The sequence below is a fragment of the Bacillus sp. B4EP4a genome (assembly GCF_006680105.1).
GTDB lineage: Bacteria > Bacillota > Bacilli > Bacillales > DSM-1321 > Peribacillus > Peribacillus simplex_E.
This window is the reverse complement of record NZ_VHIK01000027.1, coordinates 57672-115342: the sequence shown is the minus strand read 5'-3', so window position 1 is coordinate 115342 and position 57671 is coordinate 57672. Positions and strand designations below refer to the sequence as shown.

General features: G+C 39.0%; 46 protein-coding genes, 1 tRNA gene, 1 pseudogene and 1 riboswitch (2 of these 49 cut by a window edge). Of the genes and pseudogenes, 14 read left to right on the top strand and 34 right to left on the bottom strand.

Annotation, left to right across the window (positions count from 1 at the left end; translation table 11 throughout):
• Nucleotides 1-1110 carry the 5' portion of a glutamate/serine transporter AimA gene (locus FNK51_RS14535; RefSeq protein WP_141993805.1) on the bottom strand. Its footprint begins 525 nt before the window's first position, so only the first 1110 of its 1635 coding nucleotides appear in the window; the start codon lies at nt 1108-1110; the stop codon falls past the left edge of the window.
• 166 nt (nt 1111-1276) lie between these two features.
• Nucleotides 1277-2266: a glutaminase gene (locus FNK51_RS14530; RefSeq protein ID WP_286178721.1), complete on the bottom strand. Its 990-nt coding sequence runs from the start codon at nt 2264-2266 to the stop codon at nt 1277-1279.
• A gap of 434 nt (nt 2267-2700) precedes the next feature.
• Here FNK51_RS14530 and FNK51_RS14525 point away from each other — a divergent pair, with 434 nt between their 5' ends.
• Together FNK51_RS14525 and FNK51_RS14520 are read left to right on the top strand one after the other, a co-directional pair.
• A complete protein-coding gene (locus tag FNK51_RS14525; RefSeq protein ID WP_141993817.1) occupies nt 2701-3963 on the top strand; it encodes a sensor histidine kinase in 1263 nt (420 codons plus the stop codon).
• Nucleotides 3964-3967: 4 nt separating this feature from the next.
• Nucleotides 3968-4915: a response regulator gene (locus tag FNK51_RS14520; protein WP_098370929.1), complete on the top strand. Its 948-nt coding sequence runs from the start codon at nt 3968-3970 to the stop codon at nt 4913-4915.
• Nucleotides 4916-4993: 78 nt separating this feature from the next.
• On the opposite strand, the gene FNK51_RS14515 is transcribed toward FNK51_RS14520, so the two are convergent.
• The 7 genes from FNK51_RS14515 to FNK51_RS14485 all read right to left on the bottom strand — a co-directional run bounded on the left by FNK51_RS14515 (nt 4994) and on the right by FNK51_RS14485 (nt 11335).
• Nucleotides 4994-6001, bottom strand: coding sequence for a FecCD family ABC transporter permease (locus FNK51_RS14515; protein WP_141993804.1), 1008 nt, complete (start codon nt 5999-6001; stop codon nt 4994-4996).
• Nucleotides 5998-7008 (bottom strand): FecCD family ABC transporter permease, encoded by a 1011-nt coding sequence (locus FNK51_RS14510; protein WP_141993803.1) that lies wholly within the window; start codon nt 7006-7008, stop codon nt 5998-6000. The genes FNK51_RS14515 and FNK51_RS14510 overlap by 4 nt, the downstream gene beginning before the upstream one ends.
• A gap of 66 nt (nt 7009-7074) precedes the next feature.
• Entirely contained in the window at nt 7075-7995 is a 921-nt protein-coding gene (locus FNK51_RS14505; RefSeq protein ID WP_141993802.1) for an iron-hydroxamate ABC transporter substrate-binding protein, read from the bottom strand.
• Nucleotides 7946-8794 carry an ABC transporter ATP-binding protein gene (locus tag FNK51_RS14500; protein ID WP_141993801.1) on the bottom strand — a complete coding sequence of 283 codons (849 nt, stop codon included), beginning with the start codon at nt 8792-8794 and terminating at the stop codon, nt 7946-7948. The genes FNK51_RS14505 and FNK51_RS14500 overlap by 50 nt, the downstream gene beginning before the upstream one ends.
• 291 nt (nt 8795-9085) lie before the next feature.
• Complete coding sequence (nfsA, locus tag FNK51_RS14495; RefSeq protein WP_141993800.1) at nt 9086-9835, bottom strand: oxygen-insensitive NADPH nitroreductase; 750 nt, start codon at nt 9833-9835, stop codon at nt 9086-9088.
• Nucleotides 9836-9921: 86 nt separating this feature from the next.
• Nucleotides 9922-10410 (bottom strand): tRNA (uridine(34)/cytosine(34)/5-carboxymethylaminomethyluridine(34)-2'-O)-methyltransferase TrmL, encoded by a 489-nt coding sequence (trmL, locus tag FNK51_RS14490; RefSeq protein WP_098370923.1) that lies wholly within the window; start codon nt 10408-10410, stop codon nt 9922-9924.
• A gap of 67 nt (nt 10411-10477) precedes the next feature.
• On the bottom strand, nt 10478-11335 hold the full coding sequence (locus FNK51_RS14485) for an amidase domain-containing protein (protein WP_141993799.1): 858 nt from the start codon (nt 11333-11335) through the stop codon (nt 10478-10480).
• A gap of 273 nt (nt 11336-11608) precedes the next feature.
• Between FNK51_RS14485 and FNK51_RS14480 the strand changes: the two genes are divergently transcribed.
• A complete protein-coding gene (locus tag FNK51_RS14480) occupies nt 11609-12451 on the top strand; it encodes a DUF421 domain-containing protein (protein WP_353617868.1) in 843 nt (280 codons plus the stop codon).
• 328 nt (nt 12452-12779) lie between these two features.
• On the opposite strand, the gene queG is transcribed toward FNK51_RS14480, so the two are convergent.
• The gene (gene queG, locus FNK51_RS14475; RefSeq protein WP_141993798.1) at nt 12780-13919 is read right to left on the bottom strand and encodes a tRNA epoxyqueuosine(34) reductase QueG; all 1140 of its coding nucleotides are present in this window, start codon (nt 13917-13919) and stop codon (nt 12780-12782) included.
• Between the two features lie 104 nt (nt 13920-14023).
• On the opposite strand from queG, the gene FNK51_RS14470 reads away from it, so the two are divergent.
• Nucleotides 14024-14692 (top strand): B3/B4 domain-containing protein, encoded by a 669-nt coding sequence (locus FNK51_RS14470; protein ID WP_141993797.1) that lies wholly within the window; start codon nt 14024-14026, stop codon nt 14690-14692.
• Nucleotides 14693-15130: 438 nt separating this feature from the next.
• On the opposite strand, the gene FNK51_RS14465 is transcribed toward FNK51_RS14470, so the two are convergent.
• From FNK51_RS14465 to mgtE, 5 genes are all read right to left on the bottom strand, one after another.
• Nucleotides 15131-15204 (bottom strand) — tRNA-Gly (locus FNK51_RS14465).
• A gap of 185 nt (nt 15205-15389) precedes the next feature.
• Nucleotides 15390-15803, bottom strand: coding sequence for a YbjN domain-containing protein (locus FNK51_RS14460; protein ID WP_141993796.1), 414 nt, complete (start codon nt 15801-15803; stop codon nt 15390-15392).
• Between the two features lie 148 nt (nt 15804-15951).
• Nucleotides 15952-17904, bottom strand: coding sequence for an FUSC family protein (locus FNK51_RS14455; protein ID WP_141993795.1), 1953 nt, complete (start codon nt 17902-17904; stop codon nt 15952-15954).
• A 629-nt stretch (nt 17905-18533) separates the two neighbouring features.
• Nucleotides 18534-19562, bottom strand: coding sequence for an NADP-dependent oxidoreductase (locus tag FNK51_RS14450; RefSeq protein WP_141993794.1), 1029 nt, complete (start codon nt 19560-19562; stop codon nt 18534-18536).
• Between the two features lie 499 nt (nt 19563-20061).
• Complete coding sequence (gene mgtE, locus FNK51_RS14445) at nt 20062-21420, bottom strand: magnesium transporter (RefSeq protein ID WP_141993793.1); 1359 nt, start codon at nt 21418-21420, stop codon at nt 20062-20064.
• Between the two features lie 281 nt (nt 21421-21701).
• Nucleotides 21702-21867, bottom strand: a riboswitch (M-box (ykoK) riboswitch).
• 364 nt (nt 21868-22231) lie between these two features.
• On the opposite strand from mgtE, the gene FNK51_RS14440 reads away from it, so the two are divergent.
• On the top strand, nt 22232-23575 hold the full coding sequence (locus tag FNK51_RS14440; RefSeq protein WP_141993792.1) for an alpha/beta hydrolase family protein: 1344 nt from the start codon (nt 22232-22234) through the stop codon (nt 23573-23575).
• 1498 nt (nt 23576-25073) lie between these two features.
• The gene (locus tag FNK51_RS27255) at nt 25074-25202 is read left to right on the top strand and encodes a hypothetical protein (RefSeq protein ID WP_255256698.1); all 129 of its coding nucleotides are present in this window, start codon (nt 25074-25076) and stop codon (nt 25200-25202) included.
• Nucleotides 25203-25363: 161 nt separating this feature from the next.
• On the opposite strand, the gene FNK51_RS14435 is transcribed toward FNK51_RS27255, so the two are convergent.
• From FNK51_RS14435 to FNK51_RS14420, 4 genes are all read right to left on the bottom strand, one after another.
• Nucleotides 25364-26887 (bottom strand): sodium:solute symporter family protein, encoded by a 1524-nt coding sequence (locus tag FNK51_RS14435; protein WP_260398106.1) that lies wholly within the window; start codon nt 26885-26887, stop codon nt 25364-25366.
• Nucleotides 26884-27084: a DUF3311 domain-containing protein gene (locus FNK51_RS14430; RefSeq protein WP_098370916.1), complete on the bottom strand. Its 201-nt coding sequence runs from the start codon at nt 27082-27084 to the stop codon at nt 26884-26886. Before FNK51_RS14430 ends, FNK51_RS14435 begins: the two co-directional genes overlap by 4 nt.
• A gap of 12 nt (nt 27085-27096) precedes the next feature.
• On the bottom strand, nt 27097-28269 hold the full coding sequence (locus tag FNK51_RS14425; protein WP_141993815.1) for a M20 family metallopeptidase: 1173 nt from the start codon (nt 28267-28269) through the stop codon (nt 27097-27099).
• A 489-nt stretch (nt 28270-28758) separates the two neighbouring features.
• Entirely contained in the window at nt 28759-30057 is a 1299-nt protein-coding gene (locus tag FNK51_RS14420) for a helix-turn-helix domain-containing protein (RefSeq protein WP_141993791.1), read from the bottom strand.
• A gap of 831 nt (nt 30058-30888) precedes the next feature.
• Between FNK51_RS14420 and FNK51_RS14415 the strand changes: the two genes are divergently transcribed.
• The 3 genes from FNK51_RS14415 to FNK51_RS14405 all read left to right on the top strand — a co-directional run bounded on the left by FNK51_RS14415 (nt 30889) and on the right by FNK51_RS14405 (nt 34646).
• Nucleotides 30889-32076 carry a DUF2515 domain-containing protein gene (locus FNK51_RS14415; RefSeq protein WP_141993790.1) on the top strand — a complete coding sequence of 396 codons (1188 nt, stop codon included), beginning with the start codon at nt 30889-30891 and terminating at the stop codon, nt 32074-32076.
• Nucleotides 32069-32449 carry a CBO0543 family protein gene (locus FNK51_RS14410; RefSeq protein WP_260398105.1) on the top strand — a complete coding sequence of 127 codons (381 nt, stop codon included), beginning with the start codon at nt 32069-32071 and terminating at the stop codon, nt 32447-32449. The genes FNK51_RS14415 and FNK51_RS14410 overlap by 8 nt, the downstream gene beginning before the upstream one ends.
• A 406-nt stretch (nt 32450-32855) precedes the next feature.
• Nucleotides 32856-34646, top strand: a complete 1791-nt coding sequence (locus tag FNK51_RS14405; RefSeq protein ID WP_141993789.1) for a S9 family peptidase — start codon at nt 32856-32858, stop codon at nt 34644-34646.
• 260 nt (nt 34647-34906) lie between these two features.
• On the opposite strand, the gene FNK51_RS14400 is transcribed toward FNK51_RS14405, so the two are convergent.
• Complete coding sequence (locus FNK51_RS14400) at nt 34907-35341, bottom strand: LysE family translocator (protein WP_286178716.1); 435 nt, start codon at nt 35339-35341, stop codon at nt 34907-34909.
• A gap of 491 nt (nt 35342-35832) precedes the next feature.
• Complete coding sequence (locus FNK51_RS14395) at nt 35833-37137, bottom strand: helix-turn-helix domain-containing protein (protein WP_098370911.1); 1305 nt, start codon at nt 37135-37137, stop codon at nt 35833-35835.
• A 473-nt stretch (nt 37138-37610) separates the two neighbouring features.
• On the opposite strand from FNK51_RS14395, the gene FNK51_RS14390 reads away from it, so the two are divergent.
• From FNK51_RS14390 to FNK51_RS14380, 3 genes are all read left to right on the top strand, one after another.
• Complete coding sequence (locus tag FNK51_RS14390) at nt 37611-39155, top strand: AbgT family transporter (RefSeq protein ID WP_141993788.1); 1545 nt, start codon at nt 37611-37613, stop codon at nt 39153-39155.
• 120 nt (nt 39156-39275) lie between these two features.
• On the top strand, nt 39276-40535 hold the full coding sequence (locus FNK51_RS14385) for an amidohydrolase (RefSeq protein WP_141993787.1): 1260 nt from the start codon (nt 39276-39278) through the stop codon (nt 40533-40535).
• A gap of 36 nt (nt 40536-40571) precedes the next feature.
• Nucleotides 40572-41978, top strand: coding sequence for a M20 family metallopeptidase (locus FNK51_RS14380; protein WP_098370908.1), 1407 nt, complete (start codon nt 40572-40574; stop codon nt 41976-41978).
• A gap of 459 nt (nt 41979-42437) precedes the next feature.
• Here FNK51_RS14380 and FNK51_RS14375 read toward each other — a convergent pair whose 3' ends face one another.
• The 9 genes from FNK51_RS14375 to speB all read right to left on the bottom strand — a co-directional run bounded on the left by FNK51_RS14375 (nt 42438) and on the right by speB (nt 51444).
• Complete coding sequence (locus tag FNK51_RS14375; protein WP_141993786.1) at nt 42438-42959, bottom strand: P-loop NTPase family protein; 522 nt, start codon at nt 42957-42959, stop codon at nt 42438-42440.
• Between the two features lie 216 nt (nt 42960-43175).
• On the bottom strand, nt 43176-44234 hold the full coding sequence (locus FNK51_RS14370) for an alkene reductase (RefSeq protein ID WP_141993785.1): 1059 nt from the start codon (nt 44232-44234) through the stop codon (nt 43176-43178).
• A 242-nt stretch (nt 44235-44476) separates the two neighbouring features.
• Entirely contained in the window at nt 44477-45904 is a 1428-nt protein-coding gene (locus FNK51_RS14365; RefSeq protein ID WP_141993784.1) for an MDR family MFS transporter, read from the bottom strand.
• 61 nt (nt 45905-45965) lie between these two features.
• Nucleotides 45966-46538, bottom strand: coding sequence for a TetR/AcrR family transcriptional regulator (locus tag FNK51_RS14360; RefSeq protein ID WP_098370904.1), 573 nt, complete (start codon nt 46536-46538; stop codon nt 45966-45968).
• 237 nt (nt 46539-46775) lie between these two features.
• The gene (locus FNK51_RS27545; RefSeq protein ID WP_220126990.1) at nt 46776-46868 is read right to left on the bottom strand and encodes a putative holin-like toxin; all 93 of its coding nucleotides are present in this window, start codon (nt 46866-46868) and stop codon (nt 46776-46778) included.
• A 170-nt stretch (nt 46869-47038) separates the two neighbouring features.
• Nucleotides 47039-48028, bottom strand: a complete 990-nt coding sequence (locus FNK51_RS14355) for a D-2-hydroxyacid dehydrogenase (RefSeq protein ID WP_141993783.1) — start codon at nt 48026-48028, stop codon at nt 47039-47041.
• 89 nt (nt 48029-48117) lie between these two features.
• Entirely contained in the window at nt 48118-48879 is a 762-nt protein-coding gene (locus FNK51_RS14350) for a class II aldolase/adducin family protein (RefSeq protein ID WP_141993782.1), read from the bottom strand.
• Nucleotides 48880-48923: 44 nt separating this feature from the next.
• Nucleotides 48924-50345 (bottom strand): sodium:solute symporter family protein, encoded by a 1422-nt coding sequence (locus FNK51_RS14345; protein ID WP_141993781.1) that lies wholly within the window; start codon nt 50343-50345, stop codon nt 48924-48926.
• 100 nt (nt 50346-50445) lie between these two features.
• Nucleotides 50446-51444, bottom strand: coding sequence for an agmatinase (speB, locus tag FNK51_RS14340; RefSeq protein ID WP_141993780.1), 999 nt, complete (start codon nt 51442-51444; stop codon nt 50446-50448).
• Nucleotides 51445-51759: 315 nt separating this feature from the next.
• On the opposite strand from speB, the gene FNK51_RS14335 reads away from it, so the two are divergent.
• Entirely contained in the window at nt 51760-53163 is a 1404-nt protein-coding gene (locus tag FNK51_RS14335) for a sigma-54 interaction domain-containing protein (RefSeq protein ID WP_286178714.1), read from the top strand.
• A 1308-nt stretch (nt 53164-54471) separates the two neighbouring features.
• Here the strand turns inward: FNK51_RS14335 and FNK51_RS14325 are convergent.
• From FNK51_RS14325 to FNK51_RS14320, 3 genes and pseudogenes are all read right to left on the bottom strand, one after another.
• A pseudogene (locus FNK51_RS14325) lies at nt 54472-54651 on the bottom strand (antibiotic biosynthesis monooxygenase); the annotation flags it as partial.
• A 135-nt stretch (nt 54652-54786) separates the two neighbouring features.
• The gene (locus FNK51_RS27250; RefSeq protein ID WP_260398103.1) at nt 54787-54915 is read right to left on the bottom strand and encodes a hypothetical protein; all 129 of its coding nucleotides are present in this window, start codon (nt 54913-54915) and stop codon (nt 54787-54789) included.
• 289 nt (nt 54916-55204) lie between these two features.
• The gene (locus FNK51_RS14320) at nt 55205-55384 is read right to left on the bottom strand and encodes an IDEAL domain-containing protein (protein WP_098370899.1); all 180 of its coding nucleotides are present in this window, start codon (nt 55382-55384) and stop codon (nt 55205-55207) included.
• Between the two features lie 450 nt (nt 55385-55834).
• Here FNK51_RS14320 and FNK51_RS14315 point away from each other — a divergent pair, with 450 nt between their 5' ends.
• On the top strand, nt 55835-57133 hold the full coding sequence (locus FNK51_RS14315) for an MFS transporter (RefSeq protein ID WP_141993779.1): 1299 nt from the start codon (nt 55835-55837) through the stop codon (nt 57131-57133).
• An 88-nt stretch (nt 57134-57221) separates the two neighbouring features.
• Here FNK51_RS14315 and FNK51_RS14310 read toward each other — a convergent pair whose 3' ends face one another.
• A protein-coding gene (locus FNK51_RS14310) for a YjjG family noncanonical pyrimidine nucleotidase (protein WP_098370897.1) crosses the window boundary here: on the bottom strand, nt 57222-57671 show its 3' portion. The gene runs 246 nt beyond the window's last position; 450 of the gene's 696 nt are visible here — the last part of the coding sequence; its start codon lies beyond the right edge, outside the window — the gene reads right to left on this strand; the stop codon is at nt 57222-57224.

The following is a 57671-nucleotide window of genomic DNA, read 5'->3' as shown; positions in this document are numbered from 1 at the left end:
TATAACCTCTGCCAAAACGCCCCAGCCTCTAAACATGAATAAAAATAAGAAAGATACACCTAGATTCAAAAACATGGCTTGACGAGGGATACCATAAAGTGGATGCAGTTTTCCAAAAACGCTTGGCAAATATTTATTCTTTTCCATTCCATAAAGCATTCGTGACGTTGTCGCCGTGTAAGTTATTCCTGTCCCGGACGGAGAAATAAACGCATCCACATATAGTAAAATAACTAACCAGTTTATGCCTAGAACAATTGCTAAGTCAGCAAACGGTGAATTGAAATTCAAATGTTGCCATCCGTTCACGATCATGGACGGATCCACGGCTCCTATAAACGCAACCTGTAATAAAACGTAGATGACAGTTGCAATTAAAATGGAGCCAATTACGGCAATTGGGATCGAACGTCCAGGATTCTTTGCCTCACCTGCCATATTAATTGGACTTTGAAAACCGTTAAATGCAAAGATGATACCAGAAGTTGCTACAGCTGTAAGTACACTTGCCCAACCATTGGGAGCAATACTTCCTGCAGAGGTAAAATTGGATCCATGAAACCCGGCAAATAAAAGTGACCCAATCGTAAGTCCAGGTATAATAACCTTAAAGACTGTAATAAATGAATTAGCTTTCGAAAACAAACTAACCGTCCAGTAATTTAATAAAAAGTAGACGATCAGTAAGGCAGAGGCAATTGCCAAGCCTCCCCCAGTAAGACTTCCGTTTTCCACTAAACCATGTGTCCACCGTGCCCATTCCCATGGCCATGAGCTCATATATTGAACAGAAGCGATCGCTTCAACTGGAATTACGGAAACGATTGCAATCCAGTTTGCCCAACCTGCAAGAAACCCTAAAAAAGAACCATGAGAGTATTGCGTGTATTTTACCATTCCCCCAGCTTCAGGAAACATAGACCCTAATTCACTGTAAGAAAGTGCTATAAATAAAATAACGACCATCCCGATAATCCAAGAGATAATGGCAGCGGGTCCTGCGATTTGTGCCGCTCTCCAAGCTCCGAATAACCAACCTGAGCCAATAATGGACCCGAGTCCTACCATCGTTAACGAAAATGTTCCCATCTTTCGCTGCAAATTATTCATATGTTCATCACCATGCTTTCCAAAATTATTCCTTTATAATAAGGTTCTTAAAGTAATTGGATTTATGATTTGTGTCAAATACATCCAACTGAATCTTAAAATAATTGCTGCATTACATCACCTCTTGTTAAATATCGCTTTTTTATAAGAACAGATTATCTTGCTTTTAGAAAATACTTAGATCCCATTCCTGTGCCATTTGTTTCAATAACATACTACCTGTTACGCTATTCCCATATTCATCAATGGCTGGTCCGTATATGCCAATGCCACATCCATCTTGAAAAGGCATTCCGCTTCTGGCACTTGGAGGAACTAGTGCCATAATCCCGCCAGATACTCCACTTTTGGCTGGCACCCCAACAAAAGCCGCAAATTTCCCCGAAGCATTGTACATACCACAAGTAAGCATTAATGCTTTGGCCAGCTTAGCCACTTTTTTAGGGAGTACTTGTTCTTTACGAAGAGGATGGTAACCATCTTGTGCAAGAATCAGTCCAAGCAAGGCTATGTCTTCTGTGGTTACTTCGATGGAACATTGCTTGAGGTAAACCTCTAAAGCTTCCTCTACATCCGATTCTAAATAATTCGTCTCTTTTAAATAGTGAGCTAAAGCTCTATTTCTATGGGAAGTTTGCCACTCAGATTGATACACTTCCTCATTGATGGTTGGGCGCTTCCCTAACAAATTTTCAAATAATGCATAGAGAAATTCCAATTTTTTTTGTGAAGAATCCCCTGGGAGAAGCGATGCTATGGTAATCGCCCCTGCATTTATCATAGGATTAAACGGTTTTCCCGGCTTATGCATTTCTAAACGAATAATTGAATTGAAAGCATCCCCAGTTGGTTCCACATCGACCCTCTCTAACACATAAGAAATGCCGCATCCCAAGCATGCGGCTATAAAGCTGAGCACTTTTGAAATACTTTGCAGCGTGAAGGGGACTTCCCAATCCCCTGTCTTGATCATTGTTCCACCAGGCTCCAGTATGCAAATGCCCAATTGCGATAAATGTGCATTTCTCAATGCCGGTATATAATTGGCGATTTGCCCTTCAGCAGCAAAGGATCTGAAATGTGCTACCCATTCATCTAAGTCGGCTTTTCTTTGACTATTAACATGAATGTCAAACTCTTTCGACAATTCTTCAATCACATTCTTCCACCTCTTCAGTTGTTGTATCATTATTTTTTTCAATATGAGCGTCTTTCCGAATGCATCAAGTTTACTTGTAATAGATTCGATGAAAACATAATGAATATTCTAAATATTGTTAAGCGCTTTCAAAAATTTCTATCTACGTTAATTTTAAATTGGGAACTACATAATCATACGAAAACCTACAAAATCAAAAAAAAAAAATCCACAAAAAAAACGTGTTTATTTCACATATTCCGTTACCATTTATTGTGGATAGAAAAAAAGATTGGGTTTGCCATAATTGGTTATAAGCCGTTCTATTCAGAAACAAAGTAAGCGTTGTATTGAGGCCGATGAAATTGTATACTGATTTTTTAAACAAATTGGGAGGTGACGACTTGAATCTCAGTACGTTAATGAAAAAAGAGGTCAATATCCTTGCTTTGATGTTGTTAACAGTGCCGTTAGCAGGCGAATTGAGTTTTTATCCTTTAAATGAAACGTTTCGGGTAAGTTTTGGTCCGCCTGTACTTTTCTTCTTTTTACTATTATTGCAGAAAACACCTGCCATTTTTTCAGGCTTCCTGACAGGAACAATGGTTGTGGTATTTCGTATCCTAAAAGATTTTTTCATACTTGATAGTTTTTCCTGGTCTTCCGCTTTTCAAGTCCATTTTCCAAGTTTCTTTTTTTATTTCACCTACTCCTTTCTTTTTTATTTAGTGAAAATCAATCGCTTTCAAAACCGATCGTTGATTATTGGATTTATTGGTCTTGTTATCGAAATATTGTCTGACTCAATAGAATTAATCTTTCAATATATTGTATTAGAAACAACAATTACGTTAGGTTCACTAAACGAGATGATCATGATCGCATTCGCCCACAGTTTTATCGTTTTAAGCTTTTTTAATATGATGAAACTATATGAAGCACAATCAAGGGAACGGCAAATCAGAAAACAAAATGAACATATGCTGATGCTCATTTCCAATTTATATGAGGAAACGATCCACTTAAAAAAAACGTTAAATAATGCAGAGAATATTACAAAGAAATCGTATGATTTGTATCGAGAATTAAAAGCACTGGAAAATCGGGAAAAGCAACTTCATGTTCCTACAGAACCATTTAGTCAAAAAGCATTGCGCATCGCGGGTGAAATGCATGAAGTCAAGAAAGATAATCAACGAATTTTTGCTGGTCTCTCCAAACTGATTTCCAATGAGAGTTTTAGGGATTATATGAATGCTGCTGAACTTTTTCATTTAATCATCCGAATTAATGAAAAGTATGCCTTATCATTAGGAAAGGATATTCAATTTGAATACTCATTAGATGGAAAAAACGATTCACATTATCATGTATACACCGTATTATCCCTTTTCAATAATTTAGTCGCTAATGCAGTGGAAGCAATTGAAGAAAAGGGAATCGTACGTTTAAGTTTGAGTGAAATTCGCGACAATGTAGAATTCAAGGTTGCTGATACCGGACCTGGAATTCCTCAAAAATATCAGACTGTCATATTCAAACCTGGATTCACTTCAAAATATGATCATTTAGGGACACCTTCAACAGGGATTGGTCTCTCATATGTTAAAGAAGTCGTAAAAGAACTGGGAGGCGATATCCTGTTTGAGAATAGTTTTAACGGTGCCGTTTTTTCAATAAAATTACCCATTCATAAGTTGATCCAGAAAGGATGATTCCATGCGTTTTTTTATAACAGATGATGATTGTGCAATACGTTCAAACTTGAGCCAAATTATTGAGAACGAAGATTTAGGAGAAGTGGTGGAGGAAGCCGAGGATGGAAGTCTATTAGAAGGACATATTTTGAATTTAAAACAAATTGATATACTATTTATTGATTTATTAATGCCCATCCGGGATGGCATTGAGACACTTCGTCATATAAAAAATACATTTAACGGAAAAATAATAATGATTTCGCAGGTTGAATCAAAGGAGCTGATTGGTGAGGCATACTCACTTGGAATCGATTATTATATTACTAAACCAATCAATCGTATTGAAATATTAACAGTCATCCGAAAAGTCATGGAACGCATTCATTTAGAAAGATCGATCACAAATATCCAAGCCTCATTAAACAGTGTATTGAATTTTGAACAGCCAAAAGTTGATAAATCCAATAGTTATAATGAAAAAAGTATAAGAGAGGTGGGTGAATTCCTTTTATCGGAATTAGGGATCGTTGGAGAAAATGGTGCAAAAGATTTAATGGAAATGCTTCAATATTTATTTATGTATGAACGTACTTTTACTTTTGGAAAGCATTTCCCGACCCTTAAAGATATCTTTGTAGAAATCACCAAAAAAAAGCTCGGCACATCAGCTTTGCAGGTTGATATCAATCGGGAAATAAAAGCTGCCGAACAGCGAATACGCAGAACGATTAACCATTCGTTAAATCATTTTGCTTCGCTCGGTTTAACGGATTTTTCAAATCCGAAGTTTGAAAATTACGCTTCTAAATTTTTTGATTTCACAGTCGTTCGCCAAAAGATGAAAGAACTGCAAAATGATTCAACAATAGTTCTTACACCTACCCGGGTAAATACAAAAAAGTTTATTCAAGTATTTTATTTCGAAGCGAAACGATTGAGTCCTGATGAAATAATTAGATATAAATAATCCTGATTTTTAAAAACTACGGAAGCTCTGAAAAAACATAAAATCCCCTGAAAAATTTCAGGGGATTTTTGCAAGATTTTATTTTTTCAACAATAAATACATGAAATAAGGAGCACCAATTAATGCAACCATGATACCTGCAGGGATCCCCTCGGGTTCAATTATATTACGGCCTATTGTATCGGCAAGCAACAATAGCCATCCACCGATTAAAATGGCAACCGGAATGAATAGTTGATTTCGAGGTCCTACCAAAGATTTTGCTATATGCGGGGACATGAGTCCAATGAATGCAATTCCGCCTGTAACAGAAACGGCAGCCGCGGCCAGTGCTACAGCCGTGATTAACAATACGATCCGCTCCTTTTCAATCGATACTCCGACCCCAATTGCTACCGGTTCACTTAAACCAAGCAGATTCAAACGATTTGCTTTATATAAAGTGAATGGAATGAGGATGATTAACCATGGGAGAACTGCCCAAATGAAAGGCCAATCCGTTCCCCATATATTTCCCGCCAACCATTTTGCGATGAAATCGACTTTGGCTCGTTCCGCTGATGAAATGAGGACAATCATCAGGCCTGAAAGCGCCATTGAAAAACCAACCCCGATCAACACTAACCGAACGGGTTCAAGGCCGCTCCTTCTCTTAAATGAGAGGATATATATTAAGCAGGCCGTCAATAACGCGCCGATAAAACCGACAAGCGGAACCATATAAACAAACGATCCAGCGTCAAGCGGGAAAAACAGAAAGAAAGCGGCTATGGCAACACCGGCTCCTGAGTTGATCCCGATGATTCCGGGGTCGGCTAAATCATTACGTGTGATTCCTTGAAGGATGGCTCCCGACAGTGCAAGGGCCATGCCTGCTAAAATGGTAATGATGATTCGTGGTAATCGGATGGAAAATAATATGAATTCCTCTTTAAATGTCCCTTGCCCGAAAAGCGTTGGAATCAGTCGCCCTAAAGAAAGATTCGAATATCCCGAACACGTCCCTATAATGATCGTAATGATAATGAGTGCGGATAGTGCACCTACTATCCATCGCTGTTTTTTGACTAAAGCTGACTGGATCATGAAAATGCTTTACCTCCTTTACGCACGATTAAGAGGAAGAAAGGTAAACCTATCATCGCAACAATCGCTACCACAGGTGTTTCATATGGAGAATTGATTGTACGGCCGATCGTATCGGCAAGTAGCATGAAAGTGGCTCCTAAAATCGCGGACATAGGCAGGATGAATCGATAATCCGTACCCACGAAAGCCCGAACCATATGGGGGACCATTAACCCGATGAATACCATATTTCCAACAAGTGCAACGGCAGCGCCAGCCAGGAGAATGATGACTACGAAGAGAACCGCCTTTATTTGTGTTGTCTTTTGACCTAATCCTACCGCCACTTCTTCACTTAAGCTCAGTATGGTGAGCTGTCTGGAAAAGATAAGGGAGATCAGGATTCCTATTAAAATGAACGGGACGATTACACGAAGCTGGTCCCATGATGTTCCGATATTCCCGCCTGCAGTCCACATCGATACATCTTTTGATACTTTGAAATAAAGGCCGACCCCTTGCGAAACGGCAAAAAGGAATGCAGAGACTGCAGCACCAGCCAATACGATCCGTAAAGGAGAAAATCCTCCCTTTTTCATCGCACCGATCCCGAAAACCATGGTTGCCCCCACAGCGGAACCTATAAAACACGCAATCATGATTCCTAAATTATTGGCATTTGGAATAAATGCCAAAGTAATGGCGAGACCTGCATTGGCTCCTGCCGTCAATCCAAGCAACCCCGGATCAGCAAGTGGATTCCTAGTCATTCCCTGCATGATGGCACCGGAAACGGCAAGTGCTGCACCCACAAAGATTGCCCCCACTTCACGAGGGAAACGGATTTCCCGAATGATTGAAAGCTTTTCACCAGCAGCATTTGATGTCAGTGCTTGCCAGACATCTTTTACGGTAACATCCGCAGCACCAAATGCCATTGAAATAATGAACATGCCTATGAATAGAGCGATCCCTATGATCAGTTTATATATAAATGGGATGAAACGTTGATTTTCATTAGTCATCTGTCTCTCTCATCTCTTTTTTATAGAATAAAAGGAGAGGAATTGGAATCCCTCTCCCTCGCTGTATTATTTTCCAAGAAAACTTTTGGAAAAGAAGTCTAATTGGTATTCTAATGTTATTGGATCATTGAAGTAGAATTTTTTTGCATCAGCTTCATATAGCTGATTGTTTTTAACGGCAGGTATGTTTTTAAACGTATCTGTTTGCTGGAATGAATTGTCCTGATCTTTGTTATTGCTCAAAATCACATAATCACCGGCATAGTCTTTCAGGACTTCTAATGATAAGGCAAAGTAACCATCTTTCAATGCCGTTTCTTTTACCTTTTCAGGCATGCCCAATTTCATTTCTTGATAAAGGATTTCCGTTCCACGGCCCCAATTATCGCCGTATACATAGAACTGTTTGTCAAACTTTTCGAAAACGGAAACGGTAGCATCTTCTCCAATTTTAGCCTTAATTTCATCACCGGTTGTTTTTGCCCGTTTTTTGAAATCATCCACCCATGCTTGAGCTTCTTTTTCTTTATTCAAAAGTTTACCAATTTCTACATGTTGTGTTAAATAGTCCACTTTTCCGTATGTATACGTTACAGTTGGAGCAATTTCCTTTAATTTATCGACATTTTTAATCGTTGATAAACCAATGATTAAATCCGGATTCAACTCGATGATTTTTTCCAGGTTTTCGTCCGTTACTTCCTCGACATTTTTTAACTCTTTAAAGTTCGGATTCATTTTAGACCACGAATCAACCCCTACAAGGTTAACATCCAATGCCATTACGTTACCTGCGAAAGAAGATAGTACTAAAACACGCTGAGGATCTGCCGGAACTTCAACAGGACCATTTTCAGATTGATATGTGATGGTACCTGATTTTTCCTTTTTTGAAGCGGTGCTTTTTTCTTTTTCGGTTGACTCGTTACCACAAGCACTAATAATTAACACTAAGAGCAGTATAAACGGGAACATTACCTTTTTCATTTGTTGTCAAATCTCCTTTTAATAAATTGTATGTGCTGCACATTGGTTTGTTCGTTCGTTGATCTCGGCCGATTACCGCATCAATATGGAATACTTCCTTAAGCACTTCATGAGTGATGACTTCTTCGCAATCACCCGCTTTGACTATTTCCCCGTCCTTTAAGGCAATGATATAGTCGGCAAAGCGAGCAGCTTGGTTTAAATCATGAAGAACCATGACGATTGTACGCCCCTGTTCTACATTCAGCTTCTGTAATAATTCTAGAACCTCCAGTTGATGCGCCATATCCAAATAAGTGGTCGGCTCATCTAGGAAAATGATTTCCGTTTCCTGGGCAAGGGCCATCGCAATCCAAACACGCTGACGCTGACCTCCTGAAAGAGCATCCACCGGACGGAACTTGAAGTCTTTCGTACCGGTCACTTCAAGTGCCCAATCGATCACATCATAGTCTTTTTGGGTCAGGCGCCCAAAGCCTTTTTGATAGGGAAAGCGCCCATATGATACGAGCTCCCCAACCGTCAATCCGCTTGCACTCTCGGGTGTCTGCGGAAGTATGGCCATTTTTCTTGCAAGGATCTTAGTGCTTTCTTTTGAAATATTCACTCCATCTAAAACAACCGAACCTGATTGATTTGGAATGATCCTGGTGATCGCTTTCAAAAGTGTGGATTTTCCACATCCATTCGAACCGATGATCGTTGTGATTTTTTTATCTGGAATTTCCACACTGAGATCTTTTACAATTAAACGTTCACCATAACCAATATTTAAATTCTCTGTATATAGGCGAACCATTTTTCAACCTCCATTTACTGAAAAATAGGTAAGTAAAAACTCAAATGAAAATGATTATCATTATCCATTACCTAATTACTATAATTCTATCTATATATATTGTCAATGGTAATTTCATGGGTATATATGAAGAAATTCTGCCGGGATTTTTTGAGCCGAACCGTATATAAATGAAAACGGTAAAGATCCCGGAAACATTTCCGAGATCTTTACCGCTTGGCCCATACTCAAGACTTTGAAAGATGTCATTTATGGGAAGGCAAGAATATTCCTAATAAGCAATTTCATCTATCAATGTTTCTTAAAACCTTGTTTTTCAACATAATCTTTCATGTATAACCTGCTTTTCTTTCCAAGCATTCCAGCCATTTGCTCGGTCCAGGTGTCTTTTCGTTTACCTTTAGTCCGTTGCTCGTAATAGCTGGAAATCGTTTCATTATACTCTTCAAGTTGTCCGATGAACTCTTGCTTATCCTCCTGATATCCATTTTCATGATAGATATTGGCCAGCGGCAAACGCGGCTTTTTATCCGAACGGTTTTTCGGATATCCGACCACTAGACCGAATAATGGCATAACGCGATGCGGTATATTCAAAATCGCTGACACTTCCGGGAGATTATTGCGGATCCCGCCTATATAGCAAATGCCAAGATCCATTGATTCTGCTGCCAATGCTGCATTTTGAGCCGCAAGAGCAGCATCGATACAAGCAACCATGAATTTCTCTGTACTTTCAATCGATTCGGACAGGTCCGTGTTTTCCATTTCGGAAACCATATCCTGACGATATAAATCGGCACAAAAGACGAATAGGTGTCCATTCTTCTCTACATATGATTGTGGTCCGGCAAGTTCAGCAAGCTTGGCTTTCTTTTCCGGATCGGTTACCCCTATGATTGAATACGCTTGGATATAGCTTGAAGTCGATGCCGCTTGGGCACATTCCACAATCGTATTGATTTGCTCCTCAGACAATAACTTGTCCTCAAAAGAACGAATGGAACGGTGATCTAAAATCTTCTCAATAATGTTATTCAATGCTCCCACCCCTTAAGAATATGTAAAGTAAAGAATCCATCATCGGGGCTCAAATGCCCCCGATGACAGTATGACATTGATGAAACTCAACCTTTTGTTTTTAAATCCAATTCACGGTAATTTTGCTGTCTCAGTGCCTCATAAACCAAGATGGCAGCCGTGTTCGACAGATTAAGGGAACGTACTTTATCCGTCATCGGAATCCGAAGGCACCGATCCATATTCTCTTGGATCAGTTCTTTCGGGAGACCCGTCGTTTCACGGCCAAAAATGAAGTATATTTCACTGTCTTGATCACTGTAATCGAAGCTGGAATGCGGCTGCTCTCCGAATTTCGTTAAGTAATAAAATTCACCGCCGGCATTTCTTTCATAAAACTCTTCTAACGAATCATAATAATGGATCTTTACATTCTCCCAATAATCGAGCCCGGCCCGTTTAAGCTGTTTGTCATCCGTCGAGAAACCGAGCGGGCGGATGAGATGTAAAGACGTATCCGTCCCTGCACATGTTCTTGCTATATTTCCTGTATTTGCTGGAATCTGTGGTTGATATAAAACTACATGTATTGACACTTCATTTTCACCTCTAGTTTGAACTTCACCTTAATTATAGCATTAAACAAAAAAGACTAAAAACCAATCACCCTCCATCCAAAATCACAAAGAATTTATAAACGATGTTCGGTGTATACCTGGTCGAATCCTCATACGTCCAATATCGGTGACGGCTGTTCATCGTATGTGCATTCACAAGCGGCATCCCGTCCTGATCCTTCGCCGTAACAATCAAGTTATGATCAAACCGTCCGTCCCCTTCGAAATCTATGCAGAGGATATCACCCAAATTCAATTCCTGGGCCGACTCCACCTGCTTTGTTCTGATGGCATTCCCGGCTTTTAGCAGATGATATAAGGAATGGGCCGTCGTCCATGTATAACTCCAGCTTTTCCCTCTTATCCACCAGCCTTTATTTTTGTTTGGCGCCCCCCACATCGGTATTCCTCCCGCATGTAAACATTGTGAAATGAAATTCGTACAATCATCAGTGAATTTATGATAAGCCGGATTGAATTCATTCCACCAACGCTCGGCATATTGGACGGCCTTCATCCGATCATATTTATATGCGAGACGGCCTACGCCTGGATCACATTTTGGCGGTGCCTCTTCGGTTTCAAAGCTGGGAAAAAGCTCACGTTCATCCACTATATACCCATTTCGAAACCGGGCCTCCCTTTCTTCCATTTCTTCTTCTATATAAAATGAATCCTCCTGTTTCAATAAATATTGCAGATGCACATGATATGTCAGGACTGTATCATTGTCTTCCTTTTTCTTCGAACTTACCTTGCCTGCCGCATTCACCCGAACAATTTCCGCAGCACGGTTCCTCATCATTTCCTTCTTCAAATGTAACTTCCTTTCACTCCGTTCCAGATCATCGGAAGTATAAAACTCCACTCTTTCTTGTAAAAGGCGTTGCAATTGTTCCCTCAAGTTCATGCCCTCCTTCTTACCATCTATGCTAATGTGTATGTGCGAAGGGGATTAAAATGCACCTGACGATTTCCCCCCGCCTTTTTACGATTTTAAAGGGCAATCCAAACAACCCTCACATTCATAAATTTTAAAGTCACGTGTGAAGCCTTTCCGTATGGGTCGATTACAGTATGGCTTTTTTTATAATTATAATCAAAGTAATATTGGGGAAAATATAAGAATGAATACACAATTTTCTAACCTGATTAGACCAGATTGGAGACGGAAATTTTGAGCTTTATTGAAGTGTTAAGTAGGGTAGTCGCTGCTTTTGTGGTTTTACTATTGATGACTCGAATTATGGGAAAAAAGCAAGTAAGTCAGTTGACTTACTTTAACTATATTACAGGTATCACTATCGGCGCGGTGGCTGCTTCCATCACAATTGATACAAGTATTGATATGGTTGACGCCTTCGTTAGTTTAATCGGTTGGTCCGTACTCACTATTCTTGTAAGCTTTATTAATTTAAAATCTCCAAAAGCTCGTATAATACTTGACGGCGAACCTACAATTGTAATCAAAGATGGAAAAATCCTAGAGAAAGCGTTGAAAGGGGAAAGATTAAACATGGATGACCTTAGCATGCTATTGCGAGAACAAAGCATATTCTCCATGCAAGAGGTAAACTATGCCGTTTTAGAACCAAATGGTCAATTGTCTGTCTTAAAAAAAGTGGATAGCCAGAGTGTTTCCAAAAAGGATATTACTTATGTGAAACCATTATACATACCTACAGAAATTATTGTGGATGGAAAAATCGTTCCTCATAATTTAAGTAAACTGAGTTTAAACCAAAGCTGGTTGGAAACGCAATTACAGCAGTTTGGTGTATGCCTACAAGATGTATTTTATGCTGAAATACAAAGTGATGGCACTTTGTATTTCAGCATAAAAGACAAGATAACCAGTCTCCTCCACGTTAAGAGGAAAAGGGGGAACTCAAGTCATTTAAATTTGGACAGTCATGCTTCTAGAGCTAACGATTTGCTGATTATTAACAGCCCAATAATCTCTCTTTTTAGGTACCCGCAGGTATATATATTTATATATAAACAAATATTTCCACCATAAGGAATAGCGTAGCAACTAGCTATTCCTTATGGCAAGTGTCCGAAAGAAGTGGTGCTGCAGCTCACCTTAAGTATGAATTGGTAGATGCCGTAACAAATATACCCGTATAACAACAATCTTATTACGGGGATGTAAGTTCTGCTGATAATCGATACTGGTTTTATCTTCTGTTCAATAATGTATTTACTATAAAAGACTACTACTTAGTGGTTATAAATTGGGAGCTATCCGGTTAACTTTAGTGGTAATGTCCATAACTAGAAAAAAGAGAAAGAAGCTGTCCCAAAAGTCATTTACGACTTTTGGGACAGCCTCTACATCTTAAATATCATTTTGTTTCCAAGGTAAACTGCAGTCCTTTCTCAATTTCCGCCAGTACCTCTTCATCCGTTTCCTTCATTCTTGCTTCTTCCAGAATGGAAACGGCCTGCTCCCGGCCAATTTTCCCAACTGCCCAAGCCGCCGTTCCCCGGATTACGGGCCTTGGATCTTCCTTCATGACCTGTATCAATTGGGGCAATGCCGTTTCATCTTTGAAGTGGGCCAATGCTAAAATCGCATTTCGTTGGATTGGCTTTTTACCACGCCAAGAGCCAGATACATGGCCGTATTTCTCTTTAAAGTCCCGATTTGAAATCGTAAGCAGTGGTTTCAACAGCGGTTTCGCCAGCTCGGGGTCGGGTTCCATCTCTTCATGGAAATGAAAATCCATTCCTTTGTTTTTCGGACAAACTGTCTGGCATGTATCACACCCATACAAACGATTGCCTATTTTCGTCCTGAACTCATCCGGAAGGAAACCTTTTGTCTGCGTTAAGAATGCAATGCAACGCTTGGAATTTAGCTGCCCGCCCTGAACGAGCGCACCAGTCGGGCAAACATCGACACATTTATTGCATGTCCCGCATTGATCTTCCATCGGTTGATCAGGTTCAAATGGCAGGTTGGTAATCATGTCCCCCAAATATACATAAGACCCGAATTCCGGAGTGATGATCATACTGTTTTTTCCACTCCAGCCAATTCCCGCACGCTCAGCCACTGCCCTATCTGATAATTCACCCGTATCAACCATGGATTTCGTCAATGCCCCTGGCACTTTATCTTTAATGAAATTCTCAAGTAACTGCAATCTATTTCGAAGAACGGTATGATAATCCGTTCCCCAAGAAGCCCTGCAAAAGATCCCGCGTCGCTCACTTTTTGTACTTTGCGGAGCATCCTTCAATTTCGAAGGATAAGCAAGCGCAATCGAAATGATGGATTGCGGTTTATCGAATATCAATTCAGGCCTTACCCTCTTTTCTATATCGGTTTCTTCAAACCCTGACTGATAATCCAGCTCCTGTTGGCGTATCAGCCGACCTTTCAATTCGGTAAAAGCCGTGGCCGATGTAAAGCCGATTTTATCAATGCCGATTTCCTTACTATATAAAATCACTTCTTGCTTGAATGAGTTCATATCCATATTAATCACCTACTTCATTCAGTATTCCCATTGAAGCTTGAATCCATTTCAAACCATTGCTATCTATGATAAACTAATTGCAATCATTTTTGGAGGTGAAACGGTTGGAAATTACCATATCAGCTAATCTAAGCAGTAAAATCCCTGAATTCAAAGTTGGGATCATTACATATGAAAACATCGAAGTAGGTCCCTCCCCGCAAATGGTGAAAGGAAGACTTCAACTATTTCAGGAAGCACTTTTCTTCGACCTTGAAGAAAAGGAATTGACCGACTTTTCCGGCATTAAAGCGTGGCGGGAGATTTTCAAGGCTACAGGAACAAACCCGTCACGGTATCGCCCCTCCGTGGAAGCCCTTTACCGCCGCGTAAAAAAACAGAATTACTTAGCACCCATCCATTCAGCCATCGATTTGAATAACTTCTTCTCACTGTTATATGAAGTTCCGATCGGCATTTATGATGCGGACAAATTATCAGGAGACATCTCGATAAAGATTGGCGAAGGGTCAGATGGTTATAACGGTTTGAACGGCCGCTTGAATTCCATGGAAAATATGATTACATCAGCCGACCATGATGGCGCATTCGGAAGTCCTTACGTTGATTCAGAACGCACGAAAGTCACCGAAGGAACGAAAAAGGCCATCCAAATCATATATTTACAACCCAATACTCCAATCACCGAAGCAAATCAGCTAACGAAATCCTTGATGGACATGTTCCTTGAAATCCACGGTGGTGTAGGGACTTACTCGATTGTAGAAGGATAATTAAAATTGAACGGAAATAAGCCCTTTCCACAATCGGAAGGGGTCTTTTCATGATTTTTCCTAACTTAAATGGATAATTAATAAAACCAGTGCGCGAATATCCTTTTATTCAACCGTTCGGTCATACCTAATTACACAACTTTTTCAGTTTGGACAATAAAAGCACAAACTTATTCAAACTGATTCTACTATCGTAGTTAATCTCTTTGAACAAGTTTGTGCTGCATCGAAATCCCCACTCTCCCAGATGAAGGATCATCAATAAATAGAAAACTACGATTTTCGTTACGGTATGACATCCGGTATTACCGCTTCCATAGAATGTAGTTAATTGGGACAATAAAAAAATCCCACTGTAAACAGTAGAATTCTTGTAATAATATTTAAACGCAAAGCTTCGTTCTCCAGGTAACGAAACCCTACGTTATGAGTATGTATTGGAGCGGGTGAAGGGAATCGAACCCTCATCATCAGCTTGGAAGGCTGAGGTTTTACCACTAAACTACACCCGCATATCCTTGTAGAACTTTGTCGAATCACTAACAAAATTAATTATATAGTTTAATGTGAAAAAATGCAATAGTTCTTTTAAAAAAATTTAATAATTAATGTATTGTAACGTTAATATATTCATTCACTCTAGTAAAGATGTTAAAAGTCCCCTGATTCAGAGAACTTTTTCATCCTATATGATGATTTAAGACCAAATGACTTCCATTAACCGCGGATAAACCTGCTGTGCCGTTTCAAGCAGCATGATTAACTTCCTGAACGCCAGATCCGGTACGATGTCCCTCTCAATGGAGTATGAATACCGAATGGAAATGGTCCCATTTTCTTCATACAGCTTGGAATACCTAAAATTAGCATTATATTCATTCAGCAGTGTATGTACATCCTGTTTCTTTTCAGGATTCTTCAACTCGGCGACATTAAAGCAAAATAAGTCCGCCACATTTTCATCTTGATTGAAAGCAAATACTAAAAGGACCTTCCACCCGTCCTTTAACTTTTGCTCAGCTCTAAAAAAGGTGGTGCCATCTTCATTCAACTCATTCATATAGATTTTCTCACTAGTTAAAAAATCACGAAATTTAGCAACGTTTGACATGGTTCATCACCTTTCTGTTTGTAAGTACATTTTATAATGAAAACAGGCATTTTTACAGACTTTTCTATAATCCTGCCAATTTCATCCTATTAACAGTGGGGCGAATGAGATTCTAATAAGAACTCCCTTATTAAAATCACTAGATTGATTAGCTCGTTGCTTCACCGCTAAACCGAAGTGCTTTTTGAAGATCCAAAATTTCGTGGCGGATTTTTGAGTACCCTTCAATTTCCGGAACCTCTTTATTAGTAAGTGACCGCCCCTTATCTGCAGCGATTGCCATTGTTTCAAAAACATACAGTAATTGAGCAAGTTCACGCTCTGAAAGTACCGACCGATCAGAGAATTTCAAGCTTGCATTTAAATAATATCCCAACTGTTCTATCGAAAATATTACGGGCCAAAGAGATTCCAGTCTAGCCTTGTTTTTGAATATCTCCCCAAGAGCCGCATTGTAGACCGTTAATAGATTCACCATATTGGTTTGCATTTTGTTCCTTTCACTGCTTTCATCGATTGCAAGTTCATTATCATGTCCAGAGAACGCCACCAACAGAAATTGCCCCTGGCTTCGAATTGTTTTGGCCATCAAATGATTGAGAAGGCTTGAGGCCGATTGACTGCCGATTAACAGCGATCCAAGAAGACCTATCATGCTCCCAACGACGATATCTGTTATTCTTACGGTCGCAAAAAAACTAAAATCATAGCTTTGAGTTGAATATTCCGCCATGATTAAAGCTGAAGGGGTAAAAAACATCGCCGCCAATCCATAATTCCGTACGATGAAAAGCTCTGTAATGATTGTCAAACACAAAATGATCAGAACGATAATGAACTCGTTATGAACGGATGCAAGAATTAAGCTTGCTAATAGGAGTCCGATGATTGTCCCGAAGGTCCTTTGTACCGCACGATGAAATGTGGCAACGATGGTCGCACCTGACATAACGGCTGCACAGGATAAGGGAATCCAGTACGAACGGTTAAAATCAGCGGAATAGGCGATGATGGCGGCAATGGTAAGGATTGTTCCATATCGAATGGAAGAGAGAAAGACAATCGAGTTCTTATCGAACGCCCCAAGAAAAATCGTTTTTAAAGAAGGCTTTGAGATTGAAGCTTCTTGGTGGATTTTACTAACCGGTTCATTCATGATGGCATCTGCATTGTAAATTTCAACGAATAGCTTTTCAACCTCTAGTTCCATTTGGTCCGGCTGAAGAATCTTTGATTCATTTTTAATTTTAGATGCAATGGAGTCGGCCAAGGCACGTACCGATTGTCCTAATTCTGGCGGTAGCACAACCTTTTTGTGCAAGGATAGTTCCAATGCTTCCAGGAAAATGACATTCGCCTGGTCATTCAATAGAAACAACCGCTTTAACATGTCTGAGCTTCGCCTGTTTGAAAACCCGGCTAACAATGTATCTTCCGCTTGTTTCATCGCCAATACCGTTCTTTGTCTTGCTGCATTGAATCTCCCGGTGCCTAGCGAATCAAAGAATGCACCCAATTCTCTGTACACCTTTTCCACCGCAAGCTTTTCTGGTCCATGAGGATTGAAAAACCAGCCTAACATACAAATTATCCAAGACAGTGCCCCACCCAATAAAACAAGACCTCCACGCAACGGCGCAAGCGTCTGATCAATGGGCATACCTGTCGCTAGCGCAAAACTCAAGACAAAGAAAACCGCCGAAGGACCGGTAATCTTTAATGCACCAAAAATAAAAAAAACACTTGCCCCGATGATCCCCATCATTATGGCTGTTCCCAATTGGTATGGAGCCAAAAGTGTCCCTAATACAACAGATAAAGCAAGACCCACCATCACAAAGAAAATCTTTTTAGCTCTTTGGTGATACGGTTGGTTAAATACGTATAAATAAGTGAACCCGCCTATTCCTGCCAGTAAACCGTACGCTAAATTGCCGAATAATAAGCCAATGAAAACAGGTAAGGCAGCCGCTACCCCTGCACTTAAAGCTTTTATCCAAGGAAATGGATTCTTTTTTAATTCAAAAGCCTGTTTAAATGTCGTATGTATTACATCCAACTTCAGAGGTTTTGAAGATGTCCCTTGCTTATTTTTACTCATTTCAATTTTCCCTTTCATTAAATGATTACCTAGGTAACTATTCTTTTAACTTTATCATAACATTATGCTGAGAGTTATGTTTATAGAGACCCTTTTTTAATATCCTTCATATGGAACAAAAGATACGGTAAAGGGTAAGTAATTCTTGAATGCCTTTGTTTTTCACCTACTTTTCGTATGCTTTCCACACGTATCGAAGTCCTTGACTTTCAAGAAGGAACATCACTGTCATGACTTCAACAGATATGTAGACAAACACGGCCTTTCATGTGTGGTGACTAGTATCGAAATTATTGATGATATATATAACTATCTTATCTCGGATGTTTTTCATAGCGACAAATTGTCCGAAAACGACATTGATCCCAACATATGAAAATCCAGAGAATTCTTTGTATATTTTATTCCTAAGGTTGATTATCTTTCATGAAGGACATGATTTGTAAATGATCAGGAATGGACACCCCTATATCCAAACAAAAAAAGGTCGAAGCACATCAATTTAGCTGAAAGATGTGCTTCGACCTCTATTATTGGTTTGACGGGATTTTTTTGAAATAACAGCTCTTTTAATACACCCTCATTTTCAAAGGTCAAACAAGATTCCGCCTCCACTTTGTTCCCTAATCTTATAGTTGAGCGAATTCAGGTTCCGCAACTTTTACAAGCTGTTTACCGAGGTTCGTTCCTTTAAACAAACCTAAAAAGGCATCAGGTGTGTTTTCGAACCCTTCAATAATCGTTTCTTCATACTTCAGCTTTCCTTCTTGAAGCCACTTACCTAAATCCGTAGCCCCCTCTTGGAATCTAGCGGCATAATTTCCAACTGTGAAACCTTTCATAAGGGCACTCGTTTTAATCATCGCCGATTGGAGACGCGGCCCTAGATCTTTCCCTTCTGCATTATACGAGGAAATCGCTCCGCATAATGGAATTCGGGCATTCGCATTCAAAAGTGTGAAAACAGCATCGGACACCTCGCCGCCCACATTATCGAAATAAACATCGACTCCATCGGGAACAGAATTAGCTAAATCTGTCTTAAAACTATCTCTTTTATAATTTACGGCTCCATCAAATCCGAGCTCTTTCGTTAAGTACTCAAGTTTTTCATCTGAACCGGCGATGCCAACAACCTTCGCACCTTTAATCTTAGCAATTTGTCCGACTACTGAACCAACTGCTCCAGCCGCTCCTGAAACCACTACAGTTTCACCTTCTTGAGGTTTACCAATATCAAGCAAGCCAAAGTAAGCAGTTAAACCGGTCATTCCAAGAATCCCCAAATGAGTTGTGACCGGAGCCACCTTGGGATCAATCACGCGGATTTCCTTTTCGGTGACAACTGTGTATTCTGCCCAGTCGATATTCCCAACAACGACATCCCCTTTTTTGAAGGAATTCGATTTGGACTCAACAACTTCAGCAACCACTCCACCTGTGATAACCTTATTCAATTCAAATGGAGCAATATATGATTTGGTATCTTGCATTCTGCCACGCATGTATGGATCGACAGATAAATATAGTGTACGTACTAAAATTTCATTATCCTTTGGTGTGGGAACTTCACTCTCAACAAAGTTAAAATCCCCTTTTGAAGGCATACCTTTTGGACGATTTGCCAGGGTGATCATTTGTTGTTTGGTTTGTGTCATCATTGTTCCTCCTTGGTTTTGAATACGTAATTTCGAAAAGAAGCGTATCACCGATGAAGTTCTTAGGTCAAAGAATATGATTGGCTATTGCTTCCATAACACTCTTTATGTAGCCTTTCCTGAAAATCCTGAACTTGCTACGACCTATTATGTCCCATGTTTTTCATTCATATAAAGGTCATCAGGAAATGGCTTTGTTACCTTCAATATTCATTTTAAGAATAAATAATGTACGTGGACTTCTACCATATGCGGCTCGCTCCCCCAAAAAAATTTAACGGCCTTTCCCCGTTTGGATACCGTGAAAAGGCCGCAGCTTGAAATACACTATTTTTTCTGTCTGCTTGGCAAATGTTCAATCTTAGCAGCTACTTTTTTCATCTTATCTATATTCCCGATTCAAAACGTCGGCCTGGACAGTTTGTACTGAAATCATCGAGACTATGTTCGCCCTTGAAAAATCTTTGCAAGCATATATGAACTTGGTTTTATGGATAGTCTACATCAATTTTGAAATAAACATCGTTGCAATTCCAAAGTAAATAAGTAACGAAAGTATATCATTCAGTGTTGTAATTAGCGGACCAGAGGCAACGGCAGGATCGATGTTGAATTTATATAATATTAAAGGAATAATGGTCCCAGCTAATGTCCCGATAATTAGGGTCATCACTAACGAACTTCCAACCACTAATCCCAGAATGGGATTTCCCTGCCAAACATAAGCTATGATGGAAATTAATATTCCACAGGTAATTCCTATTATCAATCCAACTTTCAGTTCCCGTATAATAAGTCGGGTTACAACACCTTTATCCGTATCACTAGTGATTAGGCCTCTTACAACAACAGCTAAAGATTGAGTACCTGTATTTCCAGTCATCCCTGCGATCATCGGCATAAAGAAAGCAAGTGCAACAACTTTGGACAATGTTTCTTCAAAACCGCTTATAATGGTTCCGGACACTAAGCCGATAAATAAAAGTAAAATAAGCCAGGGTAGCCGACGATATGCGGCCACGTGCGCCTTCGTGTCAAAGTCTATAGCTTTACCGGAAGCCGATAATTTTTCAATATCTTCATTCGCTTCCTTAATGACAACATCAATAATATCATCGACGGTTACAATTCCTAATAACTCATTATTTTTTTCAACTACAGGAATTGCTAAAAAATCATATCGCTCAATAACACGAGCTACCTCTTCTTGGTCTTCATAAGCAGATACGGAGATAACCCGGCTATACATAATATCTTGAATTTTTTCAGATTCATCATTTATTATTAAATCCCGATATGAGACGACACCTACTAATTTTTTATCATTATCTATTACATAAAGATAGTTGATCGTTTCCGAAAACTCCGCAAAGATTTTCAGTTTTTCAACTGATTCTCGAACCGTATAATGTTGGGGGATCCATACAAAACGGTTTGTCATTATTCGCCCGGCCGTTTCAGGGGGATAATTCATGATATTTTGAACGATTTTTGATTCTTCTTGTTTCATGCCTGAAAGAAGTTCTTCGATTTTTCCAGGGGATAGATCCTCTAACAATGAAGCTAGATCATCATTATCCATTAGATCCATTACATGGCCGGATTTCTCTATCCCTAATTTACTAAGAATTTTTAATTGATGCACTTTCTCAACTTCTTGAATCAGTTCAGCGATTTGTTCAGAATCAAGTAACAACAAGAAACGTGTATGGTGTTTTTCTGGCAGCCCCTCAAAAATTCGCGCAATGTCATATGGTTGGAGTTCTTCTAATATTGCTTGAAATTCTTTCTTTTTTCCTTCTTTTAAAATTTTTATGATTTGTAAAGTTATTTGATCTTCCGTCAGGATTCTTATCATTTCGTCACTCACTCCTTTTTAGGGGAGCCAAAAAATATTTCCCTTAAATATTAAGAGTAAAAAATATTATTATCCCCTTCCAAAATCTTTGTGTTCATTCAATTTTCATTAAGCTTCAAATATATCGTCGTGAATAGTTCCCCACTATCCTCACCTCCAGGAAAAAAATAAAAACACCTCCATTACAAATGAAGGTGTTAAATACGGTTTATATGCGTACATTGTCTGGATGACAAATACAAACAGCCGTATATGACTGAATGACAAATACAAGCATAAATCCAGTTCCTCCATTCGTAGAGCTTTAGCACTGTGTGGCATAGGACAAAGCCAGCTACATTAAAAACCACCTTATGTCGATGGTTTCTGTTGACCCATTGGCGTCTTTCGACATTTTTGGGCAGTAGCGTATCTCCTACACAGGAGCCTCACCTAACGAGGATATTTAATTTACAAATCCACTCTAAAAGAGTTTCTTTTAGATGTCAATGTTTGATTCAAATAATTCTAATTTTGACCTAATATCCTACCTTTAAAAGAGGACCATGAGAACCACACCGACTTAAGCACTCCCGATTAAGACTGATTGAATGTCTCTTCGATATTTTTTTAAAACGTCCCACATTGCCACCATATTTAAAAGGATTCACCGGAAAAATAAACACCATTTTAAGGGAAAATATTGGAATTATATATTAAAACTTACTTATAATGAAGGCGGATATGAATGACTGAAACAAAAAAACACGTTACATGTTCTAATAATAAATATCTTTTTATCTCTAATTATTAAAGAAAGGAAATGGCTCAAATGAAAAGACCTTTGGCGATTATATGTATTATCGTAAGTGCTTTTGTATTAATGGTAGGTTGCAGAACCGAGGACGCGGTACAGGTGGAAGAGAAATCGAAGGAAGTGAGCTCATTGAAAGCTATTGAAGGCAGGTGGGAGGGAGATATTAAGATTCCAAATCAACCGCTTCCAATCATTGTTCATTTTACGAACAAAGATGGAACGATAAGCATTCCTGTACAAGGGTTGAACGAATTCCCCTTAACAAGTGTAAAGTTAAGTAAATCAGACTTGTTTTTTGATATGGAAATCCAAAATCAGAAAATAACGTTTGATGGGAAAGTAGATCAGGAAAGGATTTCAGGAACATTTGTTCAAAATGGGCAAGCGTTCCCCTTTGAATTGCTTAAGAAATCCAATCAGGCAGTTGAAGAGAAAGAATCGGGTGAAATCGTGCAGGCCGACTTAAAGAACGGAACCATTAAAGGCCTTTTGGAAACACCAAAAAATGAAGGGCCTTTTCCTGTGATGATTATAATTGCGGGTTCTGGTCCGACCGATAAAGATGGTAACACCATTGCAAATCCAGGAAAAAATAATAGTTTAAAAATGTTAGCCGAGAGTCTTGCAGAAAAAGGTATCGCAAGCATTAGGTATGATAAACGCGGAATTGGTGAAAATATGCAATTGGCAGGAAAAGAAAAGGACCTGAGATTTGAACAATATATTGATGATGCAGTTGCTTGGGCTCAATTTGCCAAAAAGGACGGCCGTTTTTCCAAAGTTGGCATCATCGGCCATAGTGAAGGCTCTTTAATCGGGATGGCAGCCGCAAAGAAAACAGAAACAGACATATTCATTTCATTAGCGGGTGCAGGCGAGCCCATTGACCAAGTACTCATTAAACAGCTTGAAGAGCAACTGACACCGACATTATTAACGGAATCCAAAGATATACTGGCAAAGCTAAAACAAGGAAAACAAGTCGGGACTGTCAGTGCTGATTTGCAAAGTGTATTCCGACCTTCTGTTCAACCTTACATGATTTCATGGATTCAATATAACCCGATAGAATTAGTAAAGGAACTGAATATCCCTGTTCTAATCGTAAACGGTAATAGAGATATTCAAGTGCCGGCAACTAACGCAAAAGCGTTACATAAAGAAAAAAGCGATTCTGAATTACTTATCCTTGAAAAGATGAATCATGTATTGAAAGAAGCCCCTACAGATCGAAAGGGAAATTTAGCAACCTATACAAATCCTGAACTACCATTATCCCCTGGATTGGTGAATGGAATCATTGAATTTTTAAACAAAAATGACATCACAAGTAATGACGGTCATAAAAATAACTATTGAGAATTGTGTCTCCCCCAGGTTCAGGTGACTGGGTTGTTGTTGGCATTCATAATGATCCCATAGGCGTTGATATAGAAGAAGTCAAAAATGTTAACATCTATGAAATTAACAAAAGTACTTTTAGCAGTAAAGAATTTAGGTATTTAATTACATCACCCAAACTAAAGAAATTGAAATTTGTGGACGCTGAACGAAAGCTGGTTATAGTGTATAGGCTCAGTTTTTTTGGTTTCCCCAAATACTTTTTAAATCATGAATAGGAGTAATCAATATAGTTAAGAAAGACCAACAAGGGAATTCTTAAAACTAAAAACAAAAGGCAGAATCAATCTGCCTTTTGTTTTTTATATTTTCACCGAGATATTCTGTCCCACTTTTAAATCATATGCTAATAATCTTTTTTGAAAGAGCATGAAAAATAAAAAGGCGCTTATTAAGGAAGAAAAAAGCAGCAACCAAAAGCTCCCTCATGTCGAATTAATGTACAAGTGCTAGTACCTGTGGAGCAAATATTCGACTGGCCCTTCATATAAAGTACATACCAAAATCAGTTTTTGTCATTCCAAAAATAGCACGTAAAATATATTCTATCGAGGTAATTCCCGGAAATATTATCCACTTAAAATGGCCCTCCTGACGATATTCACCAGTTTGGAATTGGTGAACGACTCTTTTTCAACAAAATCTTACTTTCAGAAAAACAATGGTAGGTAATCTAACAAAGAGGAAGATTTTGTATAAAATCATTAGTATAATTGATGAAATTACAATAAGAAAGGAAAGATCTCTATGAAGATGTTTATACATGCTTTTAAAAGAAACACCACATGTATCCTTGAAATCATTTATCTGTATATACTGTTCTTTTTTTCAGAGCTACAATCTACTACTGCAAGTATATTAAAAATAAAGTAGCGATTTATGTAATTTAAACCTCTTGAATGAACTTATGATAAAAGATCCTCTAGTTCCAACATTCCCAAACGATTATTTTATTTTATCTCCATAATCAGAACTTTCAATAGTCAAAACGACTTTTTTAAACGCTTTGTCTGTGTAAGATCCCTCAAGGGCGAAATGATAATTCCCTTTGCTCGTTCCAGATCGATAGCATGGAGGTCTGACAGCGTTTGAAGAATTTGACTCAGCCTTCTGTGACTCTATTCTAACCAACCTGACTTCAAATGCAGCTCAGGCCCTTTTTTCAATGGGTAGTAATAATTTTTTATCATCCTTACTGATGAGCTATCACTTACTGGCCTTGAGATGCAGTGTGGAAGAAGTGCGTTTCCTCACTGGATCTCAAGGTTAATGTTTTTTTCTTGTTGTACGTCAAAATATTTTTATCACATGCCTATATCCTGAAAGGCAATTTTCGGTTTTTATCTTTGAAACAATGGTTTGAATATCACTTGAATTAGATGTTCTTTTCAAGTGAAAACATAAGTTCACCAAAAAGGGACAAACTGTATTTGAAAAAAGAAAGGAGATGTGAGACATGACAAAAAAATTCAATAAAGGCAGCCGTAATCAAAATTCACCGCAATTACACGGGCAAGCTCCTGTTAGTGGGGACAACAGTAAAGGAAATAAAAGAAATAAAGATCAAAGTTCCAAAACAGAGTAATAATGAAACAAACCGGCCATATTCAGACCGGTTTGTTCCTTTTGTAGCCAAAAAGTCCAATTCATTATCGACGATATCCCGACTGTAAATAGAGTCCTACAAAACTTTCCCCAGAAAAGAGGTCATTCGTTTTTCATTATCATATCGGAAGTGAAAATAAGTTAGCTATTTGATTCTTTTTGTATCTGAACCTTGTGCCCTTCCGTTGTCGTCTCCAAACTATCGGTACCTTGATGAGTATAATTAATGTTTTTTGTCATAAGGCTTACCACCACCAAGACTACAATATTGATAAATAGGGCAATAATTCCTACATTCAAGTCTTTAATTGCTTGAGGAAGATAAGGAAATAGTTGACTGATTTTTATGTTCCCCAGTTCCATAATAGAGACTAGCACTCCTCCTGTTATTATCCCGGCAAATGCTCCATGTTTGGTTACAAAATTCTTTCTCATCAAACTTGCGAAAAAGGCAGGAGCAAGTTGTGTGATGAAATTATAGGCGATTAATGCGAGACTAAAGAGGGTGTTTCCACCTTTAAAGGTCAAGTAAATCCCTACGAGAGAAATAATGGGAACCAAGTATTTTACCAGTTTTGCTATTTGATTTTCCGTTGCTGATGGAGTGAATACGCTATATACATTTTTTGCAAGCAATGTTGATATTGACATTAACAGCATGGAACTTGGGACTAGAGCGGCTAACACGCCTGTACCACCGATTAAGCCCACAAACCATGGATCAAAATCCTGTTTAGAAAGCTGCAGCAAGATAAGATCGGCGTCGCCGCCTTTTAATCCAGGCATCTGTAAGATCGCTGCAAACCCGACAAAAAAGGCAAACAATAAAATCAATTGATACATTGGCATTAGGATGGCATTTTTCCTTAAGGCTTTTTCGCTAGATGCAGCATAAATAGGTGAAAACCCGTGCGGCCACATATAAAATCCAATAGAGCTTAATACAACAGTGGATATATACCACGAAACGCTCATTCCCTGATTTGGAAGTATGGTATAGTTCGGCTTTGCCTGTTCAATGGCCTCAAACATAGGTTGGAGCCCGCCGTAATAATGAAGTGGGAAATAAACTCCTAAAAATACGACAATGCCAAGAATCAGAATATCCTTCAAAATAGCTGTCCTGGCAGAACCGTGAATACCGGAAACCATTACAAAAATGGTAACGCCAATTGCTCCGACCCAAATGGCTGCTGTAGAAGAGATTGCCCCATATGATGTTGCTGAAACGATATATCCTAACCCCTTCAATTGCAGGACTAAGTAGCAAGTACAAGCTATAACACCTATTACAGCAACAAGCACACCTAGATAAGGACTTTGATATTTTTTCACAAAAAAATCTGATTGGGAAACTAATTGGTGTTTCTTTGCATACTTCCAGATAGCAGGAAATGTCCAATAGGAGATCACTGTAGCCAGACAGCCATATGTCACGATGCTAAATATGGAGCCTCCTTCCCCATAAGCCGAACCACTTGCACCTAAAAAGGTAAAGGTAGTATACATTTCACCTGCGGACAAGAGGAAAATCAATAGGGCTCCCATCCCGCGTCCTCCAACCGACCATTGTTCCAAGTTCATTTCTTTCCCTTTTTTAGCTTGGATACCGATCAAAACAGAAATGACGAAAAAAAACAGGATAAAAAAAACGGCAATATTCATCTTGAATCTCCCTTCTGATTAGCAGGATCCAGTAGATAAATAATCCCCATTATACCTGTGGTCAGCACAGACCAGAGTACAATCCAAAAATGAAAAAATGGCATTCCCAGAACATAGGGAGTTACTTTATTTGTAAACAAAGCGCCTACAATAAAGCCAAGAAACGGGACAATTCCGAGCCAATATATTTTTTTCAAACTCTTAACCCCCTAGTATGTTAGATTTAACATTTTCAAAGTCCCATGAACAAATAACTTCACCCCATATTGTAAAGCCTGTTCATCGACTGTGAATTTGGGATGATGGTGAGGATAAATAATCCCTTTTTCTTCATTACGAGCTCCTATTACAATATAAGATCCCGGAACTACTTTTTGAAAAGCAGAGAAGTCTTCACTTCCCATAATTGGCTTTAAAATCTCCCGGCTTCCTTCACCAAATACTCCACAGATCGTTTCGTCCATCAATCGGGTAACTTCTTCATCATTAATGGTAGGGGCATAACCAAACTGATAATCGAATTCATAAGTAGCTCCATGTGCTTCCGTAATCCCTTTTACTATGCGTTCGATAAAGGTTGGAACGTTTTCCCTCAGTTCCGGATTGAAGCTTCGAACTGATCCACCAATGCTTACCTTACTTGGAATGACATTAATCGCACTTCCCGCATGGAACTGGGTCACTGAAATCACAAGGGCTTCCTGGGCATCTCGATACCTCGAAACAATGTGCTGGAGATTCGATACAACCTGAGTTCCAATCGCTATGGGATCGACGGTAAGTTCAGGCTGCGAGGCGTGCCCCCCTTTACCAACCACGGTAATGTTAAAAGTATCAGCTCCAGCCATCACCGGACCGTAACCCAAACCAATTTTCCCTAAAGGAAGAGTCGACAAGAGATGGGCGCCAATGATCATATCCACCCCATCCAGCACACCGGCTCTCACCATTTCTTGAGCCCCACCGGGCGGAAGTTCCTCAGCATGTTGAAATAAAAAGCGCACCTCCCCTTTAATTTGATCCTTTAACTTTGTAAGAATTTTTGCTGTGCCAAGCAGTATCGCCGTATGCCCATCATGTCCGCAAGCATGCATAACTCCTGAATTCTGTGACACAAAGTCAAAATCATTCTCTTCTTCAATTGGAAGCGCATCCATATCTGCCCGCAGTGCAATAACCTTCCCAGGCTGCTGACCGATCAAACGAGCCATAATACTCGTCTTTGTCGGACGTGAAATTTCCAATTCACCAAAAGTTTGCAGCTTTTCATAAACAAATTGTGCTGTTTTTTCCTCCTGAAAAGAAAGCTCCGGATACTTATGTAAATACCTTCTCCAAGCAACCACTTCATCTTTAACAGCCTCGATCAAATCATGAATCATTATCGTTTGAGACACCAACTACAACCCCTTTTTCATTCAATTTACATAACAGCCCTTAATTTAGGATAGTTTAAGGAAAAAATTCCTTAAATAGAGTATAATCTCCCTCGGTTTTTATTTCAATATTTTTTGAAAATTCTAAACCGTTTCCAAACCTCATCTAGTTGCCAAGTTTTACAAAAATTTGAAACGCAGCATAAAGCAGAAAGGCACCCCAATTATGGGTCCCTCAGTTTGTAGGTTCTATCTAACTGTTAAAACAAAGTTGATTGAAAACTGAAGGTGCTTGACTCCTGCATAGAAAAGCGTGTCCATAGGAGAACCCACAGGCGCGAAGGCGCCGAGGACGGACCGCCCGCGGAAAGCGAGTTCCCTACGTTCCAATCAACGTTCGCATTTTCACGAACCCTCAAAAAAAACTGTAGACAAACTCAATTTTCATCGAGTTTGTCTACAGTCTAAAGCACCCCAAATATGGGTGCCTGTAATTTATAATAATCGATAAATTTTACTCGGCCTTCCACGAGTGGCGTTAGCCTCTTCCCCAATGCATTGTGCCAAATCAACTTCGCACATATCTGCAACAATTCGCCGTACATTGCGCTCTGTCATTTCAAGATGTGTCGCTAAATCCTTTGTAGTAAATTCACTCCAGCCCATTCTTTGAACGAGAGCCGATATTTTCTTATACGTTTTAACACTGATATTTCCGTTTTTCAACTTTTCTATAAGAGGTTTATTGTGGGAACGGGTATCATATTGCAATTCTTTCTTTTTGCCTGGTGATTCGATAATTTTCCCATCATCTTGAATAATTACAATTTCACGCTTTTTCATCTCTTTCGAGTGTTGAATAGCCCGAAAAGCATTGACTTCCGCTGAATAGGCAGTCTCGCCGAAGCCAATTCCAACGGTAACGGGTGTATCTGCTTCAAAGGCCAATTTTTGAATGGTATCTTCGAGCGTAATGATTTCTCGTTCAATTGCGCCGCGAGAACTAAAAATCATGTACCTTCCATTCCCTTTCTCTGAAAAGGAACCATTTATTTTTTCTCCAAGCTGAATCAACATTTCTTTTAGGCGAAGCTCCAAGTACTGTAAATGATATGGAGTTTTCATTTCCTCTGCCACTTTGTTAAAATATTCGACTTCAATGATTTCAACTCCGATTTGTGTACCCTTAAAGTAGGATGTCTTTACTTTCTCAGAAAGAATTCGAAGCGTTTGCCGCACTTCCATCTTACTCATCGACATACGATAGGCTGGAATGCCATATTCCCTTAAAGCTTCACACACGGATGGAAAACAGGAAAAAGCTCCTTCTGTCTTTCCCGTGTTCCATAAATCCAAGTGAAAATGTACCAATTCATCCGTATCAACATCTGTCTTAAACACTTTCGTATAAATCTTTTTGGTTTTTATATTCAACTGTGACAAAGCTTCTTCGCTAATATTATTTGAGGACATAGTATCAATACTTAGATGCTCAATGATTTTCCCTTGTTCGTAGATCATCTCTAAAAAGGATTTATAAAAACCTGATTCCGTGGCTGGAACATGGACCATTATTTTATCTGTGCCTAGTGTTTTGTTGGCGATTTCATAGGGAAGTGGACCAGAAAAAAGCCATGCATGTACGTTAGAATCATGTTCCTTTACAATTTCCTCTACCTCTTCGGTATTTACATAGGGAAAAGAGATGAATTCCAACTCATGTTTATATTCTTCTGCCAAGTCTAATATCTGTTCTATAGAAGTTTTTAGACCGACCAGTCCGATTTTATACATCCTGTATTCGACTTCCTTTATCATCTGTAATATATTCATTGTTCTTTATAGAATATCCTAGTTTAACATAATTCACATTATCGTAAGTTCTAATTCTTCTGTTGTTTTTCCATAATTCATTCATTTTATCTAACTTTTATTTAATTTGTATTAGAGTTCTGTTTATTAGTTTGGTTTGTTACTCTTGATCGTATAAATAAACCAAGAGAAATGAAAAATAACAGTAGCAAAAAGAAAAGAATGATAGAAATGGTATTTATAGCTGTAAAAACATACCTAACAACACCAACATTTCCCTTTTACACCATTTTATCATGCGATATGAAAGAAAAATACCTTGTATACGTTATTCATGTGAGGTTTACAAAACACCCTCGTTTATACACCATTGATAAATCAACGTTTACGCATCTCAAGCGCACCTAAATGGCTGCGTAAGGGGATATTTATGCAAATCTTATTCAATAAAATGCTTCAATTGTTGAACAAAGAGCAAACAGCACTCTTTAACTATCCTCCCTCAATATTGAAAGTAACTTTTCACTCAATTTATCTTCTTAGAATACTTTAAATACTCATGATTTTCTTAGTACAGATAACATTAAAATGTGCGCGCTACCTCTTGTACGAAAAAACTATCATCATTTGTTCCTCACGTTCGTAATAAACTGATGATAGCTACACTGTTAAAATACCTTTAAAAATCCTTACTAGAAGTTTAAAAGATTGATTTCTCATAAATAGATTGAAAAATTTGATCACCTGTTGGTTATTACGATAACCTATTTGGCCTAAAAAAGAAGAACATTCATGTTAACGGGAGGAAGAAGGATGCATCACAACGATTGGAAAAGGAAATGGAACGGATTTTCCAAGACGTTTCCGTATTCTCTTTTAGATGTAAAAGATGAATTAAAGAAAAAAGGTAAAAAACAGACTTCTGTTAAAACGTGGGAGTTAACGGGAGAAGAGACAATGTTAATACATGAAATAAAAGAACGAACAAGACAACACAACAATAATAATGTGACACGAACTCATGCCTATTTTCAGTTTTACCTCCGTTACCCAGAAATACACTGGGCACTACTTGGACATATGGTATCGCGTAATGGCGGTTGGAATATGACGGATTTAAAAGGGGATTTATATACAAGACTATTGTCGGAAAAAGATCAACTTATCTTCTTTTCTTTTTTGGAACGAGGGAACTGGTTAATCTTCCAAGATGTGTACCCACAATTTTTGTTGTATGAACAAAGTGTCAAAAGATCAAAAAGACTGTTTCATCTTCTACCTTTTTTCAATGTATCAACGTTTATGGAAACGTTGTGGAACCATTTTTGGAGAACAGGCGACCAGTATATATTAGCCATTGCCACTGTTATTAATGAACAAAGCTATTTAGAAAAAAGGGTCATTCAAAATGCCCATTTTAAAAAGACCGTACTAAATAGTATTGGATTCAAAATTTATGATTTTTTTCGCTTTAATCACATTCTTTTTCCATACTATAAGGATGAGACCAAACAAGAAACATTACTAGTCGGGAATACAATGAAGCATTTCACCTCCCTTCATGAGCGAATATTGCTGGGCAAGCGATTATACTCACTGCTGTTTAGCCGTGAGAACATCTTATCAGGAGTAGTAGATTGGGCTCATGATCATCCACATACCGGTTCGCGAAAAGACTACTGGCCGCATTTGTTTAATGATGTAAACGAATCATTCTCCCGTGCATTTTATAAACGTCGAACAAAAAAATGCCAATTAAGAAAAGGTGCGGATCGTTTATACAGTCCTCGATTAATATACACATGGAAAGATCTTAATCATGAGGAGGAGGAAAGCAAAGACTGGTTTGAAGACTGGCACATCATGGACTACTTAATCGATAAGGGAGAAAATATAGATGGGGAGATTTATGATGAATACTGCACAACGCTTGAAAAAATTGAACTTGCCATTCTGGCAAAAAAAAACGTCCTACTCCGAGAAGAAGCAGAATATGAGTAACCATCGGGCTTTTGTAGCCACAATAATTTTCTCTTGTTTCATCGGAACGTATTTAGACTTACTGTTTGTAGGTAAACAAATGTATTCCTTTCCGGCAAGACCATTCCCAGATATATTTACAATCAATGTCGCTTTTACATTATTGATATTGCCAATCTTTACTACGCTCTTTTTATGGATCGCTAAAGCGTTGACTGAATTATCAAGAATACTGTTTATCGTTTTGATTGGACTTTGTATAAGTGTTTCCGAATCGTTTTCGGAGAATTTAGGATTGTTTACTCATAGCGAAGCATGGCAACATTCTTATTCCCTTTTCGGATACATGATCTTCATGCTCATTATTTGGAAATTTTATCGATGGTTTCAATAACAATCGACCGTGTTATAGGAATCTAACAAACAAACTTGCTAAATACGAAAAAGTACATGCCAATTTGGTGTTATGGATAAAAAAACAAAGGGGGTCACAAAAATTAAAATAAAATTTTTGTGACCCCCTTTGAAATATGCTAGGAGGGTTTCCCTTCTGGATTTGATGATTAAAGACTAAAATAGCTCACTACTTTTATAGATTTGCTTATGGAAAACCTTATAAAAACATTCCCGAAAATCTAGTTCTCAACTATTTTCGGCACTCATAGCCAAGATATAAAGTACATGATATATAATGCATCTAAATATAATGGCTGTGAAACGTAATTAGACCTTTTTGAGCTTTTTATTATTTGGGCTATCTCAATTCCTCTCTTTTTTAGCACATTTTAAGGAGTGAATGTATGAAAGAAATTGGCATCAAATCATATTTGTCTGTTGGAACTGTCAGTAACCCTGTTTATGATCCTAAAAGTAATAAGTTATTCTTTATTGCTGATTATTCTGGTTTACCGCAGGTTTGGGCAAAGGGTTTCGATATAAGTGAACCTACCCGAATTTCTTTTACTAATGAACGAATTACTTTTGTTAAATACTTAAACAGTTCATCACAACGCGGCCTATTCATCGGCATGGATGTCGGGGGTAATGAGAAGCAACAACTGTTTTTACTCAAGAGTGATGGTGTACTGATCCCGCTTACCAACTCACCTGACCATAAACATGAATATGGGGGTCTCTCACCTGATGGAAAATGGATAGCCTGGTCAAGCAATCGTCGACATTCTGCCTATTTCGATATCTATATTCAAAATGTCGAAACATTAGAAATACAAATGGTTTTGTCAAAGGATGGTCTCTATACCTCCATCATGTGGTCTCCTGATTGTAAATCGTTATTGATTCGGAAAACAAATTCCCAGTTGGATAACGATTTAGGTTTACTGAATCTTGGCACAGGAGAAATGACCTGGTTAACAGATCATCAGGGTGAAGCAAGCTATAAAAATCCTCATTTCAGCAAGGATGGAGATTATCTCTATTTATTAACAAATCAAGATAGAGAATTTTTTGGGCTCGCAATCATTGATCTTTCAACAAAACATATCACTTGGCTGGAGGTGGGACAGTGGGACTTTGAAGGCCTCGCTATGAGTAAAGATCATTCAAAGTTAGCTTTTTCAATTAATGAAGGAGGTATTTCAAGAGGCATTCTTTTAGATCTAAAATCAAGTGCCCTTTATACATGGAAAACACCAATGGGGGTGATAACTAGCTTAACATTTTCACCCGACAATCAAAAATTAGCCTATGTATTCAATGGGCCGGCCTATCCGTCTGATATATGGCAGGTTGACTTAAGGAAAATGAAGACAGAACGGCTTACTCAATCTCTTCAGACAAAGTTTTTGGAAAATAAATTAATTGAACCTATTCTTATTTCCTTTAAATCTTTTGACAATCTCCAAATACCTGCCTTTTACTTCAAGCCAAATACCCAATCAGAAAAAATTCCTGTTATTCTATATGTTCATGGGGGTCCAGAAAGCCAAATCCGTGCTGTTTTCAATCCAGTTCTGCAGTATTTCCTAAGCCTTGGCTATGCAGTAATTACTCCTAACGTACGCGGGAGTACAGGATATGGAAAAACATATACTCATCTTGATGATGTTCGTAAACGAATGGACTCCGTTAGAGATCTTGTTTCTTTAGTAGATTGGTTAAAGAAAGAAGGATGCGCTGATCCTAATAGAGTTGCCATTATGGGAGGGAGCTACGGAGGATTTATGGTTCTTGCAGCCATCTCTCACTATCCGGAATTATGGTCTGCTGCAATTGATCTCGTTGGGATTTCAAGTTTCAGAACTTTTCTTAAAAAAACCAGTCCGTGGCGACGCAAACTTCGCGAAGTTGAATATGGAACTATTGAAAAGGACGGAAACTTTTATGATCTGATTGATCCATTGAAACTAGCTGACCGGATTACCAGTCCGCTGATGGTACTTCACGGGTCTAATGACCCACGCGTCCCAATTGAAGAATCCGAACAAATCGTAAATAAATTAATAGCAAGAAATCACCCTGTAAAGTTTATCTGTTTTGAAAATGAAGGTCATTCCATCGTAAAACTAAATAATAAAATTACTGCCTATACGGCAATAGCACATTTCCTCAATCAATATATTGGTAAATAATATCCCAATGCGCCTTCTATACTTTGAAGGGTGATTAAAAGGAATTAGCGTACCGACTATAAGGAAATGTGGTTCTTAGTTTCTTTAAGAAAACAAAAGTCTCGTTTGATATGAGTAATAAAATTCATCCTATTTTATCATAATTTTTTTAAAAACTAACCTGCTCCATTTGTTGCATAAAAAAATGAGCTGATCATCATCACAGCTCTTTAACGAACGATTGCACCTGTTAGTTGATTAACGAATAAAAATATATTTATCTATTCGTGTGTTTGAAAAGCTAACTTTATTCCCAAACCAATGTAGACTATACCTCCGACTTTCCCAAACCAATTTGAACTGCTGTTAGATTTAACTAATAACTTGTTGCCAATTGTACTTGTTAGGAAAACTAAGAGAGTGATATACATTATGCTCATCAGTACAAATGTTAACCCAAGCATTAAAAGCTGAATTGTCACTGGGGAACCATCACTTTTTACAAACTGTGGTAAGAAAGCTAAGAAAAATAATGAAGTCTTAGGGTTTAGTAATTCAATTAACAAAGCCTGACGAAATGATAGATTATTATTCACTTTCTTAGTAATAGGTTTTTCAATTTTTTTTGATTTTTCAAGCAAAGCTCTTATTCCTAAATAAACTAAGTATGCTAAACCTAAATATTTAACAACTCCAAAAGCAAGTGTAGATGTCATTAATATCGCGAAAGTCCAACAACTGCCGCAAGAGTATGAATTAAGTCACCAACAGCAATACCCAAGCCTGTGATAATTCTATTCTTTTTTCCACCTTTAATAAATTGAATTCTTTATTGCACTATCCTGACACTTTAGTTGAACAAGGGTATTTTTTCTCTAATTAGAATGTAACGAACGTACATTCAAAAGTTCATATAATGGATCTTATAAGCTGGAGTTTAGAAGGATCTTTTTAATTGGAGGATTCTTTTATATGCTTATTGAGGTACCACCACATGCCCATCAAGCTAAGAAAATAGGACACCTCCAAAACGATAAAATGAGCTTCTTTGTTACAAGAAAGCCCCAAATTTTGTTCTGAGGGTATTCTAAATTGTTAACTTGATGGCAATGTTATGCTACCCCAAGGAGAGTTAATTAAGGGAAATACTCAAAACTTTCCTCGGTAATCAAATTGCATTTTCGTGTATATCAAGAATGTCGAGATATTACTTCTTTAACATATAAATTTTACGAGGTCTTCCCCGAGGTGATTGAAGTTCTTCTCCTTTGTACTCCACTAAACCGCTTTCACTCAAACTACTCATAATTCTCTGGGCATTTCGGACGGTCATGGATAAATGAGAAGCTAAGTCTGAGGAAGTGAAGCCGTCCCAGCCCATACGATCAACCAATGCTTCTATCTTTTTATACGTTTTTACACTAATGTTAGCCTGATTCAATTTATCTAGCAGTTCTTTATCATTAGAACGGAAGGTATATGCCAATTGTTCTTCTTGACCTACGGATTCAATCATTACACCATCTTCTTGGATAACAACAATGCCGGAACTGTCTTGCTTCTTCGAATGACGGATCGCCTTGCGGGCATTGATTTCTGCTGATGCAGCCGTCTCACCAAAACCAATACCCACTGCAACTGAGACATCCATATCAAGGGCCAGTAATTGAACAGTACTTTGCAAGCTGCCAATTTCCCGTTCAATTGCCTTGCGTGAACTAAATATTTGATAGCGGCCGTTTCCATTTTCTATGAGGGATCCATCTAATTTTTCACAAAATGAAAGCAATGTTTGTTTAATTTTCAGCTCCAAATGCTGAAGATGATAACGAATATTAACCTCGTCCACAAATTGATCAAACTGATCAATTTCAATAATCTCTACACCTATCTGACTATCTTTAAAATAGGTGCTTTTTGCTTTTTCAATCAAAATCTTGACCGCTTGTCGAATTTCCATCTTTGTCATATTTATTTTGTAGACAGCAACATTTTCTTTCTTCAAGGCCTCATATACAGATTGTAAAACGGTTAGGACAGCATGTATCTCCCCTTCCCTCCACAACTGAAGATGAAATTGAACAATTTCTTGATAATCATATTGTTCATCAAATGTTTTTACATAAATATGTTCGGTGGAAATCCCTAGCTCTTGCAGCGACTCATGCAAAAAAAAGTCTTCCAATCGAATCATATCGATGGATAATTTATCGAAAAAATGTTTTTGATCTGCAGACATTTGTAATAAACATCTATATAAACTAGATCCTACAGGAGGACAATATGTAAAATTGGCCTCTGAATCCAACATTCCTTTTGCTATTCTATAAGGAACTGGTCCAGAGAAAAACCAACCATTTACAGTACTTTGGTGATTTTTTATAATGTCCGTTACCTCACGTGCATCTTCATATGGAAAATCAATAAAATCTATTTCATGTTCAAATTCATTAGTAACATCCCGAATTTTCTTTATAGATGAAAGTGGACCTACAACCCCAATTTTATACAAGTTTATTTCACCCCTACATCATACTATTAGTTTTATTATATCAAAATAACCAACCCTAACAGGGAATAAAAAATGAGATCCAAATATAAAAGCATGTAAAGCACCGTTTGACATAAATAAACGGTGCTGCTTAATATGGTTTCTTATCTTTCGTGAGTTCAAGAGTGGCAGGACTTATTGATTCAAAGGTTTCGAATCCCATTGTTCATTTAACAATAATTACCAGAAAATATTTTCCCTTTTTTCTGAAAATTTTATTGAAATAGATTATTCTTAATTATATAATACATTTAACGAAAATAGCGTTAAATATTCGTTAAATAAAAATCAGTATATTGGAAGGAATTAATGAAGTTCACAAAGGATGAAAGACGGTAATTTGAGTTTAAGGCATGTTTAGAGAAAAAGTTTATAAATGGAATGGTGCAAAACGCACAAACTACAAATGGAAGAAGGTTTAGGAGGAGAATGTAATGGAACAAAAAGTAATCAAAGATACAACTAATCTTCAAAATCATAAAACGGGTGGTTTTTTCAATCGAGTAGAGCGAATAGGAAACAAGATCCCCCACCCCTTTATCTTATTTATTTATATGATTGCCTTTTTATTTGTTGTAACCGCTCTCTTATCAGTTTTCCATGTTTCGGCATCGGACCCCATAAGTGGAGAGAAAGTGGAAGTTCAAAACCTCTTAAGCCGTGAAGGCATCCAATGGATTTTGCCGAATATGATTAAAAACTTTTCCGGCTTTTTACCACTGGGATCTATTTTAGCTCTTATGCTAGGGGTAGGTTTAGCAGAAAAAGTTGGATTGTTAGAAGTTTTGATTCGGAAAATGTCGTTAAAAGTCTCAGGGAAATACGCTAGTTATTTAGTTGTATTTGTTGCCTTTTTTAGTCATGTTTCTTCTGATGCTGCGCTTGTTATTATGCCTCCCCTTGGCGCTTTAATTTTCCTTGCTGTGGGACGTCACCCTGTTGCTGGGTTGCTCGCTGCCATCGCTGGGGTTGGTTCAGGTTTCACTGCCAACTTATTAATCGTCACAACAGATGTCTTGCTTTCAGGAATTAGTTCGGAAGTAGCGAAAGGCATGAATGCAAATTTGACCGTTAATGTTACTGATAACTGGTTCTTTATGGCGACTTCCGTTCTCGTACTCACGGTAGTTATATCCTTGATTACAGATAAATTTGTCGAGCCGCGCTTAGGAAAGTATGAAGGTGGCGGCCAGCATAAAAAATTGGAGCAATTAACGAAGCAACAAAACAAAGCACTCCTGGCTACAGGAATTTCAGCATTGATTTTTATAGCTGTTATGGCCGTTCTAGTCGTTCCAGAAGGAGCTCTATTGCGAAATCCAGAAACTGGAGCCATTCTCCCCTCTCCATTCATGTCTGGAATTGTCGCAATCATCTTACTCTTCTTTTTTACAGTTTCTATTACTTATGGAGTTAAGGTGGGAGCAATCAAGAAACAAAATGACATTCCAGAATTATTGGTGGACCCAATTAAAGGAATGGCCGGATTTATTATTATGGTTTTCCCGCTTTCCCAGTTTGTCGCTTGCTTTAACTGGAGTAATATGGGTAAATTTTTGGCTTTATCCATCACAGATCTCTTGGAACAGCTAAACATAGAAGGTGCACCTGTCCTAATTGGGCTAATGTTCTTATCTGGACTTCTTTCCATGTTCATTGCCAGCGGATCTGCAATATGGTCTATATTGGCACCCGTTTTTGTCCCAATGTTCATGGTATTAGGCTATCATCCTGCCTTCGCCCAAATGTTGTTCAGGGTAGCGGATTCATCTGTACTGCCATTGGCACCTGTATCTCCATTTGTCCCACTATTCTTAAGTTTCTTACAAGAGTATCGAAAAGATGCAAAACTAGGAACTTATTATTCTCTTATTTTGCCTTACCCGATTATCATCTTCATCATTTGGACGCTATTGGTAGTCGTTTGGTATTTCCTTGGCCTCCCAATTGGTCCCGGAGTATATCCGAAATTACCGTAATTTGAAAAAATCTCAAGTGCCCCGCATGCCCCTTATCCGACTTGAGGGGCTGGGCTGCTTGGTCTGGACACCAAATCGTATTATATGAATTATCATCAAATAAATTAGGAGTGAAACGAATTGGATATTATTTCTTTAAGACGTGATCTTCATCAACATCCAGAAGTTGGCTTTACGGAATTTCGAACTGCTTCAAAGGTAGTGGAAGCACTAACTTCTCTAAAATATAACGTGATATTTGGGAAAGATGCTTTAGATGGTGATTCTCGCCGTGGAGTCCCCCCTATAGAAGTATTAGAGGAAACATTTAATAGAGCATTACAAGATGGCGCCAATCCAGAAATCCTCCAAGAAATGGAGGGTGGATATACTGCCGTCATTGGTATATTAAAAGGAAAAACTGATGGCCCAACCGTAGCTTTCCGCTTTGATATGGATGCATTGCCTGTTACGGAAAGTACTGATTCTGACCACTTCCCGCAAATAAACGGTTTTCGTTCCAAATATGAAGGGAATATGCATGCCTGTGCACACGATGGCCATACAGCAATTGGCTTAGGACTTGCTGAAAAATTAGCTGATGGGAATTTCGCAGGAACGGTAAAACTTATTTTTCAACCAGCTGAAGAGGGAGTACGCGGTGCCTATTCAATGGTACAAAAAGGGATTTTGAATGATGTGGATTATTTATATTGTCTGCACCTTGGCACAGATGTCCCCCTAGGAGAATTTCATGGTGGTTCTTCCGGCTTTTTAGCAAGTACGAAAATGGCCGCCCATTTTCATGGGGTATCTTCTCATGCAGGTGCTTCTCCGGAAAAAGGGAAAAATGCATTGTTAGGAGCAGCCACCGCATTATTAAATATACATGCCATTCCAAGATTCAGTTCAGGTTCTACCCGCATAAATGTAGGTATTCTTAACGGAGGAACAGCCGCTAATATTATTCCAGCGCATGCAAAAATGGTCATTGAGACCCGGTCTGTATCCGAAGAAACAAATGCTGAAGTGGAGCAACGTGTTCGAAATATCGTGGCTCATAGTGCAGGTATGCATGAGCTTGAACATGAAATTGAAATTATAGGTCAAGCAATTACGATTCGTTGTGATCAAGAACTTGTCGAACTGGCCATGGAAGAAGCCAGGAATGTAGATGGTTTTTCAACAATCAAAGCATGCAGGGAATCCGGTTCTGCAGGTAGCGAAGATGCAAGTTTTATGATTCGAAGAGTACAGGATATTGGCGGGAAAGGGACATATATGATTATTGGGACTGATATTCCTGCACCACATCACCACCCTAAATTTGATATTCAAGAAGAAGTTTTACCAAGGAGTGCAGAACTTTTGAATCTAATTGCAAGACGCCTATTAAAATAATTCTTCAGAATATATATAGGAAGGAAAGAGTGTAAAATGACACATGTAAATAGATTATCGGAAATCATTGAACAAAAAAAAGAAAAATTCATTGAAGTCAGTGACTGTATATGGAACTTTGCAGAAACACGCTTTGAAGAATATCAATCTGCTGAATTGCTATGCAGCACGTTAGAAAACGAAGGATTTTCTGTTGAAAAAGGAGTTGGAAACATAGAAACGGCATTTATCGGTAGCTTTGGGACCGGTAAACCTATTGTGGCAATCATGGGAGAATTTGATGCGCTGTCAGGTATGAGTCAAAAAAAAGCTACAGCTAAACAAGAGCCAATAGTACAAGGTGAAAATGGCCATGGATGTGGTCACAATTTACTTGGTACGGGATCTTTAGCTGCAGCTGTTGCGGTGAAGGATTATATGGAAGAGAATCATATAAATGGGACAGTTCGTTATTATGGATGTCCAGGAGAAGAAGGCGGATCAGGCAAAACCTTCATGGTCAGAGAGGGTTTGTTCGATGACGTTGATTTTGCATTTTGTTGGCACCCACTGGATGTTAACGGCGTTATGTCGATGGATTCGCTTTCCAATTTCCAAGTGTATTATAAGTTTAAAGGCAAAAGCTCTCATGCAGCAGCATCACCACATTTGGGACGGAGTGCTTTAGATGCCGTAGAACTTATGAATGTTGGCGTGAACTATTTAAGAGAGCATATTATTCAAGAAGCAAGAGTCCATTATGCCATAACGAATTCAGGTGGATTATCGCCTAATGTTGTCCAACAAGATGCAGAAGTTCTTTATTTATTACGAGCTCCAGAAGTTTCACAAGTTCAAGATATTTACTTGAGAGTTTGTAATATTGCTAAAGGAGCTGCCCTTATGACAGGAACTGAATTGGAAATCGTTTTCGACAAAGCCTGTTCCAATGTTATCCAAAACAATGTGCTAGAATCCGTCATGTACAAGAATTTTCAAGAATTAGGTATTCCACAACACGATGATAAGGAAAAACAGCTTGCCAAAGAAGTCCGCGCCACCTTAACCGAACAAGAAAGGAACGGTACAATCAATCCTTTTAAAGATAATCAAGATGATGCTTTGGCAAATTGGTTAGAACCCATCGAGGGCTCCCAAGCGCCATTAACAGGTTCCTCGGATGTGGGAGATGTTAGTTGGATTGTTCCTACTGCCCAATGCACAACAGCTTGTTTTGTTCTTGGGTCACCATTGCATAGCTGGCAGTGGGTTACACTGGGATCAACATCCATTGCCCATAAAGGAATGCTTCATGCTGGCAAGGTAATTGCGGCAACTGCAGTAGAAGTGCTTCAAAATCCGGAATTAATTGAAAAGGCAAAAACAGAGCTAAAAGAACGATTAAAAGGGAAAAACTATATCTCCCCTATTCCGCAAGATGTAAAGCCTTTAGTTAAAAGATAGACTAGATTGGTGAGTTGCTGTAATCGTCAATTGTCCGTAGATATATGGTAATTTAGTTCATGGAAACTTATTATGTATAAAAAGGGGTTCGGAAAACATATCTTTCATCAAAAGATGTTCCCAAACCAACACCTTCAACTCCTCAAGTATGGTTTTTATCTATATGTTAGAACAAAGTTGATTGGAGAGAAAGGTGCGAGACTCCTGCGGGAAAAGCGCGTCTAGGGAGACCCCGCAAGCGCAAGCCGAGGAGGCTCGCGGACCGCCCGCGGAAAGCGAGTGCCTGGATCGGAAATCTACGTCCAAATTGTACAAGCCATAAAAAAACTGTGGTAAACTCGATTTCTTCGAATTTGTCTACAGTCTCAGGGATCTTCGATTGGAAGGTCCCTTTTCCATTTTGGCTTTTATTAACTCTCGGAAACCTCTAAGTGTCATAAAAATTAATGGTAAGAAAGCTTATCCCTTCATATTCAACAGATATCCTTCAATATCGTGCTTGCTTTTTAATATAACTATTAGCTTTTCAGGGTCACTCTTTTGAAGATCTGCAAATCTCATTTTCATGTCTTTTTTGCGAGGAAAGTAGGTGGCCATGATAAATTTAACAAACTGCCAGTCTAATTTTTCATTGCAGCCTTCGCCCATATCAGGTCTTGTTTTACCTAGATAAGATAACCAACGTTTTATAACACGGTAAAGGCAAACACGGAGAGGAAGTTCTAAATAAATAATCGTATCGGCAAGCTCCGAACGTAAATTAAAAGAATTACTATAGTTGCCTTCCATTATCCACTTGTCATGACTCAATACTTCCTTCTGAGCAGAAATAAAATCCTCTAAGGGAGCCTCCACCCAGCCAGGCCTCCAGTAGAATGTATCCAAATGATGTACCTCGATATCCAAATTATCTCCAAGTCTTCTTGCAAAAGTGGATTTTCCGACACCCGCGGACACTCCGATAACCATGATACGTTCCATTTATATACCAGCTTCCTCACTTTATTAATTGAAATAACCAGTAAGTCTACCAAATATATATAACCTTTTTAACATCCGTCTTCCTCTGCACTTCCCTTTTAGTTCCATAGAAAAGGCGACCCTTCTTGAATGAAGAATCGCATCAGTTATAGAAAAGATAGTATGGTTACTGCGGTGTCCTGTCAATGAACAAGCCTGACTTATATTATATCTTTATTAAATCAGTTGCCCTAAATGTTTCTTTGCCTCGTAATCAACAAGTTTTTCATCCTGCTTAATTCGTGCCAGATAATCCGGGTTGGCTATAAGCGGACGTCCAATCGCCGCAACGTCAATAATGCCTTTTTCCAGTGCGGCTTCTGCGGTTTCAGGATCAAGCCCCCCTACACCAATTATGATTCCATCCCAGTGGCTGCGTACCAATTCATGCATCGTCAATCCTCTTGCAATCGGTTTGGTAAATTCCATCGTGGATGGGTGAATCATTTTGACTCCTGTTTCATTGAACGCTTCAATAAATGTTTGGATCGCTTTTTCAGGGTCTTCCCACATGTAAGACGGCTGGTCAATTTTCAAAGCCGAAAAACGAATAAGGGTACGTTCCACTCCAACCGCATCAATAACTGCTTTTAGCACTTCCTTCATAAAAGTCAGACGCTGTTTTAAATCACCACCATACCGATCGCTTCTTTTATTGGAGGTGTCAGAATTGAACTGGTCTATTAAGTAGCCGTGTGCACCATGAATTTCAACGCCGTCAAAGCCAGCATCCATTGCATTCTTTGCAGCTTGTTTATATTGGGTCACAACTTCTGCAATATCCGTCTCTGTCATTTCTTCAGGAATGTCAAAAGGTTTACCGAATCGGGAAACCTTACCTTCTGCAGCGATGGGTGACGGAGCCTGCGGAGGAAGTCCTCCTGCAATTTCATGGTGACTTGCACGGCCCACATGCCAGATTTGCGCAATAATCGTTCCGCCTTCTGCGTGCACTGCTTCCGTTACTTTTTTCCAGCCGTTGATTTGCTCTTGAGTATATATTCCGGGAACTCCAGGATTGCCCTTTGCTCTTGGTGAAATCACTACACCTTCAGTGATGATAAGTCCGATTCCATCTTGAGCCCGTTTTCGGTAATATTCTACGGTCAGGTCATTCACAACACCCGTTTCTTTATCGGCAAACGACCGTGTCATAGGAGCCATTGCCGTTCTTGTTTTTAAGTTCCATGCACCAATTGTTACAGGTTCAAACATTTTGGTTTTCATTGTATTCATTTGAATTCCTCCTGTTAACCGCCTTTACCTGGGCTAAATTTTAATAACTATTACTGTGTAAGATTATCCGATAAGTGGTTGATTTTCAAATAATTCACTCAGTTTTTATAGCTTCCGATAAAATAGGTAATAAAGACCAATGAAAACGATTTATTCACGGTTATTGTTTTTTCCAAACAAAAAGCCAGACAGAGAAAATCTTTCCCCTGCTGGCTAATTTATCTTTTTTCATTAATATCTTATTAGTCTCGAGCTGTCCTGATAAAAAACGACACGATCAAACCAATGATTGCAAGGACGAGACCGAAAATAAAGGCATCTTGAACGCCTGCAGTCAATGAACCGCTGATGGCAGATGGATCGAACGGATCTTCTGCATTTGCCATATAATTTTTTTGGGATGCTGACATGATTGTAATGGCAACGGTTGTACCGATGGCCCCCGATACTTGTTGCAATGTATTCATTAGAGCCGTTCCATCCGGATAAAGATTTTTCGGCAGTTGATTCAGACCATTTGTCTGGGCCGGCATCATGACCATCGAAACACCAATCATAAGGAGGGTATGCATGACGATTACCATAATGATCGCCGTTTCAGTCGTTACGTTCGTCAAAGTCCATAACATGACAATCATGATAATGAAGCCTGGGATCACTAACCCTCTTGGCCCGAACTTATCAAAAATGCGCCCAGTAACTGGAGACATAATACCATTAAGCACTCCACCCGGTAATAGTACAAGCCCAGCAGAAAACGCAGCTAATGCAAGACCGGTTTGCAGGTATAACGGTAAGAGAATCATGGATGACATGATGATCATGAAGGTGATGAAGACGGTTATTAACCCTAACGTGAACATCGGGTATTTAAAAACGCGCAAATCAATCATCGGTTTGTCCATGTTGAATTGCCTCACAGCAAAAAGGAATAGCGCTATAAGTCCAACAATGATCGAAGATAGAACTATCGCATTGCTCCATCCTTGCTCTCCGACAATACTAAAGCCATAAACAATACCCCCAAAACCAATGGTCGATAAAATAATGGATGGTACATCGATTTTAGGTTTGGTGATCGTTGAAACGTTTTGCATATATTTGAGACCGAATAGTAAAGCGATCACAAAGAACGGCAAAGACACCCAGAAAATGTAATTCCACTTTAGGTTTTCGATAATCAAACCTGAAACTGTCGGTCCGATGGCTGGGGCAAACATGATCACCAGCCCCATCAATCCCATTGTCGCTCCCCTTTTATGAATAGGGAAAATCAATAAAATGGTATTGAACATGAGAGGTAATAAAAGACCCGTTCCGATTGCCTGGATGACACGAGCTAGCATCAAGATGCCGAACCCAGGTGCAATTGCTGCAATGAGCGTCCCAATGATGGAGAACACCATTGAGGCAATGAATAATTGACGAGTATTGAACCACTGAATCAAGAGTCCCGAAACGGGAACCAATATCCCTAATGTTAATAAGTAACCCGTTGTCAGCCATTGCACGGTGGAAGGACTGACATTGAATTCTTGAATTAGATCCCCCAGCGCCATGTTTAATGCCGTCTCACTGAATAACCCAATGAACCCTGCAATTAAAAATGCAATTAATATAGGGGTCGTTCTAATGACTGGGTTTTGTTGCTGTGTTGCATCTGCAGACATAAAATAATTCCTCCAATTACTAACTGTTCGACCTAAGCTTAAGATAATTTTTCCGCATGACTTATTTATTTATCAGCAATAATGGTATCTGTTCCGCAATGGCTTGGAGAGGTTCCCCGTTTTTTGCCGTTAAGGATAAAAGGATACCGCCTTCAATTAAAGCATTAATTACGATACTCAATTCTTTTGCCCGTTTCTCACTGAATTCCGCCTCGAGTAATTTCTTCACATATATGGATTGCCAATCTTCTATCGCTTCTTGACAAGCCGTTCTTATCTGCTCACTCGTCGTATATGTTTCCGCTGCAATCGTCCCGATTGGCAGTCCTAATAGATTTTCACTATCACCAAATACCTCGGATAAATGAAAAATATGAGACTGAATGGCTTTGATAGGGTCTTCAATTTCATCAAATCCCCGTTTAATTTCATCTATCACGAATTCTTTTGTATGAATAATCGCCTCGATCGCCAATTCTTCTTTGCCTTTCGGAAAATAATGATACAGCGAACCTTTTGGGATGCCACTTTCCTCAATAATGTCCTTGAGCCCTACACCGTAATATCCACGTATCCGAAAAAGTCGGGAAGCAGCCTCAATAAGAATGTCTTTCGAGTTTCGTTTTTCTGCCATAGCTGGATCACTCCTTAAAATTATATCAACCGGTCTATTAGAGACTATACTTGGATATCATTGTTTTGTCAAAAATGACAAAGCCTATGAATGGAATATGCTATTGAACTCATTGAAAACAAAAAGAACACCTCATAATGGTGTTCTCTGCAAGTTTAAAAAATCGAGGAATCAATACCTACAATCCGCTAAAACGCTCCAATAATAATCAAAATAATCGGCCGGCCATCATTATCTTCAAGGATTCTTGTCATGATTTTTGAAATCAAGAATAGCAATTACAAACATGCCAAAGCTTAGCATTAGGGAAATAACTTCGAAAGTACCCATTCATACATCGCCTCCTTATATCCAGCTTTTCCTGATCAGAGATTGTCCTATACAAGAAAAAGATGAAGCAGTGGCTTTTAAACAAAAAAAGCAAACCCATCAGGGTCTGCCCTCGTACTTAATTCTTATGATTGATCGTTGAAACTTTCTTTTCAAAAGACCGATTACTGTTAATAACCAAGTTTTTTTTCCACAACGTTCATTAGGGGTTTACCGTCAGAAAAAAGCTTTAAATTTTTCAAGAATAATTCCATCACACGATCTAGGTATTTGGAAGAGTTGTAAGCATTATGTGGGGAAACCATGACATTTTCCAGCTGCCAGAAAGGGTGATCCTTAGGTAAAGGTTCTACTTCAAACACATCTAGAGCCGCTCCTGCTATGTGCCCATTGCTCAAGGAATCGATTAAATCTTCATCCACAATCGTATTACCGCGGCCGACATTAATTACATAGCTGCCTTTTTTCATTTTATTTAAGCGTTCTTTATTAAAAAAGTATGAGGTATCTTTTGTAAACGGGAGTGCCAAGACGACAAAATCGGACCTGGAAAGGACCTCATCAACTTGATCCATACCCATTATCAAATCCGCAGGTTCATATTCTTTGTTCCTCTTGGAGGGATTTCGGCGGCACCCAATAACGGTCATACCCAGTGCTTTACATCTCTTCGCTATCTCATAGCCAATATCACCATACCCAATTATCCCCACTGTCGCATTTTCAAGATCTTTCACAGGAATTTCAACCCAGGTTTTGTTTATTTGATTTCTGATCATTGTCGGTACGCCTCTTGCTAACGAAGATAGCATCGCAATTGTATGCTCGGCTATCGGGACAGATGTGCAGCCTTTGACATTGGTGATGATGACATCGCTGTTCTGTATATCTTCATTCAGCATGGCCTCAACCCCAGCACTGTCTGAATGGACCCATTTAATCCTTGGAGCTTTTTTTATAATGTTAAGATTATCATGAAGCCCCAGCGTATAAAGGACATCAAACTTTGATAAATCAACTGTTGGCTGTGGTTCAGGTTCGCCGAATTCCCATGGCTCGACAACAACTTCTGAACAAATCGCCTTAAACTCATTGATGTATTTTTCCGGTATATCGACCCTGATATAAAGTGAAGGTGCTATTTTCTTAGAACCAGACATTATAAAACCTCCTCAAGAACCTCCGATTCCCTTTTCCCTCTTTTATGGGAAGGCAATCCGTTGCGATTATGCCATGCCGGGCTTTATGATCATTTCAAGAAATCTGGTTGCTCTTTTCTGATTCTGTCCCAAAGAGGCTGAAAACTCAGCCAACCCTCATATTCCGTTCCCGTTTGTTCTGCCGTTAACTTTGCATACTCTTCTTCTATAAAAATCGGCTTACCTACAGATTCAGCCATTATCTGTGCTTGACATGAACGTTCCATCGTTATAAACCACCAAGCAGCTGAATCTACAGATTGGCCGACCGTTAACAATCCATGATTGCGGAGGATGACAGCTTTGTATTGACCTAAAGCCTTAGCAATACGCTTTCCTTCTTCGGATGCATAAACCACACCAGTAAAATCATCAAATAATGCATGGTCATTGTAAAATTGGCAGGCATCTTGCGTAATCGGATCTAGCAGTCTTCCTAAGGAAGACCATGTCTTTCCATAGACCGAATGAGCATGTGCCGCAGCAATCGCTTCCGGTCGCGCTTTATGGATTTCAGAATGAATGGCAAAGGCAGCACCATTCACAGAATGTTCACCCTCTACAATATCACCTTTATGATTAACCAATATAAGATCCGAAACGGAAATTTGACTAAAATGCATCCCAAATGGATTGACCCAGAAATGGTCTGTATATTTAGGATCACGGACCGTAATATGGCCAGCTATCCCTTCATCGAAACCGAACTTTGAAAAAAGGCGGAATGAAGCTGCCAAACGTTCCTTCCGGTGAGTGCGTTCCTCTTCCATTGTATTGAATGTTGCGGGTTGCAGGGAAATTGTCTTTGTCATTTTTCTTTCCTCCTCGATTCTGTTTCCTCATTTTTTGCCTACCATCAATTAGCCATGGTGTCCATGTCCGCATTATCCTTTACATCTTGCTTTACCTCATTATTGGGGCTGAGAAAAGTAAGGGTAGTGATGACAACAAAACTAGTAGCGAGTCCGTATAGAATGGGTTGAGTGGAGGAAGGTCCATTAATGACCAATCCAACAATAATAACGATCATGCTAGCTAGAATGGAGTAGAATGCAGCTTTAGCCGTGACTCTCTTCCAAAAGAAGCCAAGAATGATTGGAAAGAACACAGCGCCGGATAAGATTGCGTAAGCTACATCCAGTGCAACTAAAATATCTTGTATCCATATCGAAACGATTATCGTCAATACACCAATCGTTAAAGTTGTAATTCGAGATGTTTTTAAAAATTGACGTTCACTCATTCCTGGACCGATATATTTTTTAATGATGTCATTAACAACTAAAGTGGACGAAGCAAGCAAAGTTCCTGAAGCTGTGGACATAAGGGCAGATACCACACTCGCAATGACAACCCCCAATAGACCAGCAGGTAAAGTTTCCATCGCTATACTAGTAAATGCATTTTGTGGATCGCCTAAATTAGGAAGGATAATAAAAGCGCACATTCCAATGATACTGATTGCAATCGCATAAAAAACACTATATATTCCCGCTCCTACCGTTCCACCCCGGGAGATAGCTTTGGTTCGTGCGGTAAAAAGACGCTGCCAAATATCTTGGCCAACAACTACCCCTAGAGTAAATAGTAGGAAATATTGAAAAATTGTTTCTCCGCCAATATTGCCTAACTCGAAATGTGATGCAGGAAGATTTTCTTTAAGCGAGCCCCACCCTCCTGCCTTAGAGATGCTCATCGGAAGCATGATAAAGAAAATGCCGATCGTCATGATGACGAATTGCACGACATCAGTCATGGTGACTGACCACATACCTCCTAAAATTGTATAAAATAAAACGATCCCACCCCCGACTATCATGGACACCGTTAAGTTCCAGCCAGCCAAAACATGTAAAATTGTCCCCATCCCAATTACTTGCGTTACAGTCAGCATGAATGTGTAGATAACAGAGACAAGGGCACTGATCAATCTTGTTTGAGAGTTGTAGCGCTTCTCAAGCATTTCACTGATTGTCAATACTTTTAAATCAAAGATCTTATTTGTTAAAAACAACCCGATGGCAATAATGCCGAGCCCGATCATCACCACTAGCCAAATACCGGATATCCCAAACTGATAACCTAACTTTGCTGTTCCTAGAGTAGAAGCACCCCCTAATATCACAGCAGCTAAACAGGATAAATACATAAAATGTCCAAGATTACGTCCTGCCACAATGAAATCATCTGCTGTTTTTGCCCGCTTGGATCCGATTACTCCCACAATGATTAAAACAGAAAAATATAGAATCATGATCGATATATCCAAAATATGCATTTACACATCTCCTTTTGGGCTTGTTATGTTCTATCGCTTTGTAAAGAGGGAAGGAAGGGATTTCACCGATACCTTCCTTCTTTCCAGTAAAAATGAGGAATTACTTGTTAAGCTGTGTTTCCAAATCTCCGACCCTCTCTTTTTTCTCCAGTTTCCCTTTTTTTGCGAGAGCGATGAGTGTGATGAATTCATAGACAATATTAGCGGCAGCGGCAGCCGTGATTTGTCCGTGATCGTATGATGGTAAAACCTCAACAAGATCGAACCCAACAAAATCTATATTCGTCAATCCTCTCACTAAGGCTAAAGCATCATCAATGCTGGCCCCGGAAACTTCAGGGGTACCCGTTCCTGGAGCATAGACCGGATCTAAGAAATCAATGTCAAAAGATAAAAACACCGGACCATCAGCAACACGCTCATGAATGACCCTTAGCATCTTTTCGACCCCGATACGTTTATAATCGTTTGTCGTATAAACGCCCAAACCTAAATCCCGGGCATCCTGAAGATCTTCCGGTCCATACAGACCGCCCCTCATACCAATTTGAAGAGATCGTGATACATCGATGAGACCCTCTTCTATCGCGCGGCGAAAAACGGTTCCGTGATTATACTTTTGATCAAAATAACTATCCCAAGTATCAGAGTGAGCATCGAATTGAAGCAGGGCAACTGGACCATGTTTTTTTACGATTGCACGTAACTCCCCTAGCGTAATGGAATGATCGCCCCCCAATGAAATGGGAATGATCCCTTTTTCAATGACGGGGGTAAGCTCTTCTTCGATCTTTTTATATGTTTCAGAAATATACCCCGGAATGATCGGAATATCCCCATAATCAATTCCGGATATATAGTCAAAAATATTAATATCTTGTTCTGGATTATAAGGACGTAAAAGGATTGAAAAATCGCGAATGGCTTCTGGTCCGAATCTCGCACCCGTTCTAAATGATTGCCCGGAATCAAATGGAATTCCCGTAATGACAAAATCCATATGTTCATCTACCCGTTCAACAAATGGGAGCCTCATAAACGTACGCACTCCACAAAAACGGGGTGATTTGAATGAGTCTTTCGGTTGATACTTCATCATGTAACATCCTCCTAAATTCTAATTCTGCTATTATTATTTTTCACTCCACTGCAATGGCAGATGTCATACAAACTTCCATCCAAATAGAATGGACTTATATAACACCTTGTTTGGAAATTCTCTTCTTACCTTTTACTTAAGCAAGATTCAGGCCAACTATTTCGCTGCGGTATATAAGGCTTTTCATTATTTTGTTTCATCAAATGATTAAAAACTTAATCATTTTCTTGTTTTTTGATTTAATTTTTGATTATTTAGACTATTTGATTTATATTTTAATTAAACAGCATCCCAAAACCGAAAGGAGCGGAATGTATGTACGACGACATGCTGGAGGAAGAACTAAATAAGATTATTGAAACATCGAATAATAACATTCTCATTACCGATCAAGATGGAATCATTTTATATTCCAACCCAAAGCTTTGGGAGATTTATGGTATGGAAAGTGACTCTTATATCGGTACCTCCGTCTATCAATTAGAAAGCGAGGGCCTTCTCACACCTTCCATCAATGCGATTGTTTTAAAAGAAAAGAAAGCGAAGCGCATAATGCAGGAAACGAAAACGGGTCATGTTGTCATGTCGACTGGCTATCCCATTTTTAATAAGGAAGGACTTCTCGTTAGGGTAATCAGCTATGGTCAGGATCAAACCGAGATCCTGCAATTGCAGGATCAATTTGAACAATTACAACGAAAAGTAAAAGGCTATCAAACGGAAGTCGAGGATTTAAGAGAAAAGGAACTGGATTACCATTATTTGATTGCTAGAAGTAATGAAACGAAGCATATTTTAAAAACGATCCATAATGTTGCAAAAACCGATGCCACGATTCTCTTATTAGGACCTTCCGGGGTAGGGAAAAGCACTTTTGCCCGTGCTGTTCATGACCAAAGCAACCGAAAGAAAGAACCTTTTATCGAAGTGAATTGCAGTACGATACCTGATAGCTTGTTTGAATCGGAAATATTTGGCTATGAGCCGGGATCATTTACAGGGGCAAATAAACAAGGGAGGCAAGGCCTGATTGAGCAGGCTGACAGCGGAACTCTTTTCTTGGATGAAATCGGGGAACTCCCACTTGCCATGCAAGCTAAATTACTGAAAGTATTACAGGAAAAAAAGATAAAGCGCATCGGTGGAAAAAAAGAAAACCATATTAACTTCCGCCTGGTTGCAGCAACTAATCAAGATTTGAAGGAGATGGTAAGTCAAGGTAAGTTTAGATTGGACTTATTTTATCGTTTGAATGTGATTCCCATCCAAATTCCGGCATTACATGAACGTAAAGAAGATATCCCTCTCTTAATTCAGCATTACTTACAGAAAACCAGTGATAAATACCAGAAATTCAAAAAAATCCATCCATCGACTTATGAAGTTTTGACTCATTATCATTGGCCCGGAAATATACGGGAATTAGAAAACTTAATTGAACGGTTGATCCTGACCATCGAAGAACCAATTATATTTCCCGAACACCTTCCGCAATCCATCACAGGGCAAATTGAACAGCCTGAAGACTCCAACTTCCTTGCAATCGAACAGGATTGTAAAGAGAATTTCGATTTAAAGAAGACACTGGAAAAGGTTGAAAGGCAACTGATTGCAAAAGCATGGGAAAAATGTAAAACCACATACGAAATGGCAGAACATTTGGGCATCAGCCAGCCAACAGTCATCTATAAATTAAAGAAATACAAAAAGTATTTGTAATTTCATCTGGACTAGAATCCCTGCTGACCTTGAATGGTCCTTAACCTTTAGTCATAAATGAATTCAAGCTAAGGGCGCTTTTTGAAACCTTATATGCCGGCAATTCAAAGTGAAAACTTTGAATCGGAAATAAGGCCAATTAAAAAGCCCTAAACATTCAATCAAAAAAAATCCACATTCAAGATGAATGGGATTCACAAATATCATTTACGTTTCCATATTATTACGGTTAAAGTTTACATTAATTAAACGAATGATAGTCAGTGAAGCTTCTGCAACACCTGTTAGCGACCATTCACAGGAACGGTAAACACAGTGTTGGTTCCATTCACTGTGAATGACCCTGAATTTTTGTTACTCATAAGCGGAAACCGGTTGCCCCCACTATTCCTGTTGGACCGGTTTCACCTGTTATTCCTATCGCTCCTGTAGCTCCGGTTGTTTCTCTGCTTTATAGACTCAATAATTCATACTGAAAAATTCATCCTTGTATGTTTCCCCCAAAATGTGGTTTTTTCACATCTTAGTCGACATGCAAAAAGGCTCCCATAAATGGAAGCCTTCAATTACTAACATAGCAATCTTGTCAAACATTTTATGCATTCAAGCTTTTTTCCAATTTGGAACCCCAAGATTCGCGGATGATCAACTCATCTTCCAGAACGAATTTTTTCTTTTCAATGGTTCCGCCTTTCATTAATGTCAGCAATAGGTTCGTTGCCTTTTTAATATTTTTTTTTGACCATCAAGCCAATATAAGGATCGTCGTCAAATAAAATCGATTTCATTTCTTTCAGGGGTTCCACCTGAAGAAAAAGGTGAACACCTAACCTGGCGCACGAATCGTAATCAAATCCCAACTGGGACCGGTCTTGGTTTCAGATAAACTAACCACTACTTTAAAGACATCTTAATGGTATTTTTAAATATTAATATTTCTAAACTTAATTGATTTTATCTTAGGAATCCTAGCCATCCTTAGAACTAAACCACTTATTAGTTCATAAATATTAACATACTAAACGACCTTCCTGCTCTCCCACTCTTCACTTTTCCATCAAAGACACCATTCTAAAAAAATATTTTACTATATCAGCAGATTAGAAATAACATAAACCTATTTTGAGATGATTCCATCAACAAAAAGAGGCACCCATAATGGGAGCCTGAATTTTTAGTGAAGGTAAGCTATTGTATGTGAACGGCCACCATTCCGCATCCCTATGCGACACGATAGTTGAGAAATGTGATATTCCACCCAGTAACTTAACTTTTCTAATGTACGGAATCTAAAAAAAGGATAGTAAGTTATTTCACTGCCTTTTTAATAGCCTTCACTTCATATAATGATCCTTCCGAACTGACGATATATTCAGGCTTTGGTTTCCCAAGGTTTGCTTTATGGCCTGCGATATGGGCTTCACTCTTTTCCCACTGCTTCCAATTGATCATAATGATGACCTCTTCATCGCCGCGTCGCACTTTTTTCACCTAGTCGATAACGATGCTCATTATCAATTATTGCGCCTTTGACTTGGGGCCTCAGAACTCTAATCCCAAAAACAAAATAAAAAATGAATCAGAAAGTCATGCAGATCTTCCTGACCCATTTTTTATTGTCATTCACCTTTTATCTTTAAGACTTTTGGGAACATAGTCATTAAGTTTGTTAAATAAAGAAGTAATATAGGAGCTCAGTTCAAATCGATCATCCTGAACAAATTCAATTAACGACACTCCATCCTTTTTCATATCTTTTCCCCCTTTTAGTATTATCCCGGTGCATGAACATTTCAGTCACTAATACCTGTGTATCCCGCCATTAGTCCACTTACATCTACTCTCCATCGTTTTCTTTATTTGATTATACAAGAAAGCGCTTACAATGTAAAATATTATAATACTATAGATTGCTATTTAATTAGAATGTTCCAGTTATATAAAGCTTCATCTTCATCATATTTAAATTATCAAGCAGTGCTGGCTTTTAGGTGTACTTTCAATATCATTACTACTTGTCTTGTTCACAGTGTATGAAATTTCATGAAATGCCCTTCAATATTTCAGTTAAACGAAGGAACTCTTCCTTATCACGATTTCTTAATGAGTCATCGATTTCTTTTTCGATTTGTGCTCTCCGGTAATCACTAAGGGCCTTTTTTAAAACCATTTCAGCCATCTCTTCAGGTTCAAGCGATGTTCCTGGCAATTGCTTCTCCATACGAAACCAACTCCTTAACCTTTTTTCTATTATACTAAATAACTTGGAGATTATTATTATTTCTTTAAATCTTATCCTTTCCTCTTTTTCATTTCCTTATCCACATGATTTCCACTTTGCCACTCTTCTATACATAAAAAATTCTAAATGTTTTGAGTTTAATTCTCCACCTTAGTTAAGACTTTTTCATTTTATCCGGGAAGATTAAATCATTATTCCCATTACTTTAGAACGAATTATATTCCAATACAGGTGATGAGAGCTATGTTATTCGCTTCATTTTTTCAGAAAAATCAGAAATATATTGACCGGTATGGAAAGGCCCTCTAAAATAATCTAAATAATCCATTTTTTTACTTATATTCCTTTAGCATCATTTTTGTTCATTTCAGCTTTATTTATTGCTGTAAACAATTTTGATGAAATACTACGCATTAAAGGAGCATTTCCATGAAAAAAAGTCGCGTTCTTTTCGCTAGTTTAGCTGGTTCCGTTATTGAGTGGTATGATTTCTATTTATACGGGACAGCAACAGGCCTAGTTTTTACAACTCTATTCTTTCCCAATCATGATCCTGCGATTTCACTTCTTCTCGCCTTTGTCACTTTCGGGGCTGGTTACGCTGCCCGGCCAATCGGAAGTATCCTATTCGGCCATATGGGTGATCGCATCGGACGGAAGGCAGCACTCATGTTCACCCTTATTGGTATGGGAGGGAGTTCAATGCTTATCGGTGTTCTTCCCACTTATGCCCAGGTTGGGTTGGCCGCCCCCGCCATCTTGGTGGTGCTGAGGTTGATTCAAGGAATTTCCTTGGGAGGTGAATGGGGCGGAGCCATCCTATTGGCAACGGAATCTGCTCCAAAGGGTGTCCGTGGGTTATATGGATCCATTCCCCAACTAGGGGTCCCCATCGGTTTGGTTGCCGGTTCATTCAGCCTAACCCTTATCAGTTCCTTGACAACCGATGCCCAATTTTTAGCTTGGGGTTGGCGGATTCCATTTCTTTTAAGCGGTGTACTGATCGCATTGGCAATCTGGGTAAGGAGTGGCATTGAAGAAACGCCGGAGTTCCAGCAGCAGAAAGATAGCGGTGATCTTGCGAAGGTTCCCATTATTGAAACGTTGAAACACGATTGGAGAAGTGTGCTGCAAGTGATCGGACTAAAAATTGGGGACGGGTTCTTCAATGTATTCATCATGTCCTATGTTCTCGTCTTTACTACACTGTATTTTGGTTATTCCAAAGATTCAGCCCTTACCGGTTTAACGATTGGCTGCGCTACAATGCTAATTACCATTCCTGTCATTGGTTACATTTCAGATTTCATCAATCGAAAAATCATCTATTTTGGGGGCCTGATTCTCCTTTTCGTCTTGGCCATCCCATATTTCACAATGATTGGGCGTGGGGTTGGCTGGTTCTACATTATGCAGGCAGTTGTACTCGGCGTCATCTGGGGAGCCATTTTTTCTACACAAGGGACATTATTCTCAGAGCTCTTTACAGCCAAGGTCCGTTATACTGGATTATCTGTCGGTTATCAGGTCGCGGCAGCCATTGCAGGTTTCGGTCCGCTCATCTGGACTGCCATGGCTGAATCATATGGCCCATCCCCTTTGGTATTTGGCGGATTCATGATGGCAGGTCTCGCAATTTCCCTGGCGCTTTGTATATTATCACCGCATTTCAGCAGAAGGATGGAAAAGGATAAAACACTCAAACCACATGAGCTGGATTTGAACTGATTATAAAATCTCTGGCATGAGTAATAACAGAGGCTGCACGTCCTATCATGGACGAGCGGCCTCTGTTATTTTGAATGCATATACCTAGCTATACTTCCTTGCTTCCTACAATATCCAAAAGATCAGAAAGCGTCCGGATTTCATATGTGGGCTTGATTCCCAGATTATTATCCTTTTGATGGGGATTGTACCAGCATGTATCCATTCCATAATTCAAACCGCCCTGTATATCTGATGTCAAGGAGTCACCCACCATCAACGCTTTCGATATATCCGTGATCTTTAACTTGGAAAATGCATAATCAAAAATCCCTCTATCAGGCTTCTGAAACCCAGCCTCTTGGGAAATTATCAAAGTCTCAAAGGTATTGCAAAGGGGTGACCCCCCGATTCTTGCTGTCTGCACTGTTGTGAAGCCATTTGTTATAATAGCCAGCCGGCATCCTCCAAGCTTCTCGCAAACCTCTAAAGCCCCGGGCAGAAGATGTATTTCCTTTCCCAAATGTCCAAGGTACGCACCGCTGAACGCATCCGCATC

Excerpts from the sequence above, each read along its gene's own strand:
- FNK51_RS14525 (WP_141993817.1), top strand. The coding sequence starts at position 2,701 with ATGTTGTTAACAGTGCCGTTAGCAGGCGAATTGAGTTTTTATCCTTTA.
- FNK51_RS14520 (WP_098370929.1), top strand. The coding sequence starts at position 3,968 with ATGCGTTTTTTTATAACAGATGATGATTGTGCAATACGTTCAAACTTG.
- FNK51_RS14515 (WP_141993804.1), bottom strand. The coding sequence starts at position 6,001 with ATGATCCAGTCAGCTTTAGTCAAAAAACAGCGATGGATAGTAGGTGCA.
- FNK51_RS14510 (WP_141993803.1), bottom strand. The coding sequence starts at position 7,008 with ATGACTAATGAAAATCAACGTTTCATCCCATTTATATATAAACTGATC.
- FNK51_RS14505 (WP_141993802.1), bottom strand. The coding sequence starts at position 7,995 with ATGAAAAAGGTAATGTTCCCGTTTATACTGCTCTTAGTGTTAATTATT.
- FNK51_RS14500 (WP_141993801.1), bottom strand. The coding sequence starts at position 8,794 with ATGGTTCGCCTATATACAGAGAATTTAAATATTGGTTATGGTGAACGT.
- queG (WP_141993798.1), bottom strand. The coding sequence starts at position 13,919 with ATGGATATGAACTCATTCAAGCAAGAAGTGATTTTATATAGTAAGGAA.
- FNK51_RS14460 (WP_141993796.1), bottom strand. The coding sequence starts at position 15,803 with ATGTCAAACGTTGCTAAATTTCGTGATTTTTTAACTAGTGAGAAAATC.
- FNK51_RS14455 (WP_141993795.1), bottom strand. The coding sequence starts at position 17,904 with ATGAGTAAAAATAAGCAAGGGACATCTTCAAAACCTCTGAAGTTGGAT.
- FNK51_RS14450 (WP_141993794.1), bottom strand. The coding sequence starts at position 19,562 with ATGACACAAACCAAACAACAAATGATCACCCTGGCAAATCGTCCAAAA.
- mgtE (WP_141993793.1), bottom strand. The coding sequence starts at position 21,420 with ATGATAAGAATCCTGACGGAAGATCAAATAACTTTACAAATCATAAAA.
- FNK51_RS14440 (WP_141993792.1), top strand. The coding sequence starts at position 22,232 with ATGAAAAGACCTTTGGCGATTATATGTATTATCGTAAGTGCTTTTGTA.
- FNK51_RS27255 (WP_255256698.1), top strand. The coding sequence starts at position 25,074 with ATGACAAAAAAATTCAATAAAGGCAGCCGTAATCAAAATTCACCGCAA.
- FNK51_RS14435 (WP_260398106.1), bottom strand. The coding sequence starts at position 26,887 with ATGAATATTGCCGTTTTTTTTATCCTGTTTTTTTTCGTCATTTCTGTT.
- FNK51_RS14425 (WP_141993815.1), bottom strand. The coding sequence starts at position 28,269 with ATGATTCATGATTTGATCGAGGCTGTTAAAGATGAAGTGGTTGCTTGG.
- FNK51_RS14420 (WP_141993791.1), bottom strand. The coding sequence starts at position 30,057 with ATGTATAAAATCGGACTGGTCGGTCTAAAAACTTCTATAGAACAGATA.
- FNK51_RS14415 (WP_141993790.1), top strand. The coding sequence starts at position 30,889 with ATGCATCACAACGATTGGAAAAGGAAATGGAACGGATTTTCCAAGACG.
- FNK51_RS14410 (WP_260398105.1), top strand. The coding sequence starts at position 32,069 with ATGAGTAACCATCGGGCTTTTGTAGCCACAATAATTTTCTCTTGTTTC.
- FNK51_RS14405 (WP_141993789.1), top strand. The coding sequence starts at position 32,856 with ATGAAAGAAATTGGCATCAAATCATATTTGTCTGTTGGAACTGTCAGT.
- FNK51_RS14400 (WP_286178716.1), bottom strand. The coding sequence starts at position 35,341 with ATGACATCTACACTTGCTTTTGGAGTTGTTAAATATTTAGGTTTAGCA.
- FNK51_RS14390 (WP_141993788.1), top strand. The coding sequence starts at position 37,611 with ATGGAACAAAAAGTAATCAAAGATACAACTAATCTTCAAAATCATAAA.
- FNK51_RS14380 (WP_098370908.1), top strand. The coding sequence starts at position 40,572 with ATGACACATGTAAATAGATTATCGGAAATCATTGAACAAAAAAAAGAA.
- FNK51_RS14375 (WP_141993786.1), bottom strand. The coding sequence starts at position 42,959 with ATGGAACGTATCATGGTTATCGGAGTGTCCGCGGGTGTCGGAAAATCC.
- FNK51_RS14370 (WP_141993785.1), bottom strand. The coding sequence starts at position 44,234 with ATGAATACAATGAAAACCAAAATGTTTGAACCTGTAACAATTGGTGCA.
- FNK51_RS14365 (WP_141993784.1), bottom strand. The coding sequence starts at position 45,904 with ATGTCTGCAGATGCAACACAGCAACAAAACCCAGTCATTAGAACGACC.
- FNK51_RS14360 (WP_098370904.1), bottom strand. The coding sequence starts at position 46,538 with ATGGCAGAAAAACGAAACTCGAAAGACATTCTTATTGAGGCTGCTTCC.
- FNK51_RS27545 (WP_220126990.1), bottom strand. The coding sequence starts at position 46,868 with ATGGGTACTTTCGAAGTTATTTCCCTAATGCTAAGCTTTGGCATGTTT.
- FNK51_RS14355 (WP_141993783.1), bottom strand. The coding sequence starts at position 48,028 with ATGTCTGGTTCTAAGAAAATAGCACCTTCACTTTATATCAGGGTCGAT.
- FNK51_RS14350 (WP_141993782.1), bottom strand. The coding sequence starts at position 48,879 with ATGACAAAGACAATTTCCCTGCAACCCGCAACATTCAATACAATGGAA.
- FNK51_RS14345 (WP_141993781.1), bottom strand. The coding sequence starts at position 50,345 with ATGCATATTTTGGATATATCGATCATGATTCTATATTTTTCTGTTTTA.
- speB (WP_141993780.1), bottom strand. The coding sequence starts at position 51,444 with ATGATGAAGTATCAACCGAAAGACTCATTCAAATCACCCCGTTTTTGT.
- FNK51_RS14335 (WP_286178714.1), top strand. The coding sequence starts at position 51,760 with ATGTACGACGACATGCTGGAGGAAGAACTAAATAAGATTATTGAAACA.
- FNK51_RS27250 (WP_260398103.1), bottom strand. The coding sequence starts at position 54,915 with ATGAAAAAGGATGGAGTGTCGTTAATTGAATTTGTTCAGGATGATCGA.
- FNK51_RS14320 (WP_098370899.1), bottom strand. The coding sequence starts at position 55,384 with ATGGAGAAGCAATTGCCAGGAACATCGCTTGAACCTGAAGAGATGGCT.
- FNK51_RS14315 (WP_141993779.1), top strand. The coding sequence starts at position 55,835 with ATGAAAAAAAGTCGCGTTCTTTTCGCTAGTTTAGCTGGTTCCGTTATT.